Source organism: Paenarthrobacter sp. NPDC091711 (assembly GCF_044756605.1).
Lineage (GTDB): Bacteria > Actinomycetota > Actinomycetes > Actinomycetales > Micrococcaceae > Arthrobacter.
In genome coordinates this window covers 1-57403 of record NZ_JBIVTF010000018.1, presented here as the reverse complement: position 1 = coordinate 57403, position 57403 = coordinate 1, and the positions used below count along the sequence as shown (strand labels likewise).

The 57403-nt window shown below is 62.8% G+C and carries 50 protein-coding genes and 1 tRNA gene (1 of these 51 cut by a window edge); 24 read left to right on the top strand and 27 right to left on the bottom strand.

Annotation, left to right across the window (positions count from 1 at the left end):
- The 3 genes from topA to ACIQH5_RS19925 form a co-directional block, all read right to left on the bottom strand.
- A protein-coding gene (topA, locus tag ACIQH5_RS19935; protein ID WP_400406817.1) for a type I DNA topoisomerase crosses the window boundary here: on the bottom strand, nucleotides 1-2064 show its 5' portion. 660 nt of this gene lie to the left of the window's left edge; 2064 of the gene's 2724 nt are visible here — the first part of the coding sequence; the start codon lies at nucleotides 2062-2064; its stop codon lies off the left edge, out of view.
- A 125-nt stretch (nucleotides 2065-2189) separates the two neighbouring features.
- A complete protein-coding gene (locus ACIQH5_RS19930) occupies nucleotides 2190-2897 on the bottom strand; it encodes an ArsR/SmtB family transcription factor (protein WP_400406815.1) in 708 nt (235 codons plus the stop codon).
- A complete protein-coding gene (locus tag ACIQH5_RS19925; RefSeq protein ID WP_400406813.1) occupies nucleotides 2894-4543 on the bottom strand; it encodes a methyltransferase in 1650 nt (549 codons plus the stop codon). The genes ACIQH5_RS19930 and ACIQH5_RS19925 overlap by 4 nt, the downstream gene beginning before the upstream one ends.
- Nucleotides 4544-4670: 127 nt before the next feature.
- Here ACIQH5_RS19925 and ACIQH5_RS19920 point away from each other — a divergent pair, with 127 nt between their 5' ends.
- Both ACIQH5_RS19920 and ACIQH5_RS19915 read left to right on the top strand, forming a co-directional pair.
- Entirely contained in the window at nucleotides 4671-5114 is a 444-nt protein-coding gene (locus ACIQH5_RS19920; protein WP_400406811.1) for a hypothetical protein, read from the top strand.
- Nucleotides 5115-5178: 64 nt separating this feature from the next.
- The gene (locus ACIQH5_RS19915; RefSeq protein ID WP_400406808.1) at nucleotides 5179-5709 is read left to right on the top strand and encodes a hypothetical protein; all 531 of its coding nucleotides are present in this window, start codon (nucleotides 5179-5181) and stop codon (nucleotides 5707-5709) included.
- Nucleotides 5710-5717: 8 nt separating this feature from the next.
- Here the strand turns inward: ACIQH5_RS19915 and ACIQH5_RS19910 are convergent, their stop codons facing one another.
- Nucleotides 5718-6614: a rhodanese-related sulfurtransferase gene (locus ACIQH5_RS19910; RefSeq protein WP_400406806.1), complete on the bottom strand. Its 897-nt coding sequence runs from the start codon at nucleotides 6612-6614 to the stop codon at nucleotides 5718-5720.
- Nucleotides 6615-6786: 172 nt separating this feature from the next.
- Between ACIQH5_RS19910 and ACIQH5_RS19905 the strand changes: the two genes are divergently transcribed.
- Nucleotides 6787-7479 (top strand): GNAT family N-acetyltransferase, encoded by a 693-nt coding sequence (locus ACIQH5_RS19905; RefSeq protein WP_400406804.1) that lies wholly within the window; start codon nucleotides 6787-6789, stop codon nucleotides 7477-7479.
- Between the two features lie 83 nt (nucleotides 7480-7562).
- The gene (locus ACIQH5_RS19900; protein WP_400406802.1) at nucleotides 7563-9905 is read left to right on the top strand and encodes a DEAD/DEAH box helicase; all 2343 of its coding nucleotides are present in this window, start codon (nucleotides 7563-7565) and stop codon (nucleotides 9903-9905) included.
- Nucleotides 9906-9972: 67 nt separating this feature from the next.
- On the opposite strand, the gene ACIQH5_RS19895 is transcribed toward ACIQH5_RS19900, so the two are convergent.
- The 7 genes from ACIQH5_RS19895 to ssd all read right to left on the bottom strand — a co-directional run bounded on the left by ACIQH5_RS19895 (nucleotide 9973) and on the right by ssd (nucleotide 15089).
- Nucleotides 9973-10335 carry an Rv3654c family TadE-like protein gene (locus ACIQH5_RS19895; protein WP_400406800.1) on the bottom strand — a complete coding sequence of 121 codons (363 nt, stop codon included), beginning with the start codon at nucleotides 10333-10335 and terminating at the stop codon, nucleotides 9973-9975.
- Nucleotides 10332-10658, bottom strand: coding sequence for a TadE family type IV pilus minor pilin (locus ACIQH5_RS19890; RefSeq protein WP_400406798.1), 327 nt, complete (start codon nucleotides 10656-10658; stop codon nucleotides 10332-10334). Before ACIQH5_RS19890 ends, ACIQH5_RS19895 begins: the two co-directional genes overlap by 4 nt.
- A 56-nt stretch (nucleotides 10659-10714) precedes the next feature.
- Entirely contained in the window at nucleotides 10715-11182 is a 468-nt protein-coding gene (locus tag ACIQH5_RS19885; protein WP_400406796.1) for a DUF4244 domain-containing protein, read from the bottom strand.
- A 160-nt stretch (nucleotides 11183-11342) separates the two neighbouring features.
- Nucleotides 11343-11915, bottom strand: coding sequence for a type II secretion system F family protein (locus ACIQH5_RS19880; protein WP_400406794.1), 573 nt, complete (start codon nucleotides 11913-11915; stop codon nucleotides 11343-11345).
- Nucleotides 11916-11938: 23 nt separating this feature from the next.
- Nucleotides 11939-12736 (bottom strand): type II secretion system F family protein, encoded by a 798-nt coding sequence (locus ACIQH5_RS19875; protein WP_400406792.1) that lies wholly within the window; start codon nucleotides 12734-12736, stop codon nucleotides 11939-11941.
- The gene (locus tag ACIQH5_RS19870; protein ID WP_400406790.1) at nucleotides 12733-14046 is read right to left on the bottom strand and encodes a TadA family conjugal transfer-associated ATPase; all 1314 of its coding nucleotides are present in this window, start codon (nucleotides 14044-14046) and stop codon (nucleotides 12733-12735) included. The genes ACIQH5_RS19875 and ACIQH5_RS19870 overlap by 4 nt, the downstream gene beginning before the upstream one ends.
- Nucleotides 14043-15089 carry a septum site-determining protein Ssd gene (ssd, locus tag ACIQH5_RS19865; protein ID WP_400406788.1) on the bottom strand — a complete coding sequence of 349 codons (1047 nt, stop codon included), beginning with the start codon at nucleotides 15087-15089 and terminating at the stop codon, nucleotides 14043-14045. Before ssd ends, ACIQH5_RS19870 begins: the two co-directional genes overlap by 4 nt.
- Nucleotides 15090-15373: 284 nt before the next feature.
- On the opposite strand from ssd, the gene ACIQH5_RS19860 reads away from it, so the two are divergent.
- Nucleotides 15374-17065, top strand: a complete 1692-nt coding sequence (locus ACIQH5_RS19860; protein WP_400406786.1) for a bifunctional 3'-5' exonuclease/DNA polymerase — start codon at nucleotides 15374-15376, stop codon at nucleotides 17063-17065.
- 168 nt (nucleotides 17066-17233) lie between these two features.
- The gene (locus tag ACIQH5_RS19855; RefSeq protein ID WP_400406783.1) at nucleotides 17234-17434 is read left to right on the top strand and encodes a YegP family protein; all 201 of its coding nucleotides are present in this window, start codon (nucleotides 17234-17236) and stop codon (nucleotides 17432-17434) included.
- A 26-nt stretch (nucleotides 17435-17460) separates the two neighbouring features.
- Here the strand turns inward: ACIQH5_RS19855 and ACIQH5_RS19850 are convergent, their stop codons facing one another.
- From ACIQH5_RS19850 to ACIQH5_RS19840, 3 genes are read right to left on the bottom strand one after another with little or no spacing between them, the layout of a single operon-like run.
- The gene (locus ACIQH5_RS19850) at nucleotides 17461-18138 is read right to left on the bottom strand and encodes a CoA pyrophosphatase (protein WP_062071756.1); all 678 of its coding nucleotides are present in this window, start codon (nucleotides 18136-18138) and stop codon (nucleotides 17461-17463) included.
- Complete coding sequence (gene nth, locus ACIQH5_RS19845) at nucleotides 18135-18929, bottom strand: endonuclease III (protein ID WP_062071754.1); 795 nt, start codon at nucleotides 18927-18929, stop codon at nucleotides 18135-18137. Before nth ends, ACIQH5_RS19850 begins: the two co-directional genes overlap by 4 nt.
- Nucleotides 18930-18939: 10 nt before the next feature.
- Nucleotides 18940-20475, bottom strand: coding sequence for a hypothetical protein (locus ACIQH5_RS19840; protein WP_400406781.1), 1536 nt, complete (start codon nucleotides 20473-20475; stop codon nucleotides 18940-18942).
- Nucleotides 20476-20945: 470 nt separating this feature from the next.
- On the opposite strand from ACIQH5_RS19840, the gene acs reads away from it, so the two are divergent.
- The 4 genes from acs (at nucleotide 20946) to ACIQH5_RS19820 (ending at nucleotide 26262) form a co-directional block, all read left to right on the top strand.
- The gene (acs, locus tag ACIQH5_RS19835) at nucleotides 20946-22991 is read left to right on the top strand and encodes an acetate--CoA ligase (protein WP_400406881.1); all 2046 of its coding nucleotides are present in this window, start codon (nucleotides 20946-20948) and stop codon (nucleotides 22989-22991) included.
- Nucleotides 22992-23191: 200 nt separating this feature from the next.
- Complete coding sequence (locus ACIQH5_RS19830; RefSeq protein WP_400406878.1) at nucleotides 23192-23980, top strand: DeoR/GlpR family DNA-binding transcription regulator; 789 nt, start codon at nucleotides 23192-23194, stop codon at nucleotides 23978-23980.
- Between the two features lie 151 nt (nucleotides 23981-24131).
- Nucleotides 24132-24899: an ABC transporter ATP-binding protein gene (locus ACIQH5_RS19825; RefSeq protein WP_400406876.1), complete on the top strand. Its 768-nt coding sequence runs from the start codon at nucleotides 24132-24134 to the stop codon at nucleotides 24897-24899.
- Nucleotides 24892-26262 (top strand): FtsX-like permease family protein, encoded by a 1371-nt coding sequence (locus ACIQH5_RS19820; RefSeq protein WP_400406779.1) that lies wholly within the window; start codon nucleotides 24892-24894, stop codon nucleotides 26260-26262. The genes ACIQH5_RS19825 and ACIQH5_RS19820 overlap by 8 nt, the downstream gene beginning before the upstream one ends.
- A 29-nt stretch (nucleotides 26263-26291) precedes the next feature.
- On the opposite strand, the gene ACIQH5_RS19815 is transcribed toward ACIQH5_RS19820, so the two are convergent.
- Nucleotides 26292-27311, bottom strand: a complete 1020-nt coding sequence (locus tag ACIQH5_RS19815; RefSeq protein WP_400406776.1) for a LacI family DNA-binding transcriptional regulator — start codon at nucleotides 27309-27311, stop codon at nucleotides 26292-26294.
- A gap of 14 nt (nucleotides 27312-27325) precedes the next feature.
- Nucleotides 27326-28525, bottom strand: a complete 1200-nt coding sequence (locus ACIQH5_RS19810) for a Gfo/Idh/MocA family protein (RefSeq protein WP_400406774.1) — start codon at nucleotides 28523-28525, stop codon at nucleotides 27326-27328.
- A gap of 214 nt (nucleotides 28526-28739) precedes the next feature.
- On the opposite strand from ACIQH5_RS19810, the gene ACIQH5_RS19805 reads away from it, so the two are divergent.
- The 4 genes from ACIQH5_RS19805 to ACIQH5_RS19790 all read left to right on the top strand — a co-directional run bounded on the left by ACIQH5_RS19805 (nucleotide 28740) and on the right by ACIQH5_RS19790 (nucleotide 34334).
- On the top strand, nucleotides 28740-29702 hold the full coding sequence (locus ACIQH5_RS19805) for a carbohydrate ABC transporter permease (RefSeq protein ID WP_141281104.1): 963 nt from the start codon (nucleotides 28740-28742) through the stop codon (nucleotides 29700-29702).
- Between the two features lie 25 nt (nucleotides 29703-29727).
- Nucleotides 29728-30639, top strand: coding sequence for a carbohydrate ABC transporter permease (locus tag ACIQH5_RS19800; RefSeq protein ID WP_062071742.1), 912 nt, complete (start codon nucleotides 29728-29730; stop codon nucleotides 30637-30639).
- 45 nt (nucleotides 30640-30684) lie between these two features.
- Nucleotides 30685-32025 (top strand): ABC transporter substrate-binding protein, encoded by a 1341-nt coding sequence (locus tag ACIQH5_RS19795; RefSeq protein WP_400406770.1) that lies wholly within the window; start codon nucleotides 30685-30687, stop codon nucleotides 32023-32025.
- Nucleotides 32026-32144: 119 nt separating this feature from the next.
- A complete protein-coding gene (locus ACIQH5_RS19790) occupies nucleotides 32145-34334 on the top strand; it encodes an alpha-galactosidase (protein ID WP_400406768.1) in 2190 nt (729 codons plus the stop codon).
- 129 nt (nucleotides 34335-34463) lie between these two features.
- Here ACIQH5_RS19790 and ACIQH5_RS19785 read toward each other — a convergent pair whose 3' ends face one another.
- Nucleotides 34464-35141: a Crp/Fnr family transcriptional regulator gene (locus ACIQH5_RS19785; RefSeq protein ID WP_011775987.1), complete on the bottom strand. Its 678-nt coding sequence runs from the start codon at nucleotides 35139-35141 to the stop codon at nucleotides 34464-34466.
- A 234-nt stretch (nucleotides 35142-35375) separates the two neighbouring features.
- Here ACIQH5_RS19785 and ACIQH5_RS19780 point away from each other — a divergent pair, with 234 nt between their 5' ends.
- Together ACIQH5_RS19780 and aroQ are read left to right on the top strand one after the other, a co-directional pair.
- Nucleotides 35376-36560: a MarP family serine protease gene (locus ACIQH5_RS19780; protein WP_400406766.1), complete on the top strand. Its 1185-nt coding sequence runs from the start codon at nucleotides 35376-35378 to the stop codon at nucleotides 36558-36560.
- A gap of 98 nt (nucleotides 36561-36658) precedes the next feature.
- Nucleotides 36659-37123, top strand: a complete 465-nt coding sequence (gene aroQ, locus ACIQH5_RS19775) for a type II 3-dehydroquinate dehydratase (RefSeq protein ID WP_400406764.1) — start codon at nucleotides 36659-36661, stop codon at nucleotides 37121-37123.
- 157 nt (nucleotides 37124-37280) lie between these two features.
- Here aroQ and ACIQH5_RS19770 read toward each other — a convergent pair whose 3' ends face one another.
- Genes ACIQH5_RS19770 through ACIQH5_RS19760 form a run of 3 tightly spaced genes read right to left on the bottom strand, consistent with a single transcriptional unit; the run spans nucleotide 37281 to nucleotide 38904 of the window.
- Nucleotides 37281-38192: an NUDIX hydrolase gene (locus ACIQH5_RS19770; protein ID WP_400406761.1), complete on the bottom strand. Its 912-nt coding sequence runs from the start codon at nucleotides 38190-38192 to the stop codon at nucleotides 37281-37283.
- Between the two features lie 17 nt (nucleotides 38193-38209).
- Nucleotides 38210-38746 carry a RidA family protein gene (locus ACIQH5_RS19765; protein ID WP_400406758.1) on the bottom strand — a complete coding sequence of 179 codons (537 nt, stop codon included), beginning with the start codon at nucleotides 38744-38746 and terminating at the stop codon, nucleotides 38210-38212.
- A 2-nt stretch (nucleotides 38747-38748) separates the two neighbouring features.
- Nucleotides 38749-38904, bottom strand: coding sequence for a DUF4177 domain-containing protein (locus tag ACIQH5_RS19760; RefSeq protein WP_011775990.1), 156 nt, complete (start codon nucleotides 38902-38904; stop codon nucleotides 38749-38751).
- On the opposite strand from ACIQH5_RS19760, the gene ACIQH5_RS19755 reads away from it, so the two are divergent.
- The 5 genes from ACIQH5_RS19755 (at nucleotide 38903) to ACIQH5_RS19735 (ending at nucleotide 46154) form a co-directional block, all read left to right on the top strand.
- The gene (locus tag ACIQH5_RS19755; RefSeq protein WP_400406756.1) at nucleotides 38903-41233 is read left to right on the top strand and encodes a transglycosylase domain-containing protein; all 2331 of its coding nucleotides are present in this window, start codon (nucleotides 38903-38905) and stop codon (nucleotides 41231-41233) included. The two genes, ACIQH5_RS19760 and ACIQH5_RS19755, sit on opposite strands and share 2 nt — an antisense overlap.
- Nucleotides 41234-41235: 2 nt before the next feature.
- Nucleotides 41236-42183 (top strand): metallophosphoesterase, encoded by a 948-nt coding sequence (locus ACIQH5_RS19750; RefSeq protein WP_400406753.1) that lies wholly within the window; start codon nucleotides 41236-41238, stop codon nucleotides 42181-42183.
- 167 nt (nucleotides 42184-42350) lie between these two features.
- Nucleotides 42351-44150 carry an ABC transporter ATP-binding protein gene (locus tag ACIQH5_RS19745; RefSeq protein ID WP_400406750.1) on the top strand — a complete coding sequence of 600 codons (1800 nt, stop codon included), beginning with the start codon at nucleotides 42351-42353 and terminating at the stop codon, nucleotides 44148-44150.
- Complete coding sequence (locus ACIQH5_RS19740) at nucleotides 44147-45979, top strand: ABC transporter ATP-binding protein (RefSeq protein ID WP_400406746.1); 1833 nt, start codon at nucleotides 44147-44149, stop codon at nucleotides 45977-45979. The genes ACIQH5_RS19745 and ACIQH5_RS19740 overlap by 4 nt, the downstream gene beginning before the upstream one ends.
- Before the next feature lie 98 nt (nucleotides 45980-46077).
- Nucleotides 46078-46154: transfer RNA gene (locus ACIQH5_RS19735), tRNA-Pro, on the top strand.
- Nucleotides 46155-46356: 202 nt separating this feature from the next.
- Here ACIQH5_RS19735 and ACIQH5_RS19730 read toward each other — a convergent pair.
- On the bottom strand, nucleotides 46357-46584 hold the full coding sequence (locus ACIQH5_RS19730) for a hypothetical protein (protein WP_062073841.1): 228 nt from the start codon (nucleotides 46582-46584) through the stop codon (nucleotides 46357-46359).
- Between the two features lie 127 nt (nucleotides 46585-46711).
- On the opposite strand from ACIQH5_RS19730, the gene ACIQH5_RS19725 reads away from it, so the two are divergent.
- Entirely contained in the window at nucleotides 46712-47986 is a 1275-nt protein-coding gene (locus tag ACIQH5_RS19725) for a helix-turn-helix domain-containing protein (protein WP_400406744.1), read from the top strand.
- 74 nt (nucleotides 47987-48060) lie between these two features.
- Here the strand turns inward: ACIQH5_RS19725 and ACIQH5_RS19720 are convergent, their stop codons facing one another.
- Nucleotides 48061-48999 (bottom strand): phosphoribosylaminoimidazolesuccinocarboxamide synthase, encoded by a 939-nt coding sequence (locus tag ACIQH5_RS19720; protein WP_400406742.1) that lies wholly within the window; start codon nucleotides 48997-48999, stop codon nucleotides 48061-48063.
- A 2-nt stretch (nucleotides 49000-49001) separates the two neighbouring features.
- Nucleotides 49002-50312, bottom strand: coding sequence for a phosphoribosylamine--glycine ligase (gene purD, locus ACIQH5_RS19715; RefSeq protein WP_400406873.1), 1311 nt, complete (start codon nucleotides 50310-50312; stop codon nucleotides 49002-49004).
- 178 nt (nucleotides 50313-50490) lie between these two features.
- Here purD and ACIQH5_RS19710 point away from each other — a divergent pair, with 178 nt between their 5' ends.
- Together ACIQH5_RS19710 and ACIQH5_RS19705 are read left to right on the top strand one after the other, a co-directional pair.
- Entirely contained in the window at nucleotides 50491-51507 is a 1017-nt protein-coding gene (locus ACIQH5_RS19710) for an asparaginase (RefSeq protein ID WP_400406739.1), read from the top strand.
- A 20-nt stretch (nucleotides 51508-51527) separates the two neighbouring features.
- The gene (locus ACIQH5_RS19705; protein ID WP_400406737.1) at nucleotides 51528-51953 is read left to right on the top strand and encodes a sterol carrier family protein; all 426 of its coding nucleotides are present in this window, start codon (nucleotides 51528-51530) and stop codon (nucleotides 51951-51953) included.
- 69 nt (nucleotides 51954-52022) lie between these two features.
- On the opposite strand, the gene ACIQH5_RS19700 is transcribed toward ACIQH5_RS19705, so the two are convergent.
- The 4 genes from ACIQH5_RS19700 to ACIQH5_RS19685 all read right to left on the bottom strand — a co-directional run bounded on the left by ACIQH5_RS19700 (nucleotide 52023) and on the right by ACIQH5_RS19685 (nucleotide 57026).
- A complete protein-coding gene (locus ACIQH5_RS19700; protein ID WP_400406734.1) occupies nucleotides 52023-53510 on the bottom strand; it encodes a cation:dicarboxylate symporter family transporter in 1488 nt (495 codons plus the stop codon).
- Between the two features lie 266 nt (nucleotides 53511-53776).
- Nucleotides 53777-54544: an SDR family oxidoreductase gene (locus ACIQH5_RS19695; RefSeq protein WP_400406731.1), complete on the bottom strand. Its 768-nt coding sequence runs from the start codon at nucleotides 54542-54544 to the stop codon at nucleotides 53777-53779.
- A 42-nt stretch (nucleotides 54545-54586) separates the two neighbouring features.
- Nucleotides 54587-55348, bottom strand: coding sequence for an aspartate/glutamate racemase family protein (locus ACIQH5_RS19690; RefSeq protein ID WP_091327460.1), 762 nt, complete (start codon nucleotides 55346-55348; stop codon nucleotides 54587-54589).
- Between the two features lie 112 nt (nucleotides 55349-55460).
- On the bottom strand, nucleotides 55461-57026 hold the full coding sequence (locus ACIQH5_RS19685) for an NCS1 family nucleobase:cation symporter-1 (RefSeq protein ID WP_400406727.1): 1566 nt from the start codon (nucleotides 57024-57026) through the stop codon (nucleotides 55461-55463).
- Between the last annotated feature and the right edge of the window lie 377 nt (nucleotides 57027-57403).

Below are 57403 nucleotides of genomic sequence, written 5' to 3'. Positions count from 1 at the left end.
GGTGTGAGGGTCGGTTCCCAGAACGCGTTCCTCGGGGGCCGCAGTCTCCATAAGTTCTTTGGCTTTGGCAGCCGTGAGCTCGTCGGGAGCGAGTTCCTCGGGGACGTTGGCACGCGCGGACTCAACTACTTCGCCCGTCTTCGCGTCAAGGGTTGGGATGGAACTTTCCAAGTACGGGCCAAATTTGCCCACCCGCAGCGTGATGCCTTCTGCGATGGGCACGGAATTGATCTCGCGCGCATCGATTTCGCCAAGGTTATTCACGATGCTCAGAAGGCCGGGATCAGCATCTTCACCGTAGTAGAAGTGCTTGAGCCAGGCAGCGCCGACTGCTTGGCCGTTGGCGATCTTATCCAGGTCGCCTTCCATGTCTGCGGTGAACTCGTAGTCCACGTAGTCCGTGAAGTGCTGCTCCAACAAGCGGATCACGGAGAACGCAATCCAGCTGGGAACCAAAGCTGAGCCCTGCTTACGGACGTACCCACGGTCCTGGATAGTGGAAATCGTGGACGCGTACGTGGACGGGCGGCCGATGCCCCGCTTTTCCAACTCAGCGGTCAGGGATGCTTCCGTGTAGCGTGGCGGCGGCGATGTTTCGTGGCCAACCGCCACGATGTCCGAAGCCGTGAGGGAATCATCTTTGGCAACGTTCGGCAGGCGGCGGGCTTCGTCGGATTCGTCGTCACCACGGCTCTCGTCCTTGCCCTCTTCATAGGCTGCGAGGAAGCCGGGAAAGGTGATGACCGTACCGGAAGCGGAGAATTCGGCGTCGCGTCCATCAGCGGCCACCGCACCGAGGCGGATGGTGGCAGTGGAGCCCTTGGCGTCAGCCATCTGGGAGGCCACGGTGCGCTTCCAGATGAGCTCGTACAGGCGGAACTCGTCGCCGCTCAGCTGCTTGGCAACCTGCGCCGGTGTACGGAAAGAGTCTCCGGCGGGACGGATGGCCTCGTGAGCTTCCTGGGCGTTGGCAGCCTTGTTGGCATAAACGCGGGGGCTCTGGGGAACATACTCGGGACCATAAAGCTCGGAAGCCTGACGGCGCGCTGCGGTGAGTGCTTCATCGCTCAAGGCAGACGAGTCCGTACGCATATAGGTGATGTAGCCGTTTTCATACAGGCGCTGGGCAACCTGCATGGTGCTCTTGGACGAGAAGCGGAGCTTACGGCCGGCTTCCTGCTGGAGCGTGGAGGTGGTGAACGGCGCGGCAGGGCGGCGGGTGTACGGCTTGGTATCTACGGAGCGGACGCGGAAATCAGCGTTTTCCAGGCCTGCAGCCAGAGACGTTGCGAGTTCCTCGTTGAGGTGCACCACGTTGGACGACGTCAGCTGACCGTTGTCATTGAAGTCCCGGCCGCTGGCTACCTTGGAGCCGTCCACGGCGGCAAGCTTTGCTTTGAACGAGCCCGAGTCCGAACCGAACTGGCCTGTGAGGTCCCAATAGGACGCTGCCCGGAAGGCCATGCGTTCACGTTCGCGGTCCACCACCATGCGGGTCACCACGGACTGAACACGGCCGGCCGACAGCCCGCGGGCCACCTTGCGCCACAGCACCGGGGAGATCTCGTACCCGTACAGGCGGTCAAGAATACGACGCGTCTCTTGGGCGTCCACCAGAGCTGTGTCCACGTCCCGGAGGTTGTCCATGGCGCGGTGGATGGCTTCCTTGGTGATTTCACCAAAGGTCATGCGGTAAACGGGAACCTTGGGCTTCAGGACCTCCAGGAGGTGCCACGCGATGGCTTCGCCTTCGCGGTCCCCATCGGTTGCGAGGTAGAGCGCGTCAGCGTCTTTCAGCTGTGCCTTGAGCTCGGCGACCTTTTTCCTCTTATCCGGGGAAACAACGTAGTACGGCTTGAAGTCGTTTTCGACGTCAACGGCGAACTTGCCCAGCGAGGTCTTCTTCAGCTCGGCAGGGAGGTCCGACGGCTGCGGGAGATCCCGGATGTGGCCGATCGAAGCCTCGACGATGAAGCCCTCGCCGAGATACTTGGCGATGGTCTTGCTCTTGGCGGGAGACTCCACGATCACGAGTTTCTTGCCGGTTTTTGCCTTGCTGGGCACGGTGCTCCTACAGAAAAAATGTGTAATTGGGCTGGTGCCCATACTGGCCTAGTTCACCATAGTTTGCAGAATCCTGCGTTTTGGTGCGGAAACCAGGGCGGACATTCAACGGCCCGACGGGGCTGTTACTGACCAGGCGCTACGCGGTCATCCGGGATCATTGACCACAAGGTTGCCACACGTTCGGCACCTTCGGGTATCTGAGTGGGATCTTCAAGTTCGTACTCCCGCAGAACCGCACGAATCCTGTCCAAAAGTTCCCTGCGCTGTGGGTTGGTGAGGTACAGCAGGTTGCTGGAGAGAACAACCGCTGCCGGCTCTTCACCGGCTTCCCCGCGTTGCCGACGTTCCCCGCGGGCTTTGGCGAAAGCAGAAGCCCGGCGTCGGAAGGCATCCAATTCAAGGTCCACCACGGCTATCTCAGGACTGGCAACGCTGCCTCCCGAGATGGTGAAGTCTGTTCCAGCTGCCTTCCAGCGGCGTTCCCTGGCGTCTCCCGCATTTTCCGCAGGGGCCACGATCCCCCACTTCTGAAGGGCCCGGAGGTGGTAGCTCATGGCACTCGGCGTCAGACCCGTCCTGGCCGCGAGTTCGGTGGCTGTGTGACTGACCTGTGTGGCGTAGAGCTCAGAGATAACTTCAAGCCGGGCGGCATGCGCCAAAGCACGGATGGCCTTGGGGTCGGTGATCTCAACAGTCTTCTCGGCACGTTTCCGCCGGGGAACGTCTCCTGACGCTTGGGATGTTTCCTTGTTCACAGTCACTTCATCAGTGTAGTCAGGGTCACTTCCCGGAGGTCCGGCGGTTGATGAGCGCGCCGTGTTCCGGATCACTCGCTGACCCGCGCCGGGTCCGGAAGGAGGAATCCGTCCAGCACCAGGTTGGTGACATCGCGGATGAGCCCTTCGCGGAACGCCTCTTCATCGAAGCCCTCGCCTCCGCCCAGGAGCGAAACCAAAGCCGAGGCGATCTGCCGGACTGACAGTTGGCCGTCGCAGGCGGAGACGAAACCGGCCAGTTCAGTGCTCAGCAGATTGGTCCTCCGAAGGCCGGCGCCTTGCCTCAGGAGGATGACTCCGGGATGAGCAGCCCCTGGGCGCTGGTGCCTTTCCTCCGTGACATCCTCGGCAACCACCAGGTGCGCCAAAGGAACCGACTCTGCAGCCACCCAGTCAGCCCGATCCACGGCGGCACCCAGATGAGGTCCGATCGGTTGTTCGATCGGGTAAGTAATTTCCTCGAAGCGGTTGATGACGGCCCCGAGCGCTTCCTCCGGACGTCGCAGCAAGATCATGCCGAAGCCAATACCCTCAACGTTTCTGGACGCAAAATCATCCAAATAGGCTGCGTACGCTTCCTGGTATTGCCCATCCTCGCGGTTCTGCGAAGCGTCCTGAAGCCAGGTCTCCGCGTATTGTTCAGGGCCAACCTGTTCCCGTTGAATGAACCAGACGTCCAAACCCGCGTTCCGGAGCCACGCCTGGGGCCTGTCCTTCCAGTCCGAACCAGAGGTTATCTCCCAGTTGCCCAGCATTTGCGCTGTTCCACCGGGCTCCAATACCTCCGCGAGGGACTGTACAAGGGAAGCCACTATTTCGTCGCCGGGCAGACCGCCGTCGCGGTACGTGAACTGGTCCGACGACGACTCGCCGCCCGTTCGCGGAGTAATAACGAAAGGAGGGTTCGATACCACCAACCCGAACTGCTCCCCCTTTACGGGTTCAAGGAGCGAGCCAAGCCGGAGGCTCACCCTGCCCTCCAGGTTCTTGGGGTCCAGCTCCAGTTCCGCGGCGTTCAGCAGAAGGTTGAAACGGGTAAAGGCGAGCGCCCTCTCAGAGATATCCGTGGCCGTCACGTGCTCGCAGTGATGGAGCAAATGGAACGTTTGGATACCGCAGCCGGTGCCAACATCCAGCGCTCGTTTGCTGTGCTTCCTGAACGTGGTTTGGACCAGTGTTGTGGAGGCACGACCGATTCCCAGCACGTGGTCATGCCTCAACACTCCCGGTTGCTGATGCGCTGCGAGGTCGCTGGCAACCCAGAGCTCCGCGCCGCCACTGCCATCGGTGTTGGCGTCCCAGCCGTAGGGGCGAAGGTCCACTTTGGCCGTAACCATCCCGGAGTCCACAGTGACCAGTCCCAACTCCGCGAGTCCCTCCGCACGGATACCGGGGAGGGCGGAATCGATGTCCGCCGCGGACTGTGGAACGGCCAACAGCCAAAGACGGACAACCACCGCCGAAGACCGGACTAATGGGTCCTCGGAATTCATGAGCCGCTCACTGGCCAGGAGCGCGGGAATGAGTTGGTCCCTGCCAAGTGCCTCCGAGGCTGATGCGCCCAAAAGTTCAGCCACGCCGTCCACCGTGTAGGAGAGAGCACGAAGATCTGCGGCGAGCGCCGACAGCAGTTCGGGGAGGTCGCTGCGCGGAGCATCGTCGGTGTTGCCGGAAGTAAAGGAGGAAGCTGTGTCAGTCACCTTGCAAGTGTAGGGGCGGCACGGAGTCCTCCGGGATGCTGAACCTGCTCTATGTGGAGAAACGGGAAGGGTGGACAAGCGGAGGGGTGGACAAACACCCCCATGGGAACCCGGTAGCGTTGGATGCATGCTCAACTTCTCCTCCACAAGGCGCCGTGCGGGCCTTGTTGCCATCACAGCTGCGGCCTTGCTGGGAGTCAGCGGCTGCCAGGCACCGGTCAACATCGAAAACGCCGACGTTCCTGCGTGGAAGGAAAAGGTCCTCCCTTCGGCGAGCGGCGTGGTGTTGGAGGACTCCGGAAAAATCCTCAACCGGGACCCGTTGGTCAAGGACGCCCCCAACGTCCCGGCGGGAAGCTACACGCTCACCATGGCTTGCGATGGTGGAGGCAAGGCCTATTTTGCGGTTTCTTCGGGCGGAACCAAGATCGCGGACGCGGCTGCAGCATGTAATGGCAGCCTTGACGTGGTGAAGATCAAAGTGCCCGGCACCGGCGCTTTCAGCATCTCTACCAGCAGTGTGGATGCCCCGCTGATCTTCGCCTACCACGTGGTCCCGGCAGCCGCTTAGGCCCCCGCAGGCACCCACCCTGACAACCCTTTGGCCAGCGGCTTTATGGGCGTAAAGTCAGTCCATGGGCAGCAAGGCAGCTCGCTCGGTGATGCCACAGCGGCCGGCGAGAGCCGCCGTCGTAATCCTTATTGCGCTGAGCGGCAGCCTGACGGCATGCGAATACACCTATGACGAGGATGGCAGGCCGGAGGCCAGCCCCACTTCCACTGCCGGCAATGTGGTTCTACCGCCCGATCCGGCGCTGGAGGAAACAGTAACCGGCGAGGCACTCGAAGAGTGGGCCAAACTGGCGTTGCCCGAGTCCCAAGGGCAGTCTTTCTTCTCAAGCAGCGGCTATCTCAACCCCGGCGAGGCCAAGTCTGAGCAGACGGTGCAGTTGCCTGGCGGGACGTATGCGGTGACGCTGGCCTGCCGCGGGACACGACGCGTGACCTTCAGCGTCGCGTTGGGCGAGGCCAAGCTCGTGGACCTGACCCTGGGGTGCGCCAACGCTCGCGTGAGCGTGGTCCAGGTGGAAAAGGACGCAATACTGTCCATCACAGTGGGCTCAAGATCGGACGCCAACTTCGCGTATCGGGTGAGCCGGCTCTGACTCAACCGTCAGGCGGCTTCGCAGCCTCCGGGGCAGCGGAGAGTTTCAGGACTGGAGGCACATTCCTCGCAGTACAGGGTCAAAGTACGGCAACTGAGGTTGGAGCAGTTCTCGAACTTGTTGGTGGGTGCAGCGCAGCGGACGCATTCACCGATAGTTTTGGCTTCCTCGCTGAACTCGACGTGCATGCGCTTGTCGAAGACGTAGAGCGAGCCTTCCCAGAGGCCCTTATCCTTGAACGTCTCGCCGTAGCGGACAATCCCGCCATCCAACTGATACACCTCTTTGAAGCCCCTGTTGACCATGAGGCTGGACAACACTTCGCAGCGGATTCCGCCCGTGCAGTACGTGACTACGGGCTTGTCCTTGAGGTCGTCGTACTTACCGGATTCGAGTTCCTTGATGAAGTCGTGCGTGGTGTCGACGTCCGGGACGATCGCGTCCTTGAACTTACCGATCTGGGCTTCGAACGCGTTGCGGCCGTCGAAGAACACTACGTCTTCGCCGCTGGTCTTTTTGGCATCCACCAGTGCGTGAAGTTCCTCTGGCTGGAGGTGTTTCCCGCCGCCCACCACGCCGTTCGCGTCAACTTTCAGCTCACCGGGGGCTCCGAACGACACGATTTCGTCGCGGACCTTGACGCTGAGACGCGGGAAATCCGCGGCGCCTCCCTCCGACCATTTGAAGTCGATGTCGTGAAAACCCTTGTATTCACGGGTGGTCTTCACGTACTGCTTCATGTTGTTGAGCTCGCCGCCCACCGTGGCGTTGATGCCGTCCTTTGATATGAGGATCCGGCCGGTGAGACCCAGCTTTTCGCACAGGGCGCGCTGCCATAGACGCACGGCGTCGGGGTCGGCGATCGGGGTAAAGCCATAGAAGAGCACAATTCGGTTCAAAGCCACTGTTAAAGGGTACTCGGTGCAGTAAAATCGTCGCCTTTCGCGCAGGGTTCTTCGCCGGGTTCCGGGCAGGCTGACTGCGGGACCACCGGCGGGAAGTCACAATTCCATAAGCAACCATCCCCGGGCTGACGTGGCTCTGTTGCTTCATGGTGCGCTGGCATACTCTCTCTACATGAGTCCAGACGCCTTGGTTGAAGACATTGCGCACCTCTTGGAAGTCTGGGTGGCCGGCTGGTCCGGCTGCCGCGGCTATGAACTACGCCAAGAAGGCCGCTTCCCTGCCGCACTTCGCACCGACAAAACCGGTGACTGGGAGTATTTCGCCCATGATCCCTCAGATGAAGAGTTCGCCGCCTTGGCCGGCAAGACGGCAGAGGCTTCCACCCGGATCCTGACGATCCTCACCAACGATGTCCAACGGTACAAATACCTCGCTGAACAGCGCGGACTCACCGTGACTTCCGCGTCCCAGACCATGATGGTGGTGGACATGGAAACTCAGGATGCCGAGGATCCGTGGCTCCCTGACGACGATCTGGAGCTGGCTACCTCGGAATCCAACGGTGTCCATTACGCGGTGGTCCATTCCGGCGAGCAGGTAGCTGCCAGCGGCAGGGTGTACGTGGTCAACGGCACAGCCATCTTCGACAAGATCGTTACCGAACCTGATTTCCAACGCCGTGGTCTGGGCAGTTTCATCATGAAGGCGCTGGCGGCGCAGGCGTTCGCGCACGATGTTGAGAACGGCCTGCTCCTGGCATCCTTGGACGGCCAAAAGCTTTACTCCCATCTGGGATGGGACGTGGTGTGCCACGTCCTGATGATGTCCAGCGGAACCGAAGGCTCGGACCTCTCAGGAGCATAGAAACTCCCGTAAAAGAGCAATGCTCGACGGCGGCGCCCCAGGGTGCCGCCGTTGGCGTCCCCGCACAGTGACAGAATGATTCGGTGGCTGCACCGAATTCATTGATCTCCTTGCTGGGCCGGACGCCGGACCCTGAGCAGCTCCGCCATGTCCACACCATCCCTGCCCGTAAAGCGGTCAACGAGCCATGGCCAAGCTGGGTCCACCCGGATGTTCTGGCGGCCTACGGTACCTTGGGCATTCACGAGCCGTACCGGCACCAGATCCAGGCGGCAGACCTCGCCCATTCCGGACAGCACGTGGTCATCGCCACGGGAACTGCTTCCGGAAAGTCGCTCGCTTACCAGTTGCCGGCCTTGGATGCGATACACCGGTCCGAGCTGCGGGTCCTCTCGGATCCCGGCAAGATCCACGACGACGGCGCCGTCACGCTGTACCTGTCCCCCACCAAGGCCCTAGCAGCAGACCAACTCGCAGCGATCCGCTCCCTGAAACTGCCCACGGTCCGGGCAGAAACCTACGACGGCGATACTGATGTCTCGTCCCGGCGTTGGATCCGGGACCACGCCAACTTCATCCTGGCCAATCCGGACATGCTGCACTTCGGCATCCTTCCCAACCACACGTGGTGGGCCCGGTTCTTCCGGCGGCTGCGCTACGTGATCGTGGACGAAGCACACAGTTATCGCGGCGTGTTCGGCTCGCACGTGGCCAATCTGATGCGACGTCTCCGCCGGATCTGCGCCTACTACGGCGCTGGGAGCTCCTTCCCCGAACCGGTGTTCATTGCCGCTTCCGCCACAGCCTCGGACCCCGGGGTTTCCTTTGGGCGGCTCATCGGTGCTCCCGTCCGGGAAGTTTCCGAAGACTGCTCGCCGCACGGTTCCACCACGGTGGCTTTCTGGGAACCCGCACTCACTGACGTCAAAGGTGAGAACGGTGCCAAGCAGCGGAGAACGGCCGTAGCTGAGACTGCGGATATCCTTGCGAACCTCGTATCTTCCCGTGTCAGGACCATCGCGTTCATCAAGTCGCGTCGCGGCGCCGAGTCCATTGCGTCCATCACCAAGAGACTGCTGGACGAAGTGGATCCCAGTCTTCCCGGCCGGGTGGCCGCCTACCGTTCCGGGTATCTCCCCGAGGAGCGGCGGGCCTTGGAACAGGCTTTGAGGTCCGGCCAGCTGCTGGGCGTCTCCAGCACTTCCGCTTTGGAACTTGGCATCGATATTTCGGGTCTTGATGCCGTGCTGGTGGCAGGATGGCCCGGCACCCGGGCCTCCCTTTTTCAGCAGATAGGCCGCGCAGGCCGGGCAGGGCAGGACGCCATTGCCGCCTTCGTGGCAAGTGACGATCCGCTGGATACGTACTTGGTGAATCATCCGGAGGCGATCTTTGACGTGTCCGTGGAAGCCACCGTCTTCGATCCCGGCAATCCCTACGTCCTTGGACCACACCTGTGCGCGGCAGCGGCCGAGTTGCCCATCGGTCCGGCCGAGCTCGATCTTTTCGGCCCCACCGCCGAAGGGCTCCTTGACCGTTTGGTCCTTCAGGGATACCTGCGTAAGCGGCCCGCGGGGTGGTTCTGGACGCACCCTGAGAGCGCTGCCGGGATGGTGAACCTCCGGGCTGACGGAGGTGGACCCGTGAGCATCGTCGATGCCGAAACGGGCTCGCTCCTGGGAACCATGGATTCGCCACAAACCCACTATCAAGCCCACACGGGTGCCATCTATGTCCACCAAGGTGACAGCTACCTGGTGGAGGACCTCAACGAAACCGATCACTGCGTCATGGTGCGCCGGGTAAACCCTGACTTCTACACCACGGCCCGGGATGTGACCCAGATCGAAGTCCTTGAAACTTTGCGCTCGGTCCAGTGGGGTGACATCACCGTGCATTTTGGTGACGTCAAAGTAACCACCCAAGTTGTCTCCTTCCAACGCAAGGCCTTGATTTCCAACGAGATCCTCGGCGAAGAACCCCTCGATTTGGGTGCCAGGGACCTGTTTACCAAGGCCGTCTGGTTTGTGGTGGACAACCGTTCCCTGCACGGTGCAGGGCTGGTGGAAGCGGAGTTCCCCGGGGCGCTGCATGCGGCCGAACACGCTGCAATCGGGCTCCTCCCTTTGGTTGCTTCCAGTGACCGTTGGGATATCGGCGGGGTATCCACCGCTCTGCATGCCGACACCGGCGTGCCAACGATCTTCGTTTACGACGGCCATCCTGGTGGTGCCGGGTTCGCTGAACGAGGTTTTGAGAAGGCCAAGATATGGCTGACAGCCACCCGGGAAGCGATCAAGGCATGTGAGTGTGATGCCGGCTGCCCGTCCTGTGTTCAGTCCCCTAAATGCGGTAACAAGAACAACCCGTTGGACAAGGCAGCCGCCATCACCCTCCTTGATGTTTTGTTGAAGGACGCCAGCTAACCAAGAACGGCAGCCAACACAGCCGGCACCAGGCCGTTCCTGCAGTATCCGGTCCATTTTCTGTCGCTTACGGAGGAGGCCCTGCCCGTGCGCGGCCAGTGGCAACGCCCCACTGGAAGGGATGGGCCAGCTCCGTTTCAACCTCCACCTCGTCCCCGCCGGCCACAGTGCAGGACGTGATCTTTGCATCGTGTTTCCCGGCCACCTCTGCTGCCACTTCGCAGGGCTCCCCGGAAGTTAGCCCCCTCGCAGAATCTGCGGCAGCAAGAGCTGCCAGGTCCGCCGCAGACGCGGCCCGTGATGCCATCACTCCGGCCTGCGCCAGGACGAACAGGCCAAGCATCAGAGCCATGACCACCGCGCCCAAGGCGAGTGCGAGCACCGTGCCAGCACCGCGTTCGTGCTGGGCAATCGGCCGGAGCGTCTTCACGGGGTACCCGCTTCTGCCCGTGCTGATGCCGAGGCCTTCAACGTCCAGGGGATCATCGGTCCCAAGGCCCCGCCCACTGGCGAGGAAACAGTCACTGTGACCCACTCGCCGTCGTCAGTAAGCGACGAAGCAACGCTTTCCCCCGCAAGTCGCTTGACGATCCCGTCCACCGAGCCGGCGTCCTCGCCCCGGGCCAACGCGCGCGCTCCCGCCCTCACCGCGTCCTCCAGCCGGAGTTGGGTAATACCAGCGGCGCCGCCTGCCAGCAGGAATGCCAAGAGCAACACAACGGCCGGCAAGGCCACTGCGAACTCTGCAGTCACAGCGCCCCTTTCCTTCCCATGCCGGGACGCTCTCCCGCGGGCAGGCAGCAGACCGGTCATGGCAGGGACAACGCCGTACGGATCAGGTTGAGCAGGAAGCCGCGGACCTCTTCGCTCCGAAGAATGACCACCAGCAGTCCCGCCAGCCCAACGGCAGCGAGCGTGGCTATGGCGTACTCAGCGGTGGCCATACCCATTTCCGAACCCATCAGCTTTGTCCGTGTGCTGACCCTGGCCAAGAAGCCCTCCTCCGTCCGGAAGCCCTCGCCTGTCCAAAAGCCCTCGTCCTCAAGTGGCCCGTTGTCAGACTCCGCAAGTTCCTCAAAGCCGGGTCCGAACGCCAAAAGTTCGTCCTCAAGCTCGAATCGCTCCAGATCGTTAGGTTCGAGCTCGTACTCGGAGAGTTCGTCGTGCTGGGTTGTCACCGGCGTCCCGGTGGATGCCTGAAGGGTTTCAACGGGAGCCGAGCGGTCCCGGGGCATATCACTGAGAAGGCCCGGAAGCGTGGTGGCTAGTGTTTTCACGGTGGGTTTCCTTTCAAGAAGTGCCAGCTCTCTGCCGACAAATCCGACTCTTCCGTGGTCTGGAGAAGGCTGGAAGAAGGCGATCTCCGCAAGTGGATAACCCGTCTTGTCAGGCTGGGTGTGGAGGAATGGTTGTGGCTGCGGAGGCCTTCTCCACGGTTCACCCGGAAGGAAGCATGGCGATGAGGACCGGCACGATGCCGAGGCAGATAAAAGCAGGAAGGGAGCAGAGGCCCAGAGGAACCACAAGCTTCACGCCTAAGGCAGCTGCCCGTTTCTCTGCGGCCCGGAACTGCTCGCGCCGTTCCCTCGCCGCCTGCGCATAGAGGATGGAAGCGGACGGCGCACCCGTCAAGGCCGCAAAAGCCAAAGCATTCTTCAGGCGGACCACTTGAGGGGCGTGCTTGGTTGGCGTCCGCCAGGCAGTCTCCCAGTCTGCGCCGATCGCGAGCGCGGCAACAACGGGCCGGAGTGATTGCCTGATGGGAGGCGAGGCACACTTTGCAATAAGCTCCAGTGCCCGCCCGATTCCGGCTCCGGCGTCAAGCATCGAAGCCACCAATTCCAGCATCATCGCCGTATCGCGAAGCCCGTCTGCTGCCGGGTCAACGTTGGTTGATGCGGAAGAATCCTGCGCCGTTTCGGCTTCCCCTCCCCGGGGAAGAAGCTGCATTCTTGTCCGGAGTGGTGCCGCAAAGCTCAGGTATGCAGCCAGCACCATAATCACAGTCATTGCCCAGACCGGGGCGTCGTACATCAGGGGGCTCCGGTAGCGGACGCGACCAGTCGCGAGGACCAGACGCGGCCGGCCGCAGTGAGCAGGAGCCCCACCGCGAAGGTGGCAACACCCAGGAAGTTGTTCAACAGGATCCCTAGAGGATCCACGCCCAATGCCATTCCCAGCCCAAGCCCGAATACCGGCAGCCACGACAACAGCCGAACGGTAGCCTTGGGCCCTGCGAGCGCCGTCTGACGGGCGGCCTCGGAGTCTTCTTCGGCCTCCAATTGCGCTGCGAAGCGGGTGAGGAGGTCCGCCAGCGGACAGCCGCTGGTCTCCGCGATGTCCAGGCAGGCTGCCAGCTCCGTCCACACACGGCGCTCAGAACTTCCGCGCCGCGGATACGCCTTGGCGGCAGCGCCCCGGATGGCTTCGGCTGGAGAATTTCCCACCGTTGACGCCGCCCGCGCCGCCGCGAGAACTTGCAAGGACTCGGTGGACAGCCCGGTGTTCCCCTTTTCCGCTGCTGGAACTGTGCCACCGTCCGCGATGTGCCGCGAACCATGGACAACCCATAGCTCCTCCCACAGCCGGAAGGCTCCCCGGCCACCGCGCAAGAGGGCGGCGAGCTGTTGTACCAGCACACCAAGCGACAACGGCTCCGGATGCCTACGCGGCCTTGAACGTCCGAGCCGCATCCTTCGACGGGCGTACCTTCGCCGGGTCCCGCCTTGCCGCTCCCCCAGACTCGTCCTGAGACGCCGGACACCAGCCCTCCCGCCCTTGAACTGAAGCCACACCGCGAGTGCCGCCACCAGGATGAAGGGGCCGATCATCGGCTGTCACCGAAACGACGCATTCCCCGGGGACGTGACCCGGTTGATGTCGGGTCACCCGCCATCAGGGATTGGTGTTGTAGTGGATCGTCTTGTTGTGGCAGCAAACCATCCATCTCCTTCAGCGGTTCCAGTGATAGCCGGGCGGAGAGTTCAGGCCATGCCGGCCCTGACGTCATTCCTGTGGGGCTCCAGCTGAGGGCCGACACCACTTTCTGCCCCTGCCTGGTATCAGTCACTACGCCGATGGACGCCACTTTCCGTCCAGACTGTGTTCGATCCACGTGAATCACGACGTCAAGGGCACTGGAGACCTGCAACCGCACGGCTTCGGCGTTCAACCCTGCCAGGGCGCCGAGGGCCACCAACCGTGCCGGAACCGCCTCGGCAGTGTTGGCGTGGATGGTGCCACCACCCCCAGTGTGGCCAGTGTTGAGGGCAGTCAGCAGTTCGCGGACTTCAGCACCCCGGCATTCTCCTACGATCAGCCTGTCCGGCCGCATGCGCAGTGCTTGGCGGACCAGTTCTCCGAGGTCCATTGCCCCTCCCCCCTCGAGGTTTCCGTGGCGCGATTCGAGCGTCACCACATGCGGGTGGACAGGGTTGAGCTCGGCGGCATCTTCTATCAGGACCAAACGCTCGGCCGGATGGCTCAAGCCGAGCATGGTGGAAAGCAGCGTCGTCTTTCCTGAGCCCGTTGCCCCGCTGATGAGGAAACTCAGTTTGTGAGCCATGATGGCCCGGAGAACCGCCTCGACGTGGTCCGAAAACATGCCAAGTTCTTTCAACTCGGCGAGGGTAAACACTTCATCCCGGCGGATGCGAATGGACAGCAGGGTCCCTGCCGTTGATATCGGTGAGAGGACTGCGTGCACCCGATACCCGCCGTTGAGCCGGACGTCCACGCAGGGGGAACCGTCGTCCAGTCGCCTTCCCCCGGCTGAGACCAGGCGGGTGGCCAGCGACCTGATCTGTTGTTCGGTGTCGAAATGAACTGAAGATCGTTCCAGGCCGTTCCCGCGGTCCAACCACACGGAATCAGGGCCGTTGACAAAGATGTCCGTGACGGCAGGATCTTGTGCGAGCGGCTGGAGGGGGCCTAATCCGTTCAGTTCCGCGTTGATGGATTCGGCCGCCTCCAACGCTCCGGCAGTACCGAGTAATCTGCCGCTTGCCTGCACTGCTGCCGCGACAGTAGAGGGAGTCACGGGTCCGCTCCCTGCGAGCACTGATTCCCGCACCGTTTCAAGGAGGACCGAGTCCAGCCTGCGGCCCTGCCGGCGGCGGGTTCCCTCGGCAAAGAGGCTCACTGGACGCCGCCGCTCAGTTCCAGCACAGCCCCGGCGAAGCGGCTGATGGATTTCCTGCGTCCGATTTCCAGCAATCGCCCCAGCTCAGTGCCCGCAGCAACTCCACGGATCTCCGGCAGGACACCCAGCAGCGGCAACCCCAGTGACTCCGCGATCACTGGAGCATCCACAGAGGTGGCGCCGTTTCCGCGGACCAGAAGTCCGGCATCTATGGGCGGAAGTTCGTTGAGGACGCGCGCGGCCGCCACTGCGGATTTGAGGTGGGCTTTGGTTAGCAGCAAGATCCTGTCGCAGTCCCACGCGAGCGTGCCCAATCCCTCCTCACTGCGTCCGATGTCAACCAGGATGAGCTCGAAGCTCCGGCGTGCGGCGTCAACAACAGCGGCCACGGCGCCGACCGCCGGGATGTGGACCGGTTCACGGGTCCCAGGCCAGGACAGGTAGGCGAAGCCGCCGGCAACCGGCAGTGAATCCCGGAATTGGGATGGATCAATGCTGCCCCTGGTTTCGGCGAAGTCCGGCCATCGGAGACCGGGAACTTCGTCAGCCGTCACCGCCAGCTCAAGGCCACCACCCCAGCGGTCGCCGTCGATGAGCATGGTGCTGATGCCATGACCGGCTGCAGCTTGGGCAAGCCAGATGGCGGTGGTGGTAGCTCCCGCCCCACCACTGCCACCGATGATTCCCATGACCGTACCGCCAGGATCCGGGGAGCCGGACATGCTCAGGTGTTCGGCGAGCCAGGCGGCGGCCTCGGGAAGGACGGCGACGCGCTCAGCTCCGAGCGAAGCGGCTAAACGCCACAACCCGTCACCTTCAGAGGCTTTGCCGAGCAACACCGTAGGAGCCCTTCGTCTGGGCGGCAATTCGCGAATATCGCTGCCTACCAACACGACGTCGGCGTTGTCCCATCCGTGGACGGCTTCCATCACATCCACTGCCGTTCTGAGACTTCCGCCTGCGGCAGCGACTATCCGTTTTGCCTCTTCCTGAAGGTAGGGGTCGCCGGAAACGAGCAGAATCCCGAGGGTGTCGCGAGGCACCCAGGATCCGTCTGCGTCCCCTTCCACCGGTTGCTTGCCCGATGGCCCATAAGGCTCAGTAGTCTGTCCCGGGTGCCTGAGTTGTCTGGGTTGCCTGTGCCGACGATCTTGCTTCCTCATGACTTTCACACTGCTTCAATCGTGGCCTCAGAATAAGGTTCGAATGCCCGTATGTGCACAACACAGCGCGGCCGGAGGTGTGGAGGAGCAGTCGCTCCCCGGTACAGCACACCAAAGCCGCCCCGAAATCGCAGCACACCTCCGCACAGGGCAGAATGGACACCATGTATTTGCTGCTCGCCGCCCACCAGGAAGGCGCAGCCATACAAAGGATCTCCCCCACCGGAAAGGCCACTGCTGACGCGCGCGTCATCACCCGCGGTGACTTGCCCGGCGTCGTGCGTGAATTCGAAGCTCAGCGGCCCCGCTGGGTGTGGCACCGCGCCCAGGACTGGTACCCCGAACTGCTGACCCAAGGCATAGAGCTGGAGCGTTGCCACGACCTCGCGCTCTGCGGAGCCATTCTGGCCCACTCGGAATTCACAGCCCACACGGACTACGCCAAGCATGCGGTCAAGCTCACGCAGGACGATGACTCAACACCGCCGCGTGCCCTTCAACCCCCGCCTCCGCCCGCAGATCAAGGCGCACTCTTTGAGGACCTTTCGCCCTCCAGTACCAAGACGGGACTTGCTGAGCTCAAAGAGGAATTTGCCGCCCAACAACTCGCGATTTCCCAGGTATCCGAGGCCCACCAGCAGAAACAGCGCCTCCAGCTACTGCTCGCCGCTGAGTCTGCTTGCGCAATAATCGCCGTCGAGATGCAACACGTTGGCGTCCCATGGCGTGAAGAACTGCATCAGCAGATCCTCGCCGACGTTTTGGGGCCCCGCCCACCTCTCGGGCACCGTCCACCGGCACTTGAGGCTCTCTGCGCCGAGCTCAGGAGCATCCTCAACTCCCCCAGCCTGAATCCGGACTCCCCTCAGGACCTGATGCGCGCCTTGCACCGGAACGGGATCGAGGTCAAAAGCACCCGGCAGTGGGAGCTTCAGGAATCGAAGCATCCGGCCATCCAGCCGTTGCTCGCCTACAAGAAGCTCTCCCGTCTGCACACCGCCAACGGCTGGTCCTGGCTGGACGCCTGGGTGCGTGACGGGCGGTTCCATCCCGAGTACGTGGTGGGTGGCGTCGTGTCAGGCCGCTGGGCCTCCCGGGGTGGCGGCGCGCTCCAGATCCCGCGCAATATCCGGGCAGCGGTCCATGCGGATCCCGGACACAAGCTCATTGTTGCCGACGCCTCTCAACTGGAGCCGCGCGTTCTCGTGGCGCTGGCCCAAGACACCAAAATGGCGGAGGCAGCCCGCGATAAGGACCTCTACGCAGGCATCGCAGCCCAGGGCTTTGGTGGCGACCGCGCCAAAGCGAAAATTGCCCTGCTGGGTGCCATCTACGGCGCCACCACGGGCGAGTCCGGCAGGCTCATGCCGCAGCTGACGCGTACTTATCCGCGCGCTGTCGGCTTCGTTGAGCAAGCAGCGCGTGAGGGCGAAGCAGGCCGAACCGTCACCACACGGCTGGGTAGAAGCAGCCCTCCACCATCGGCCGGCTGGCTGCGGAGCCAACAATCAACCACGGCCGAGGAACAGCGCCGCGCCGATAATCTGGCCCGGTCACGGGGCCGCTTCACCCGCAACTTCGTGGTGCAAGGCTCGGCTGCTGAGTGGGCGGCCTGCTGGTTGGCGGAATTACGACGGCGGCTGCGGACCTTGCGCGCCGAAGGCTCACCCAGCGGTGAACTCGTCTTCTTTTTGCACGACGAAGTGATGATTCACGCTCCCGGGAATGCCGTGGACGCATGTATCCGCGCCATCGAAGAAGCTGCCGCTGCGGCGAAGGAACTCATGTTCGGGCGGATCCCGGTGGAATTTCCGGTGAGCCTGGCCGTGGTCGATTCGTACGACAATGCGAAGTAGCCGGACCATAGCCGGAAGGTGCGGCACTATCCAGTCATATCTCGCCATATGAGCCGGAATGACCTGCTTCCTAGCGGTACTGCCAAGTAACTTTAGTTCGTCCTGTGATCTGGATAGTTTCACTCTGTGGATAGTTTTTGAAACAGCATCACAAGGGGGAAGCATTCGATGGCTGGCAGGTTTGAAATTCTCAAGGACAACACCGACGGTTACCGGTTCCGCCTGACGGCGGCCGACGGAACTGTTGTGGCTGAATCACCTACGTTCAAGCACCTCGAGGGTGTGGTGGCCGGAATCAACGCCGTACGGGAAAACGCCGCAACTGGTCTGATCGTGGACCGATCGAGCACAGCCCATAAGGCCGCCTAAAAGATGCCTGCCTAAGAGAAGACCGCCTAGAGGTCAATATCCCGCAGCTTGGCCTTGTCCCAGGGAACAGTCCATCCCAGTTCGTCGAAGAGGCCGCTGAGAACCATCCCTGTAAAGCCCCACACCAGCACGCCATTTACGGTGAAACCCGGACTGGTGTACGTGCGGCCGAACCGCGAAATGGTGGCAGTGACCCGGTTGACGGGGTCCAGGAGGTCGCGCACGGGCACCCTGAAGACCTGCGCTGACTCGGCATAATCCACCACCCGAACAGGCGACGGCGCATCCCACCACGCCAGCACCGGTGTCACCCTGAAGTTGCTCCGGATGAGTCCAAGTTCCGGGATGACACCGAGAACCCGGACACCGCTGGCGTCCAGGCCGGTTTCTTCCACAGCTTCGCGGAGCGCCGCACCGATCACGGATTCATCCTCCGGGTCCACGCTGCCACCCGGGAATGCCACCTGGCCCGGATGGTCATCGAGGGTGTGTGCACGTTCCAGCAAAAGGACATCAAGATCGGCCGGCGCGATAGGCCGACCCGACTCGGCAGGAACGTTGTCCAGCACACCAAAGAGCATCAGGACCGCAGCGGCCCGGTTGGTTTCGGGGGTGACGGGAAGCTTCTCCCAGAGTGCCGAGTGCTGTTGCTGACCGTCCTCGAAGCGGGTGACAAGCGCTGACAGTTCCTCAAGCGCGGTCACCCGGGCCTCCTTTGCGATTCCATGCGTATTTCCGCTGCCCTGTGCGTCTCGGCCAGGAGTTTTTCCAGCAAAGCTTCGTTGCCCGGCGCGAGCTCATACTTCAGCAGTTTGGCTGCCTTGACGGGATCCGTTTCGCCCTCGCCATAGCTCGGGCAGAGGCTTGCCACCGGGCAGGCACCACAGGCCGGCTTCCTGGAATGGCAGACCCTGCGTCCGTGAAAAACCACTCGGTGCGAAAGCATGGTCCAGTCGCGGGGTTCAAACAATTCAGCGACGTCGAACTCGATCTTCACAGGATCGTCCGAGGCCGTCCAGCCAAAGCGGCGGGCCAGCCTGCCGAAGTGTGTGTCCACCGTGATACCAGGAACACCGAAGGCATTGCCCAAAACCACGTTTGCTGTCTTGCGCCCGACGCCCGGGAGCGTCACCAGATCTTCAAGGCGACCAGGGACCACGCCGTCGTACTCGTCCACCAGCCGCGTGCTCAGCGCCAGAACGTTCCGCGCTTTGGCCCGGAAGAAGCCCGTGGGCTGAAGTATTGTCTCCAGCTCAACGGGATCCGCCTCGGCCATGGCGCGGGCGTCCGGGTAACGGGCAAACAGGATCTTGGTGACCTGGTTAACCAGCACATCAGTGGTTTGGGCGGAGAGGACCGTGGCCACCACCAACTCAAAAGGGTTCCTGAAATCCAGCTCCGCATGCGCGTAGGGATACTTGTCAGCGAGAACCCTGTTGATCTTGCGTGCCCGGCGTTTGAGCGCGAGCAGCGAACCAGCTTCAGCGATGGCCACGGGGTCCTGCTTAGCCGCGTTCGATGTTGCTGAGCTCCCGGAGGACCCCAACCTTGCCGTCGGTGTCCTGGACCAGGAATTCGTGGCCGCGGTCCTCCAGCGCCAGAACCCATCCACCCGGATCGATGGTGAAAGCCGGGGCGCCTGAGTGTTCGTCGTACGCAGTCCGTGGCTGGCCGACGGCGAACCAGAAAGCCTCATACTGCGGCGAATCGGACTCTTCGGGTCGGCTGGCCGGGTCCACTGTAGCGCCAATCGAGTCGCTCACCCTGCGCGTGTCCCCGGAGACTATGGGCGTTGCCATGGTGGCAGCCCACGGCTGCTGGGCCGCCGGTTGAGACGCCTGCTGAGCGGCGTGGTTGGTTGTAGCGGGCTGCGCCGCGTGCTGGTTTGTAGCGTGCTGGGTGGTGGCAGGCGCGGCCGCTGAACCCGCAGTGGACACCTGGGCTTCCTTCTCGCCGGGCTCGCCAGCCGGCTCGGCCTTCTCAGGCGAAGACGTAGCAGGCGAAGCGCCAGTAGCGGGTTCAGTAGCAGCGGTGCTGCCCGTTGCGGGCCCACTGCCAGGGGTTCCAGTGCTTGCATAGCCGGTACCGTCCGCAGGCTTGTGGTCAGCTGAATGCACGACGGCGGAAGCTTCAGTTGCCGGCGAAGGCGTGGTCCCGTAGCTGGCCGGCGGAGCGAAGGGGCTTGCGCCCGTGGCGGCACCCGCACCCGGAGAACCTGTGGAGGCCGCTGCAGCCGCTGTACCTGAAACGTGCGGAACGGGAGCCTGGTAACCGGGCGTCGATCCCTGGACTCCGTGGGTTGAACTGAATCCGGGAGTTGAACTCTGGAATCCGGTGCTTGAACCTGCGGCGTCGGACGGCTTGGGTGTGTTGGGCGCTTTCGGTGCTTTGGGAGCAGCCGGTTTACGGCTGGGTACTGCTGCCTCGCGGGCGACAACGTGCGCCGGCGTTTCGGCGCGGCCCTTGAAGTCGGCGGAGAGCCACGGAAGATGCGGGGCCAGGACCGTCGCGGCCAGCAGGCCTGCAGAGCCAATCAGGCCCAGAAGTACGCCGCCGTTGAACGAGTTGGCGATGGTCAGGAAGAACAAGGGGAATGCAAAAGAGGCGGTCACTGACGCGAATTGGTCAACGGACAGCGAGCCAATGCGGACGATTGTTCCCGGCTGCAACCTGCGGGCAACGAAGAGTGCCACCACAACCAGCGGCAGGATGATGCCCAGCAGCAGGAAGAACAGGTTGCCCAGGTTCCAGAGGTTGTAGCGCTCCCCGAACATGGGCAGGAGCGAGGCTACGAACATCAGGAGCGTGGAACCAAAAACAGTCAGATCCCGGATGGTGAACGGCCCGGCGACGGCGTCATATTTGGCAGCGTCATTCTTAGGAGCGTCGTTCTGAGCAGCGTTTTCCTTAACTCCTGCGTCCTTCTTGAGGGGAGCAGCGGTGCCACCTGCAGCGTTGCCACCTGCAGCGGTGGCCGTTCCAGCCGCGGTGTCCGGTCCGATCGGGTGTGAGTCGTGCGGGCCTGGGCTCAGCTGGTTCATGTATTTCTCCTTCGTACGGCGGCGCCTTGGACAGTCCGGCCCGGCGACCTCCGCGGAATTTCCGCCGAGAACCGGACACGCCAGAAGTGCGTCCCAAGACTTCTTCAGCCTATGTCACCCCACTGACAGGGTTCTAGCTGAAAACGGCCATACAGCTTCGCCCACAGCAAACTCCAAGGTTCCTTACAGAATGCGATCACCAGTTACCCCGCCAACAGCGGGAGCCTGGTTCCGCCGTCGTGCGTCATGTAAACGGTTCCCCACCACCCAAGCCGCCATTCGTCGCTAAATCCGCGCCGCTCACGGCCGCATTTGTGACGACGCACACGTAGCACTTCGCTAAGCGATAGTGTTGATGCCGGACAGCACTCTGCGGATCCAGAGGAACGCGCTCGACGCCGATGACGGCCCGGGCGGGGACCTCACCTCAGGACCCGCGCAGCAAAGATCGATGAATGATGAGGTTCACCATGTCCCAGGACACCACCGGATCCACGGCCACCGCTGCAGCTTCAACGGCTCAGAACGGTCCGGCCCCACACGTCGAGGCGCTTGAAAACCTCCTCCACGAGAACCGCAAGTTCGCGCCCTCTGCAGAATTCGCCGCAAACGCCGTAACCAGCGCGGACGCCTATCAAGAGGCAGAAGCGGACCGTCCCGCATTCTGGGCCAAGCAGGCCCGTGAACTGCTCACCTGGGACAAGGACTTCACCGAAGCCCTTGATTGGTCCAACCCGCCGTTCGCCAAGTGGTTCGTGGGCGGCGAGGTCAACGCTGCGTACAACGCACTGGACCGCCATGTTGAAAACGGCCTGGGCGATCGCGTTGCCATCTACTTCGAGGGCGAGCCCGGGGACACCCGCACCTACACGTACGCGGAGCTGACCGAAGAGGTCAAGAAGGCCGCCAATGCGTTCGAGTCACTCGGTGTTGCCAAGGGCGACCGCGTGGCCGTGTACCTTCCCATGATCCCTGAGGCCGTCATCACGCTCCTTGCCTGCGCCAGGATCGGGGCCGTGCACTCCGTGGTGTTCGGCGGTTTCTCCGCGGACGCCCTGCGTTCCCGGATCGAGGACGCCGAAGCCAAGCTGGTGGTCACCGCCGACGGCACCTACCGCCGCGGCAAGCCCAGCGCCCTGAAGCCGGCAGTGGACGAAGCCCTGTCCAAAGAGGGTCACACCGTCCAGAACGTGGTGGTGGTCAAGCGCAACGGCGAGGACGTCAACTGGGTGGAAGGCCGCGACCTTTGGTGGTCCGACACCGTAGACAAGGCAGATACCCAGCACACCGCCGTCGGGCATGACTCCGAGCACCCTCTGTTCATCCTCTACACCTCAGGCACCACCGGCAAGCCCAAGGGCATCCTGCACACCACCGGCGGCTACCTCACCCAGGGTGCGTACACGCACAAGGCCGTGTTCGACCTCCACCCGGAAACGGACGTGTACTGGTGCACCGCCGACGTCGGATGGGTCACCGGCCACTCCTACGTCGCCTACGCGCCGCTCATCAACGGCGCCACCCAGGTCATGTACGAAGGCACCCCGGACTCCCCGCACCAGGGCCGCTGGTGGGAAATCGTGGAGAAGTACAAAGTCTCCATCCTGTACACCGCGCCCACCGCGATCCGGACGTTCATGAAGTGGGGCCGGGAAATCCCGGACAAGTACGATCTCTCCTCCATCCGCGTCCTTGGCTCCGTGGGCGAATCCATCAACCCCGAAGCGTGGATGTGGTACCGCGACGTCATCGGCGCCAACGCCGGCAAGAACGGTGAAAAGAAGGACAACCCGGCACCGATTGTGGACACCTGGTGGCAGACCGAAACCGGCGCCCAGATGATCGCACCGCTGCCGGGTGTCACCGCCACGAAGCCCGGCTCGGCGCAGGTTCCGCTGCCCGGCATCGCCGTGGACGTGGTGGACGAAAACGGCGAATCCGTGGCCAACGGCGAAGGCGGCTACCTGGTGGTCCGCGAACCCTGGCCTTCCATGCTGCGCGGCATCTGGGGCGACCCGGAACGCTTCAAGGACACCTACTGGTCCCGGTTCGAGGCCATGTACTTTGCCGGTGACGGCGCCAAGAAGGACGAGGACGGCGACGTCTGGCTCCTGGGCCGCGTGGACGACGTCATGAACGTTTCCGGCCACCGCCTGTCCACCACGGAGATCGAATCCGCCCTCGTCAGCCACCCGTCCGTCGCTGAAGCCGCGGTGGTGGGTGCCGCTGACGACACCACCGGCCAAGCGATCGTCGCCTTCGTGATCCTCCGCGGCGACGCCGTGAACAATGGCGACGAAACCGTTTTGGAACTGCGCAACCACGTGGGTAAGGAAATCGGACCCATCGCCAAGCCCAAGCAGCTGCTGATCGTGCCGGAACTTCCCAAGACCCGGTCCGGCAAGATCGTCCGACGCCTCCTCAAGGACATCGCCGAGGGGCGCGACACCGGCGACGCCACCACCCTGGCCGACCCCGGCATCATGACCCAGATCGCGGATTCCCTCCGCAAGTAAGCAATTCCCGACGGCGCCGCTCACCTCCCGAGGCGAGCGGCGTCGTCGTGCGTTCCCGGCAGTTGCGCGACGTCCACGTGACGCAGGAGTGACGCACCTGTGACGCCGCAGCGCTTGGCCTGCCGCGCTCCGGAAGACTCCAGCCCTAGACTGGAGCCAGACTCAGCCCCATGTTTGACGAGGTTCCCAGAAAGGCCCTGATGCTTCAGGCAGCACGCCACTCCGCCATCATCGACGCAGTCCAGCGCGAACGCGTGGTGCGGGTCTCGGACCTCGCGCAACTGCTGGGAGTCTCGCCCATGACCGTGCGCCGCGACATCGAAGCGCTCGAAGAAGCCGGCCGCGTTGAGCGCATTCACGGCGGAGCCAAGATTCCCGGCGATGCGAGCACCCACGAACCCGGATTTGAACTCAAATCGACGCAGCTGCCCGCGGAGAAGCACGCCATCGCGGTGGAAGCCGCGTCCCTGGTCCAGGAAGGCATGGCGATCGGACTCGGTGCCGGCACCACCACCTGGGCCCTGGCGAAGGAACTCGTCAACGGGCCGCGCATCACCGTGGTCACCAACTCGGTGCGGATCGCAGACCTGTTCCATCACGGCGCCTCTTCCGGCCCGGCACGCTTCGGGTCCACTGTGATCCTGATCGGCGGCGAGCGGACACCGTCGGACGCCCTGGTGGGTCCCATAGCCACGTCCTCGCTGAAGCAGCTCCACCTGGACGTCCTGTTCCTGGGTGTCCATGGCATGGATGCCCACGCCGGGTTCACCACTCCGAACCTGCTGGAAGCCGAAACCAACCGCGCTTTCATGACGTCCGCCCGGAGCACAGTAATCCTGGCCGACCACAGCAAGTGGGGCGTGGTGGGCATCGCCTCGATCGCCAGGCTGGAAGAAGCTGACGAGCTCATCACGGACTCACTCCTTGGTGAGGACGCCCGGCGTGTGCTGGCCGAGAACGTGGCCAAGCTGCGGATTGCCGAAGCCTGACCCAAGTAGGTAGCAGATGAGGTCGTTCCCAGCGCTGAGAACGACCTCATCTGCTACCTACTTGGGTCTCATACCCCGGGTGGAGGCCCGCCCGCAGAGTTCAGCCGCGGGACTGATGCCGCGGAGCATCGCCCGCAGCGATGCTGGATATATGAACGCCATCCTCCACGCCCAGCAGCTCACCAAGCACTACCCCGGCAGCATCGCCCTGGACCACGTCGACTTCACAGCGAATGCCGGCCAGTCCATTGCGATCATCGGCCCGTCAGGTTCCGGTAAGACCACCCTTTTGCACTGCCTCGCCGGAATTTTGAGGCCCGACGCCGGTGCCATCACCTTGAATACTCCCTCTTCGCCTCTGCGGCTGGACACCTTGGGAGATGCTGCGCTGTCCCGGCTGCGGCGCGAGGAGTTCGGTTTTGTCTTCCAACAGGGCATGCTGCTTCCGGAGCTCACTGCCTTGGAAAACGTGGCCCTGGCTCTCATGCTCAACGGCACAGACCGTGCTACTTCGGAGGCCAGGGCCGCTGAGTGGTTGGCGGCCCTCGGCTTGGCCGGGATGGAACAACGCCGCTTGGGCGAGCTCTCCGGCGGACAGGTTCAGCGCGTGGCCATCGCCCGCGCCCAGGTCACCGGGGCCCGGGTTGTCTTCGCTGACGAGCCCACCGGCGCCTTGGATTCTGCCACCTCCAACGAAGTCCTGGACGTGCTCCTGCACTCTGTGGCCGCGAACGGCCGGACACTCCTGGTGGTCACGCACGATCCCAACGTTGCCGCCCGCTGCGAGCGCGTTGTGGAGTTGCGCGACGGCCGGATCGTGGCAGACAGCGGCACAGTTCCGGCTCCCGGCCCGGCCGCGCCAGCTGCGCCCGCCACACATCCAGCCACTGCCAACTTCAAGGGTGCCTTCAATGTCTAGTCTCTCCATGGCCCTGCGCCTCACCCCCTACCTGGCACGAAGCAACGGGAACAGCTTCCGTGAAGCCGGTCTTCGTGACGCCGGGCTCCCCATCCTCGCTTTCGGGACGGTTACGGCCCTGCTGCTCACCGTTGCCGGTGGTTCACAGGTTTTCTGGTCCTGGTCCGACGACATCGCGGGCACCTACCAGGCCCTGGCCGTGGTGGCCATGGTGCTGCTGATCATCCCTTTGTTGACGCTCGGTGCCTCGGCCGCCCGACTCGCCGCCCGCCGTCGTGATGACCGTTTGGCATCCCTGCGGTTGCTGGGCGCCAACAGCGCCACGGTGGTCTGGATGACCGTCATAGAGTCAACCGTCCTCGCGGCCGTAGGAGCTGTGGCCGGCGCGGGGCTGTACGCCTGTGTGGCGCCGTTCCTGGGGTTGATCCAGTTCCGGGGACAAGCAATCGGAAGCCATGCGTGGTTGTCGGTTCCGTCCATCCTCGGCTGCGTGCTGGCCGTCTGTGTCCTTGCAGCGGCGAGTGCCGCCTTGGGGCTCCGGAAGGTTGTGGTGACGCCGTTGGGCGTCCGGACCCGGCAAACGGCCGACGGCGCGCACTGGGTTCGCGGACTCATCGCAGCTGTGGTGGTGGTCATCGGAGTGGTGGCGATGGGGATGCTCAGCAGCTTCGGCGCGTTCATTGTGATCATCGCGGTGATGGGCGGTTGCTTCGGGCTTGCACTGCTGGCGTTGAACCTCATGGGACCGTGGATCCTGCGGCTGCGGGCGTCCTCGCAACTCAAGCACGCCAAGAAGCCTGAGCAACTGCTGGCCGCGCGGACCGTGCTGGAGAGCCCCAAAGAATCGTGGCGGCAAGTTGGGGGCGTCGCGATGACCAGTTTTGTGGGCGTGTTCGTGGGCGTCGGCATGGCGGTGGCGGACACCATGGGAACCGGCGGCGACGCTGAAACGACGCTGCTTGTCCGCGACATCAACACCGGTGTGATGATCACCCTGTTGGGCTCGTTCCTGATGGTCGCCTGCTCTGCGGGTGTGAACCAAGCAGCTGCAGTCCTGGACCGGGCTTCCACACTGGTGGCACTGGACCGTGTTGGGATGCCGCAGAAACTTATGGTGGCGGCGAGGGTCAAAGCCGTGATGTCGCCGCTGTTCCTGGTTGCCGGCATATCCGCAGCTGCCGCGGCTGCTCTGGTCCTTCCGCTCACGGGTGCCGTACTGCTGACCCAGCCCGTGGTGTTCCTGACCATTGGCGGGGTGTTCGCCGCCGGCTTCCTGCTGGTCCGGCTGGCTGTTGCTGCGGGAACGGCGCAGATCAGCCAGGTGCTGGCCCGCCCCGAGCGCTACGCGAGCATGGATTCGTAACCCGGCCAGCCGCCGTCGTCATCCCCAGGTTATTTGCAGCCGCAGGACTGTCGGATGATCAGTTCGGTGGAGAGGATCTGGTGTTGCAGCTCATCGCCGCGTCCCTTGCCCACCAGTGCCTGCACAGCGGCTTGGGCCATCGCCTTGACGGGCTGTGCAACGGTGGTCAGCGCAGGCCAGCTGTATTCGGAGTCCAGGGAGCCGTCGAAGGACACCAACGCCAGATCCTCGGGCACCCTGACTCCTGCCTCGTGAAGCGCCCGGAGGATACCGATGGCCTGCATGTCGTTGCTGGCAAAGATCGCTGTGGGGCGGTTGGCCATGGAGAGGAAGCGCTTGCCTACCTCGTACCCACCCGGGCGGCTGAAGGGACCGTGAAGCATGGGTCCGTCCGGCAGTCCGGCGTCACGCAAAGTGGCCAGCCAGCCCACCTCGCGCCCGTCCAGCTGGTTCCCGGTATTGGTACCGATCGCCAAGCCGATGTTCGTATGGCCGTGGCCAATCAGATGTTCCACGGCGGCACGGGCACCGGCTTCCAGATCAACACCCACGCTGTTGATTCCCGGCGGTGAGCCTGCGTTATTCAACAAAACGGAGGGGATTTCGGAGGCTTCCAGTTCCGTAACGTCGGGATCGAACACACAGCTGGCCAGGAACACCCCGTCCACCTGCCGGGCAGCCAGGGTGCGGATGTTCTTGCGTTCGCGGGTCAGGCTGCCGTCCGAGTTGGTGAGAACCATGCCGAAGCCAAGTTCCGCGGCCGCATCTTCCACAGCATGGGCCAGCTGGGTGAAAAACGGGTTGGTGTTGTCCGGAACCACAACGCCAATGGTTTCGCTGGACCCCAGTTTGAGGGCACGGGCGGCGGCGTTGGGCCGGTATCCGAGGACACGGATGGCCTCCCGAACCTTGGCTTCCGTTGCCGGGGCCACGTTCTTGGGCCCACCGTTCACCACATAACTCACGACGGCGGTACTCACCCCGGCGTACCGGGCCACGTCTTTGCGTGTAACCGGGCCGCGCGAGGTTTGTACCGCCGAAGTTGTCATGAGGTAAATGCTAGCTACTCCACGGGAGCATCACCGAAGTCGCGGATGGGAAGGCGCTCCCCGCCACGGAGCGCGGACTCATGGGCTACGATTCCCGGCAACGTGAACCGGGCCGCAACCCAGGCGTTAACGGGAGGAAGGCTGCGGTTGTTCACGGCGGTGACAAAGTCGTCCACCAGGAATTGGTGGCTTCCTTCATGCCCATTGGGCGCTCCGAGGAATTCCTGGGGAAGCCTGGACTGGTCGTGGACCGGGGACAGCCCGGAGATGAAGGCATCCCGCAACTCCGGCGCCACGTCTGCCAGGGATGGGTCATCCAGAGACATGGTGGGCTTCGTTTCCACCTGCTCGGAGACGTCTTCCACAGTGGACTTGTCCTGCCACACGGTGGTGGTGGCAAGTTGCTCAAAGCTGGCGTCGGTGCCGAAGAAGCGGAAGCGGGACTCCCGGATATGGGAGGGGTACCCTACGCGGCGCATCTCGTTGGTGCGCATCGCGCCGCCGTCGTTCATTTCGAACAGCGCCGTGGCGTTGGAGAAGTCGTTGGCGAACATGCTGACGTCTTTGTCGAAGACTCCGTCGCCCCGCTGGTCCTTGACGCCGATGCAGCTGACACTGACCGCATGGCCGGGGACGGCACCGAGGACGCCGCCTATGGCGTGGGTGGGGTAAAGCATGGGCGGGTAGCTGGCGGTTTCCTTCCACCGGTCTCCGCCGCTGTACTGATACGCCTCGTAGAACCCGAGGTCCATGTCGTGGACGTAGTCGCCCTCTGTGTAGAAGATGCGGCCGAACTTGCCTGCCGCATGTTGTCGCCGGGCGAAGACCGTGGCGGGGTTGTAGTAGCTGGTCTCACCCATCGCGTAAACCAGTTTGGTCTCGCGCACGGCCTCAATGATCCGTTCAATTTCCTCTTCGGAAATGGCCATGGGCACCGCTGAGTAGACGTGCTTTCCAGCGCGCAAGGCCCGCTCTACCAGTGGTCCGTGAGTCCAACGCTGCGTGAAGATGGCGACAGCATCGACGTCGGAGTCCAGCAACTCTTCAAAGCTGCCCAGCACGCCGTCCAGTCCCCAGCGTTCCTGCGCCGCAGCGGCCCGCTCAGGGAGTTCATCTATTGCATAAACCGCGCTGACGCCCGGGTGGAGCTTGAACAGGTGGGCGAACTGGCTGCCGAACTGCCCGGCACCCACAACCCCGATCGAAAACGTCATTGTTTACCTTCCCTGGGACTGCCGAAGCAGCCTCCGCCGTGTCCTCATGTGACTGTCCTGTCGAGTTTTGCATCGGAATCTACTCGAGTCAATAAAAGCAACAAAATTGAACATTTTTCATCAAAAAATGGCGACAGCGCTTGCGCTCATCAAATCTACTCGTGTAGATTCACTCCCAGTTGTTACCCACATCACAGTCAGGAAAGGGTCGACGATGACCACGCTAACCAAGCAACCAGGCAATGCCTCGGGGCGTTCCGGGAGCCATAACGGCCGCAAGCCACAGCCCGCCAAACGGAGCATGACCAGCCGCCTCGGTGATCTCAGAATCGCCCTCTTCTTCATCTTCCCGGCCGTCATCGGCTTCGTTGCGTTCTTTCTGATCCCCACCATCCGCGGCATCTACCTCAGCTTCACCGAGTACAGCATCCTGGGCGAGCCAACGTGGATCGGCATAGATAACTACACGGCCATCTTTGCCGACGAACTCTTCTGGAACGCCATGGGCGTCACGCTCCAGTACGTGGGCCTGAACATCGGCTTCCAAACGGTCATTGCTTTGGGACTGGCGTTGCTGATGCACCGGGTGGCAAAGTCCACTTTCGTTCGCGGCGCACTCCTGCTGCCGTTCCTGGTGGCCAACGTCATTGTGGCCCTGCTCTGGTTCTGGATGCTCGACTACCAGCTGGGCATCGTCAACGAGGTCATGAGCTGGGTGGGGCTCCCCCGCGTCGCCTTCTTCGGCAGCGAACAGTGGGCCATCCCCACCATCGCCTTCGTGAACGTGTGGCGGCACATGGGCTACACGGCCCTGCTGATCTTCGCCGGCCTGCAATCCATCCCCAACCACCTCTACGAGGTAGCAAACCTCGACGGCGCGTCCCCCACACGGACGTTCTGGAGCGTCACCATGCCGCTGCTACGCCCCGTGTTGGTGCTGGTCCTGGTGGTTACCGTCATTGGTTCCTTCCAGGTCTTCGACACCGTAGCCGTGACCACCAACGGTGGACCCGTCAACGCCTCCCGCGTGATTCAGATGTACATCTACCAAAAAGCCTTCGGCGAGTCCGACTTCGGCTACGCCTCCGCCCTGTCCGTGATCCTGTTCGTCATTCTCGCCCTGGTGGCCTTCGTGCAAATGAAGTTCCTCAAGGGCAACGAATCGGACCTGGACTAGGCCGGACAAGGACCAAGGAACCGCCATGACTACTTCAACCCTGCCTCGAAACGACCGCAAGAAGCCGCTCAACTGGCGACGCATCGGCGCTTGGGCGCTGGTGGCCGTCGCCCTCGCCGTGACCATTGCCCCGTTCCTGTGGATGCTGCGGACGGCGCTGTCCAGCAACAGTGCCCTGGCCTCCAACGCCGGAAACCTGCTGCCGGCCGACTTCAGCTGGGGCGCCTTCAAGCGCGTCCTCGGGCTGCAAACCACCGAAGAGGCCATCGCCGACGGAGGCTCCGGTGCCGCCATCAACTTCTGGCTCTACCTCCGAAACTCCGTCATCTTCGCCACCATCACCACCGCCGGCCAAGTGTTCTTCAGCGCCATGGCTGCCTACGCCTTCGCCCGGTTGCGCTGGCCCGGCCGGAACAAAGTGTTCGCAGTCTTCCTGACCACCATGATGGTCCCGCCGATCTTCACGGCGCTGCCCAACTTCCTCATGATCAAGAACCTCGGCCTGCTCAACACCATGGCCGGAATGTCCCTGCCATTCCTGTTCATGACCCCGTTTGCCATCTTCTTCCTGCGCCAGTTCTTCCTCAGCATGTCCCGCGAGGTTGAGGAGGCGGCAATGCTCGACGGCGCCAAGCACCTGCGCATCTTCTTCCAGATAGTGCTTCCCAATGCCGCCGCCCCCATCGCCACCCTGGCGCTGCTGACCTTCATCGGCCAGTGGAACGAATACTTCTGGCCGCTGCTGGTGGGCCAGGACGAGAGCGTCCGGGTGCTCACCGTGGGCCTGAGCGTCTTCAAATCCCAGTCCCCGCAAGGCGCCCTCGACTGGTCCGGACTCATGGCCGGAACCCTCGTGGCAGCTTTGCCGATCTTCCTGCTGTTCATCGCCTTCGGCAAGAAGGTAGTCAACTCCATCGGATTCTCCGGAATCAAATAACCCCGCTGTGAAAACACCTGTGAAAGAATCCCCGAAAGGTTCGCTATGAAGAAAACCCTCGGCGTCGCCGCTGCTGCCGCCGCCATCGCTTTGACCCTGTCCGCCTGCGGAGGCTCCTCCCCCACCTCCACAGAGGCCAAAGGTGAAATCAACTACTGGCTCTGGGACGCCAACCAGCTCCCCGCCTATCAGCAATGCGCGGATGATTTCACCAAGGCCAACCCGGACATCAAGGTTAAGATCACCCAGCGCGGCTGGGACGACTACTGGACCACGCTGACCAATGGCTTCGTGGCCGGTACTGCACCGGACGTGTTCACCAACCACCTGTCCAAGTACCCGGAGTACGCAGCCAAGAAGCAGTTGCTCTCCCTGGACGAGGCTGTGGAGAAGGACGGCATTAAGCTGGACGCCTACACCAAGGGCCTCCCCGAGCTCTGGGTGGGTCAGGATGGCAAACGCTACGGCCTCCCGAAGGACTGGGACACCGTGGGCCTGTTCTACAACAAGGCCATGACAGACGCTGCCGGAATCAGTGCAGAACAGATGGCCAACCTGGACTGGAACCCCAAGGATGGCGGCAGTTACGAGAAGACCATCGCGCACCTGACCGTGGACAAGAACGGCAAGCGCGGGGACGAAGCAGGCTTTGATAAGAACAACGTGGCCACCTATGGACTGGGCCTGACAGGCAGCGGCTCCGGCCAAGGGCAGACGGAGTGGAGCTTCCTGACAGCAACCACCGGCTGGACTGCGACGGACAAGAACCCGTGGGGTAGCAAGTTCAACTACGACGACCCCCGTTTCCAGGAAACCATCGCTTGGTGGGCCGGACTGGTGGACAAGGGCTACATGCCCAAGCTGGAGACCACCGTGGGTGCCAGCATGCCGGACAGCTTCGGAGCTGGTAAGTCTGCCATCAACACCAACGGGGATTGGCTGATCGGCCAGTACAAGACCTACAAGGGGATCGAAACAGCCTTCGCCCCCACGCCCAAGGGCCCTGACGGCAAGCGCGCTTCCATGTTCAACGGCCTGGCCGACTCCATCTGGGCCGGCACCAAGAACCCCGGAGCCAGCGTCAAGTGGGTTGAATACCTGGGCTCCACAGCATGCCAGGACGTCGTAGCCAGCAAGGCTGTGGTCTTCCCGGCCATCGCCAGCTCATCCGAGATCGCCGCGAAGGCCTTCGCGGACAAGGGCACAGACGTTACCGCCTTCACCACCCATGTGAAGGACGGCACCACGTTCCTCTTCCCGATCGCGGACAAAGCCGCCAAGGTTGACGGCATCATGAAGCCGGCCATGGATGCTGTGCTCTCCGGCAAGAAGCCGGCATCGTCATTGACCGAAGCCAACAACCAGGTCAACAATCTCTTCAAGTAGCCCCACCCGCTTCAACCCACCCGTTGTGGGGCCCGCTCTGCGCCTTATTTTCCGCACGAAGCGCGCAGAGCGGGCCCAACATCACGTCCCTCCTCCCGATCCCGAAAGCGACTTCATACATGCACCCGCTCCATCTCCGTTCCACAGGTACCAGCCTGGTGATCGCCACCCTCCGTGGAGAGGCTGAGATCATCCACTGGGGAGCCGACGTGGGAGATACGTTGCCGGACCTGGCCATCCTCAACGAACCCATCCCGCCGTCCTCCATCGACGCAAACGTCCCCGCCGGGCTCCTCCCGCAGGCGTCGTCGTCGTGGCAGGGACGCCCGGGGCTTCGAGGTCACCGCATCACGGACGGCGTTCCCGGCTTCGATTTCTCGGTTCGCCTGCGCGTGGTGAGTGCGACGGCGGATGGCGGCACAGCCGTGATTGTCCAGTCGGATCCCGACGCCGGTATCACCGTGACCAGCAACCTCACCTTGCACCCGGGCGGGCTTCTCGAACTAAAGCACACGGCCAGCAACCACGGTACGTCGCCTTTCCAGGTGGATGAGTTGGCCACGATGCTCCCGGTGGCGCGCGACGCCGTCGAACTTTTGGACCTGACCGGCCGCTGGTGCCGGGAACGGCACCCACAGCGGCGGGCCATTCAGCAAGGAACCTGGGTCCGCACGGGCCGGCACGGCCGCACCGGGCATGATTCCTCACTGCTGCTGGCCGCAGGAACTGCGGGCTTCGGGAACCGGCACGGCAAGGTATGGGCCACGCATCTGGCCTGGAGCGGGAATCACGAGCAGTTTGCGGACAACGTTGCGGACGGGCGAACCATGATCGGCGGTTCCGAGCTCCTGGGGCCAGCCGAAGTAGTTCTGCAGCCCGGCGAAAGCTACACCACCCCTGCCCTGTTCGCCGCGTACTCAGACCGTGGGTTGGATGGAATTTCCGAGGCGTTCTACGCGTGGTTCCGTGCGCGCCCGCACCATGTGGGCGCTGTGTCCGGAAAGGCCCGCCCAGTGGTCCTCAACACCTGGGAAGCGGTGTACTTCGACCACAATCTGGAGACGCTGATCGAACTGGCCGAGTCCGCTGCGGACCTTGGCGTTGAGCGTTTTGTGCTCGACGACGGCTGGTTCCGCGGGCGCCGCGACGACCACGCCGGGTTGGGTGACTGGTACGTGGACGAGACCGTCTGGCCTGAAGGGCTGACTCCGTTGATTGATGCCGTGACCAGCCGCGGCATGGAGTTCGGGCTGTGGGTTGAGCCGGAAATGGTCAATATGGATTCCGACATCGCCAGGGCACACCCGGAGTGGATCGTGGGGCCCTCCGCTGCATCCCACAAGGACGGTGGCCGCCTGCCGCTTACGTGGCGGCAGCAGCACGTGATCGATCTGGTGAATCCGGACGCCTGGCAGTACATCTACGACCGCATGGACACCCTGCTGCGTGAGAACAACATCAGCTACCTCAAGTGGGATCAGAACCGCGACCTTCTGGAGCACGGGCATGCGGGGCGAGCTTCCGTGCATGAGCAAACCCTGGCGGCGTACCGGCTTTTTGACGCCCTTCGTGCAGCCCATCCGGGTGTCGAGATCGAAAGCTGTTCCTCCGGCGGCGCGCGTGTGGACCTCGGCATTTTGGAGCGCACCGACCGCATCTGGGCCTCTGACTGCAACGACGCCTTGGAGCGGCAAACCATCCAGCGATGGACCGGGATGGTGGTGCCGCCGGAGTTGGTCGGCGGGCACATCGGACCCACTACTTCGCACACCACCGGGCGGACGCACGACCTGTCTTTCCGAGCCATCACGGCCCTGTTCGGTCACTTCGGCATGGAGTGGGACGTCCGCTCCGTCGCCGGAGAGGAACGCGCAGAACTCAAGCGCTTCATAAGCCTCTACAAAGAACACCGTGGCCTCATCCACAGTGGCCGAATAGTGCGGGCCGATGTGCCGGACGAGTCACTGATGGTGCACGGCGTGGTTGCTGATGCTGAGGGGTTCGACGGCGGCATCCCGGTTGGTGCCACGGCGGCGCTTTTCGCTGTGGTCAAAACGCGGACGGGGTTCGCTGAACAGGTAGGCCGGGTGGCGATCCCGGGGCTCGATCCCTCGCGCTCATACCGTGTGGAGGTGATCTTCCCTGCAGCGGGGGACGCAGACTACGGGCACACCTTCATCGAAGCGAAACCAGCACCTTGGCTGGCGTCGGGGGCTGAAGCTACTGGACGGTTCCTGGGCGAGGTAGGCCTGCCCATGCCGGTCCTGAACCCGGAGCACGCCATCCTGCTGCGGCTCAAGGCCCTCTGATCCTCGCTCACATCCCTCGGGCTTGAGCCCAACCCTCGCTCACATCCCCCGTGCTTGAGCCCAACCCTCGCTCACATCCAACAAAAAAGCCGCCCCGGCGAACACCGGGGCGGCTTTTTCGTAGCTGTTTTAGCGTGAGCGCTGGCGAAGGCGCTGCATGTCCAGGATCACCACGGCGCGGGCTTCCAGGCGGAGCCATCCGCGCTGGACGAACTCGGCCAGTGCCTTGTTCACGGTTTCGCGGGAAGCGCCAACCAGTTGGGCCAGTTCCTCCTGGGTGAGCTCGTGGGCAACCAGGACGCCGTCGGTAGCCGGACGGCCAAAGCGGTCTGCCAGGTCCAGGAGGGCCTTGGCAACACGGCCCGGGACGTCGGAGAAGACGAGGTCGGAGAGGGAGTCGTTGGTCCGGCGAAGACGGCGGGCCAAAGCCTGCAGCAGCTGCGCGGAAACCTCGGGGCGCGTGCGGAGCAGCGCGTTGAGGCTTTCGTTCTTGAGGCCGGCCAGGCGGGTTTCCGAAACAGCGGTGGCCGTAGCGGTACGCGGGCTGGGATCGAACAACGCCATTTCGCCGAAGAGCTCACCCGGGCCAAGAATGGCCAAGAGCGACTCGCGGCCGTCGGGGGACGTGCGTCCGAGCTTTACCTTGCCGGAAACGATGAAGTAGAGCTGGTCACCCTGGTCACCTTCGCGGAACACCGAAGCTCCACGTGAAAGGTCCACCTCGGTGAGTTCGTCCGTCAGCAAGCGGAATGCGTCGTCGTCAAGGGTGGCGAAGAGGGGTGCGCGGCGCAATACCTCGATGTCCATGAAATCTCCTGAATATAAGTTTCGGTCGTGGCGCTCAGGCCATTGTTTCAGAATTTTTAAGCTTCTGTGACGTACTTGGCACGTGAAACGCTGAAATGGCGCGGTTTTCGGGGCATCCGGCCCACTCTGAAGCCTCTCACAGGGATATTAACGGCTCCTTACCGTGACCGGACTAACGGTTTGCTGTCAGGGTGGACATCTAGAATTGGCGCTACCCGGCTATGAGGAGCATTGGTGTTTGGCTTGACGATATTGGATTTGGCATTGATTTTGATGCTCCTGTCCTACCTGATCTATGGCCTCCGCAATGGATTCATGGTCACACTTGGTGGAATCGCGGGATTCGTCATTGGCGCCATTGCCGCGTTCATGGCAGTTCCGCTCGTCAGCGGCTGGGTGACCGACAGCGGCTGGAGGCTGACCGCCACGGTGGGTGCCGCCGTCGTGCTTATAGCGTTGGGCCACGGCCTGGGCACCATGATCGGGCGAAAAGTCCGCCACGCTGTGCGGATCAAGCCGTTGCATGCCGTGGACCGGTTGATCGGTGGCGTGGTGAGCGTGGTGGTGGCCGCGCTGGTGATGTCCATGCTGGCGTTCAGCATCAGTTCGCTGGGTGTGCCGTTCGTTTCGCAGCAGTTGGCCGAGTCCCGCGTCATTCGCTACATCGACAACCTGACGCCTACGCCCGTCAAGAGCACCATGGCCCAGCTGCGGTCTACGGTGATCGGCGACGGCATACCGAAGCTCATTGAGGGAATCGGCCCCGTCACTCCGGTGCCCGTTCCCAACGAGTCAACAGACACTCCCGCCCTGAACCAGGCCGCAGATTCCGTCCTGAAGATCGCAGGAACCGCGTTCGAATGCGGGCAGAACCAGACCGGCTCCGGATTTGTTGTCTCGCCCGGGCGCGTCGTCACTAATGCTCACGTTGTGGCGGGCGTGTCGCAGCCGGTGGTGGAAGTTCCCGACGGCGGCGCGTTGCCGGGTCGGGTGGTGTACTTCGACTCCCAGCGGGACATTGCCGTCCTGGCCGTGGATGGCTTGCAGTCCAGCCCGCTCCCTTTGAGCGCCGACCTCGCTGTAGGCAGCCCGGCCGCTTTTGCGGGGTACCCGCACGGCGGTCCCTTCCAATCCAAGCCGGCAACTGTTCAAGGTATTTCCACCATTCTGGTTCCGGATATTTATGGCAACAACCCTTCGCCCGCGCAGGTTTACCGGCTGGCGGGCGACGTTCAGCCGGGCAACTCCGGCGGCCCGTTGCTGACCATGCAGGGGCAGGTGGCCGGGCTGATCTTCGCCAAGACCACCACTGACGCTGCTCTGGGCTTCGCGCTCACCATGGAGGACCTGGAACCGGTAGCCGCGCAGGCGCCTGGCCTCAGCAGCCCCGTCTCGGCCGGTCAGTGCACCCGTAAGTAACCAAACGCTCTCTCACATCGTGGCTGTTTTTGGGGCACCCTCGCTCACCTTGTGGGCGCAATTCCCGGACGCTCCTGCACCGCTATAGATTGGGAGCCATGACTGACGCTACTCCCACCACCGAAACCGGTCGCGGCACCATCCTTGTGATCAACGGCCCCAATCTGAACCTTCTGGGCACCCGTGAACCCGAGAAGTACGGCACGTCCACTCTGGCTGACGTAGAGCAACTGGCCATGAGCGCAGCCGCCGCCCACGGCTTCACTGTTGACTGCGTGCAGTCCAACCATGAGGGCGACCTCCTGGACGCCATCCACGCAGCGAGGGGCACCGCCGTCGGAATTGTGATCAACGCCGGCGCATACACTCATACGTCCGTGGCGCTTCGCGACGCCCTGGCCGCTGTGCAGCTGCCCGCCGTCGAGGTCCACATCACCAATGTGCACCAGCGGGAAGAGTTCCGCCACCATTCGTACCTGTCCGGAGTGTGCAACGCGATCATTGTGGGCGCGGGTGTGTTGGGCTACAAGCTGGCCATCGATTACTTGGCTGACTCGGTCTGACGTTCCCAGATGTGAGCGAGCGTTGAGCTCAAACCCGAGGGACGTGAGCGAGCGTTGAGCTCAAACCCGAGGGACATGAGCGAGCGTTGAGCTCAAACCCGAGGGACGTGAGCGAGCGTTGAGCTCAAACCCGAGGGATGTGAGAGAGGGACCGGGGTCAGCGTTCGCGCTGGGGTTCCCCTGCGACGGTTCGGGCTGCTTCGACCTCGAGCATCAGGATTCCGCCCTCGTCCACCAGCTTCGCCTGGTACACGTGTGCTTTGCGTTTGTAGCTCAGGTACGCGATGCAGCCGTTGGCGTTGGCCATCTTTTCGAGCATGATTTCCGAGCCCGGCACCAAGAGTTCGCCGAGCTTGAGGCCTACGGTGTTTTCCTGGCCCACCTCGTCACCGAGTGCTGGGGTATCCCGCATGGCGATGGCTTGGGCGGCACACACCCAGCGCCCCCACACGCCCTTGCTGCCCAGGATGCTGGGCTGCTGGTTCACGGGGACCGTGGCGGCGAAGTAACGGGTGTTGAAACGCGTGTGGGCAAAGTCAGGGCTGAGCCAGTTCACCAGCGGCTTCAGGAGGTCGGTGCGGAGGGACAGTCCGCGCTTGGACAGCATCTCCGTGAAGGACTTCTCCTGGGCGGCCACAGCTTCACGGGCGCGCATCCAGTCAATGGTGGAGTTGGCTTCAACCGTGGACGACGCGTCAGGGCCCGCAAGCAGGACTCCCGTTTCTTCGAAGAGTTCACGGATGGCGCCCACCACGTGACGGCGGGCGAGTCCGACGTCGTCCGTTCCCATCTGCTCAGCCCAATGCTGAGGTGAGGGGCCCAACCAACCTACGGGGTCGTCGTCGGACGGGTCCAAAGAACCGCCGGGGAACGCGACGACGCCCAACGGCGAGGAACCTGGCCTGTATCCAAGCCAGGTTTCCAAGCCGGTGGGCGAATCGCGCAACAGCACAACGGAGGAGGCGTAGCGGGCGGCCCTGGGGGTCCGTTCGCCAAGCTCAAGCCAGTTCCGTGCTGCCCCTTCGAGTTCCGGGGGCAGTACGAACAGACGGCGGGCAAGCTGCGGCAATTGGGTGAACCGGTTCCTTAGCTGAATTCAGCGATGAGCTCGACTTCAACGGGAGAGTCGAGCGGCAGGACAGAAACGCCGACGGCGGAGCGTGCGTGCTTGCCGGCGTCGCCGAACACCTGTCCGAGAAGTTCCGATGCACCGTTGATAACACCGGGCTGGCCGGTGAAGGTGGACTCGGAGGATACGAAACCCACAACCTTGACGATGCGGGTGACGCGGTCAAGATCGCCGATGACGCTCTTCACTGCGGCCAAGGCGTTGATGGCACAGACGGCTGCGTAACGCTTGGCGTCTTCAGGGTCGACGGTGGGTTCGTCGGACGTAGCCAACTCGCCGAGGGATACCTTGCCCGTAGCTTCGAGTTTGCCGTTAATAAAAGGCAGCTGTCCGGAGGTGTAAACGTAGTTGCCGGAGACGATGGCAGGTACGTAATCAGCCACCGGCGCGGCCACCTCGGGAAGGGTCAATCCGAGCTCGGCCAGACGCTGCTCAACAGCAGACGTGGGGGCTCCGGATTCCGCGGCAGACGTGGTTTCTGCGGGGGTTGTCATGATTACTGCTTCTCCCTCTTCAGGTATGCAACAAGGCCTTTGCCATCGGGTCCACCGACGACCTGGACGAGCTCCCAGCCGTCCTCGCCCCACTGGTCCAGGATCTGCTTCGTAGCGTGGATAATGAGCGGAATCGTGGCGTACTCCCATTTGGTCATGACAGAAAGCCTAGCCCTTGCCGGTAAAGTGGAAAACATGGTGACTCGCAAGAACCCACTATTCGACACTGCCACCACCCTCGGAAAGATTCTAGGCTTCCTTGGTGTGAGCGCGATTTGTGGCGTCCTCGTGGCGGGCCTTTTGGTCCCCGCGGCCGCCGTTTCGGGCAGTGCCGCCAGTGGTTCAATTCAGTTCTTTGACACTCTGCCGGCGGAGCTGCAGGTGGATCCGCCCAGTCAGAACACCACCATTCTGGCGAAGGACGGTACGCCGATTGCTTCGATCTACGCGGAGAACCGGACCAAGGTTCCGCTGGATCAAATGAGTCCGTTCATCAAGGACGCTGTCATCGCTATCGAGGACAGCCGTTTTTATGAGCACGGCGGCATTGACACCACCGGCATCATGCGAGCCATCGTCAGCACCGCCCGAGGCAACAAGCAGGGCGCGTCCACCATCACGCAGCAGTACGTGAACAACGTCATCAACGAATCCCTTGTGGCAGCCGACAGGGAAGAAGACGTCAAGCTCAACGGTGGCGACAAGGGCGTTGGCGACAAACTCCGCGAAATGAAGCTCGCCATCGCCTTGGAGAAGAAGTTCTCCAAGGAGCAGATCCTTGAGGGTTACCTCAACATCGTCTTCTTTAACCGTGATGCCTACGGTATTGAGGCTGCTTCAAAGTTCTTCTTCAGCACCACGGCGAAGGACCTCACTCTTCCGCAGGCAGCCCTCCTGGCCGGCCTGGTGAACAGCCCCTCCGCCTTCGATCCGATTGCCAACCCGGACAACGCGAAAGTCCGGCGCGACCTGGTGCTCGCCTCCATGGTCAATCAGGGCAAGATCACCCAGGCACAGTACGACGAAGCTGTTGCTACCCCCGTCACCACGCAGGTCACTCCTGCACGCCAGGGCTGCGCTTACGCCACCATGGCTCCGTACTTCTGTGACTACGTGCTGCACTTGCTCTTCAACAATCCTGCATACGGCGACACCCAGGAAGAGCGCATCAAGCGCATCCAGCGTGGCGGCCTCACCATCCAGACCACGCTCGACCCCACGGCCCAGACCGTGGCACAGCAGCAGGTAGACGCGACGGCAGGTGCGAACCCGGACAAGTGGGGCGCCTCGATCGTCTCCGTCCAGCCGGGCACAGGCCAGATCGTGAGCATGGCCCAGAACACCGTCTGGCTGCCTCAAGAGGGCAAGTTCGATCAGACGCAGAACTTCAACGTGGACGTCCTGGATAAGGACGGCAATGATCTCAATGGCATTGGCGGGTTCCAGCCCGGTTCAACCATGAAGCCCTTCACGTTTGCCCAGTGGCTGAACGAGGGCAAGTCGATGAACCAAAACGTCAACGCGGCCGTTCGCAGGTACCCTCAGAATTTCCCTTGGAAGAACACCTGTCCCACTCCGACCAATGGTTGGTATGACGCCACCAACGGCACCATCGACCTTCAGAATTCTGATGAAGGTTACTACAGGAACATGACCGTGCTGTACGGCCTCAAGAACTCCATCAACACTGCGACCTTTGCTTCGGCGGCTCAGGTTGATCTCTGCGGTATTCAAGGAATAGTCGATGCCACAGGCATCCACGGTGGCCTCCCCGCCCGGGATGACACCGGTAAGATCACGGACCCGAACCCCAAGGTCCCCATGACCACCTTGGCCAACCTGATCGGTTCCACGCAAACGGCCCCGTTGACCATGGCAGCGTCTTTCGCAACGTTCGCCGCTGATGGCAAGTACTGCGAACCCATTGCCATCACCTCGGTGAAGGACCAGTCCGGCGCCCAGCTTCCGGCCCAGTCCTCAAGCTGTAAGGATGCAGTGAAACCTGAGGTAGCCCGCGGCGTTGCCTATGCCATGGGGAAGGTGCTCGACGAGGGCTCGGGCTCTTTGATCCGACCGGCTCTTAACTCCAAGAACTTCCCGGTGGCTGCGAAGACCGGAACCAACGACACCAACGGCTCGACCTGGGTTGTGGGCTACACCAGCGGCCTTGCTACGGCCTCTTGGTTCGGAGATCCCCTGGCTGATCAGTCGCGCTACGGCCGCGACCTCACAGTGAACGGCCAGTTCTATAAAGCCATCGACGGTTACATGATCGCCGGCCCCCAGTTCACCAACTACATGCTGGCTGTCGCTCCAGCGTACGGAACCAACCCGTTCCAGCAGCCTCCGTCGAACCTGCTCGGTACGGCTCCGGCCCCGCAGCGCAACAACACGCCGTCCACTACGCCGTCCACCGCACCTAATCCCGCCCCGTCCTCCGGAAACGGCAACAACGGGAACGGCAACGGTAACGGCAACAAGAACTGACCATGACGTTTAGTGATTCATTGGCAAACCGCGTCCGCACTGTCGGGCGCGGTTTCGCCGTCACTGCTGCCGTCGGTGCAACTGCAGGCGCAGCGGCCGCCGCTTACGGTTGGTGGGAGAAGGACCAGTTCGAGGTCCGTCACGAAGCCCTGCCCATTCTTCCGGAGGGCACCAAGCCGCTCCGCGTCCTGCACCTGAGCGACATCCACTTCGTCCCCGGCCAGGACACGAAGACCCAGTGGCTGCGGTCGCTGGCGGATCTAAAGCCTGATCTTGTGGTCAACACGGGCGACAACCTGAGCCACGCCAAGGCCATCGATCCTCTGATCGAGGCACTTCGGCCGCTGATGGAGTTCCCGGGCGTTTTCGTTCCGGGTTCCAATGACTACTACGCCCCGCGGATCAAGAACCCGGTGGGCTACTTCCGCGGTCCATCCAAACCCAAAACCGCTCCTATCCAGCTCGACTGGCCGAAGCTCCGCTCGGCGTTCGGCATGGGTGGCTGGATCGACCTCACCAACCGTGCCCAGTCCGTGGTGTTGAACGGCTTGCGGTTCGACTTCTCCGGGGTTGATGATCCGCACCTGGGCCGTGAACGCTACGCAGGTTGGCCACGCGGTACCGTAAACCAGGACGCCCGCCCGCACCTGAAGGTGGCCGTCATTCACGCTCCGTACCAGCGCGTGCTGGACCACTTCACTGAGGCCGGAGCGGATCTGATCCTTGCCGGCCACACCCACGGCGGCCAAATCTGCGTCCCCGGCTTCGGTGCGCTCGTCTCCAACTGCGATCTCCCCAATTGGCGCGCCAAGGGTCTTCACGATTGGGAAAGTGATAGCTTCACGACGCCGGTAAACGTCTCCGGCGGCATCGGCACCTCGCGCTTTGCCCCGGTCCGCATCGCGTGCCGCCCGGAGGCAGTGCTGCTGACGCTCACGCCCCGCAGCTAGAGCCGCTCGATCAAAAGAGACGTGGATCATTACGATCCTCAATAACTGGGTCAAACATTTCAACGACGTTGCGTTGTCCTGTGAAACGAATCACGCCATGGCATAGGGTAGTTGCTACGGGAAACTACCTCCGCACCATCTGAAGATCCAGCTGTCGAGAAGCGGGCATGTCCAAGCAAACGTCTTTCTTTACCTCCGTCGGCCGCCTGTACCCTCATGTGCGGCCCATCCTCCCCCGACTATTCATGGGCCTGATCTGCGCCCTGTTGGCCAGCATCGTTGCGCTGACTATTCCGCAGGTACTGCGGGTTCTTGTCAACAACTCGCTGCAGCCAGGCGGTTCCACGGACGCCGTCTGGATTGCCGCCGTCGTGATTCTTGCTTTGGGTATTGCTGAAGCGGGACTGGTGGCCCTGCGCCGGCAGTTCGTGATCAACCCGGCCACCACGGTTGAGACCCGGATGCGCGTGACCCTGTACGGCCACCTGCAGCAGCTCACTGTGGCTTTCCATGATCGCTGGGGTTCCGGTCAGTTGCTCTCGCGCGCCATGACGGACCTGAGTTTCCTGCGCCGCTGGATGGCGTTCGGCGCGATCATGTTGGTGGTCACCACGCTGACGGTGATTATCGGCGTCGGCGTGATGTTCTCCATGAGCTGGCAGCTGGCGCTGATCTTCCTGGCAGCGGCCGTGCCGATCATGATCAACTCCTTCCGTTTCCGCCGCCGCTTCAGTTTGGTCACCCGCCTCAGCCAGGACCAGGCCGGGGATCTCGCCACCACCGTGGAGGAATCCGTCCACGGCATTCGCGTGCTGAAGGCTTTTGGCCGGAGCCGCGAAGCGCTGGAAAACTTCAACGGCCAGGCAGAGGAACTCCGCCAGACGGAGATCGCGAAGGCCAAGCAGCAAGCTGGCTTCACGCTGGTGGTCACGCTGCTGCCGGAGCTGGCGTTGGGCGTCGGGCTGGTGGTGGGCATCATGCTCGCCGCGAGCGGACAACTCAGCATCGGCGCTTTGGTGGCGTTCTTCGCAACAGCTGCTGTGGTGGCCACGCCGGTGGAATTCTCGGGCATGCTCCTGGCCATGGCGCTGACCGCCAAGACCGCGTTGGACCGCCACTTTGAGGTGATGGACACGGAGAACACCATAACTTCCCCAGACCAGGCCGCGGTTCCGGACAAAGTGAAGGGCGCCTTGCGCTTTGAGGGTGCAGGTTTCGGGTTCGACGACGGCGGGACCCTCCTCCACGACGTCACCCTGGACATCCGCCCCGGCGAGACCATGGCCCTGGTGGGCATCACCGGTAGCGGCAAGAGCGCTTTGCTCCAACTGGTCCCCCGCCTGTACGACGTCACGTCCGGCGCTGTGACCATTGACGGCGTGGATGTCCGTGACTATGACATTGACGAACTCCGGAAGATTGTTGCTGTGGCGTTCGAGGACACCACCCTGTTCTCCAGCTCGGTACGGGACAACGTCCTCCTCGGAGCCCCAAATCCCAGCGACGCTGCCCTGGACGAAGCCCTGGACGTGGCACAGGCACAGTTCGCGTACTCGTTGCCGGACGGCGTGGACACGTTGATCGGCGAGGAAGGTTTGAGCCTGTCCGGCGGTCAACGGCAACGCATCGCGTTGGCCCGCGCCATCGCGGCCAAGCCCAAGGTTCTGGTCCTCGACGATCCCCTGTCCGCTTTGGACGTCAATACGGAGGAACGTGTAGAGGCCCGCTTGCGGGAGGTCCTTCGTGAGACCACCACTCTGATCGTCGCGCACCGCCCTTCCACCGTGGCCTTGGCGGACCGGGTGGCGTTACTCGAAAACGGGACCATCACCGCCGTCGGGACACATACGGAACTGTTGGCCGGGAACGATCACTACCGCTACGTCATCGCCAGTCTGGACGCCGGTCCCAAGGACCTGGACACCGAACTGGACGAGCTCGAAGAAGCAGAGGAGGCCCGCCGGTGAGTGCCGCAACGTTTGGAACCGCCAACGAGGACAACACACTCCTCACCAAAGCAGACAGCAAAGCCGTACGACGCCGGTCGCTCACCTTGCTTGCCTCGCTCATCCGTCCCGTTCGGCTGCGTTTCTGGCTGACGATTGTGATGGTGGTGGTCTCGCAGCTCACCCGGGTTGCCGGGCCTGCGCTGATCGCCTTTGGCATCGATAACGCCCTTCCTGCACTGCAGGCTGGCGACAACGGGCCTTTGGTACTGGCTGGTTCCCTCTACCTGGCTGCGGCGATCGCCACGGCTGGAATGACTGCGTTGTACGTGACCTCCACTGCCCGGCTCAGCCAGGCCATGCTGCTGGATCTGCGCTTGCGGGTCTTCCGGCATACCCAGCGGTTGAGCCTGGAGTTCCACGAGAAGTACACCTCGGGCCGCATCATTGCCCGGCAAACCTCGGACCTTGAAGCGCTGCGCGAACTGCTGGATTCCGGCGTGAGTTCCTTGGCGTCGGGCATGCTGTTCATGGTGTTCACCGCGGTCACGATCTTTGCGCTCGATTGGCGCAGCGGTTTGATCGTCCTGGCAGCCGGCGTGCCCATGTTCTTCCTTGCCCGCTGGTATCAGAAGCATTCACAGATCGCGTTCCGTGAATCACGGGTGGTGTCCGCGCGCTTGATCGTGCACTTTGTGGAGACCATGACCGGTATCCGTGCGGTGAAAGCGTTCCGCAAAGAGCGCGAGAATGCCTCCCGTTACGGCGAGCTGGCCGAGGACTACCGCAAGAACACCGTCCGCTCCATCAACCTGAACGGCATCTTCCAGCCGGGCCTGGTGCTGATCGGCAATGTTTGCGTGGCCGTTGTGCTGCTGTTTGGCGGCTTCAGGGTTCTGGACGGCGACCTGGCCGTTGGCGTGCTGCTGGCACTCATCCTGTCCACCAAGCGCTTCTTCCAGCCCGTGGACCAGATGGCCATGTTCTACAACTCTTTCCAGAGCGCCCAGGCCGCACTGGAAAAGGTGTCCGGACTTCTTGAGGAAATACCCACCGTCCGTCCTCCGAAGAACGCCGTCGCCTTGAAGAGCTCACGCGGCGAAATCGACTTCAAGGGCGTGGAGTTCGGTTACAGCGACGGCAAAGTGGTGGTTCCCAAGCTGGACCTGCACATTCCGGCCGGGCAAACCATTGCCTTGGTGGGCCAGACAGGTGCTGGCAAGTCGACATTGGCCAAGCTGGTGGCGCGCTTCTACGACGTCACGTCCGGGGCCATCACCTTGGACGGGATCGACCTCCGGGACCTCTCCACCACGGACCTCCGGCGCGCCGTGGTGATGGTGACGCAGGAAGCCTTCCTCTTCAGCGGCTCCGTGGCGGACAACATTGCCCTCGGCAGGCCCGAGGCTTCGCGGTCTGAGATCGAGGCTGCCGCCGCAGCAGTGGGAGCCCATGAGTTCATCACGAGCCTCCCCGAGGGGTACGACACGGACGTCAACAAGCGTGGTGGCCGGGTGTCTTCCGGTCAACGCCAACTCATCGGCTTCGCCCGCGCGTTCCTGGCCGCACCGGCTGTGCTGATACTGGACGAGGCAACGTCCTCCTTGGACATCCCCTCTGAACGCATGGTGCAGCAGGGACTGTCCAACCTTTTGGAGGGAGTAGCCGGCGGCAGGGGAGCTCGGACAGCCATCATCATCGCCCACCGCCTCTCAACCGTGGAGACGGCCGACAGGGTTCTTGTGGTCCACGACGGCCGAATTGTGGAGGACGGGACTCCCGCTGAACTGATCAGCGGTGGTGGACGGTTCGCCCAGCTGCACGGGGCGTGGCGGGACTCGCTGGTCTAGCTCCTCCCGGCCGTCGGCTGTGAGCAGCGACACCAGCTCCTCGATTTCGCATCACGGGACGTTTCGGCTATTCTTGAACAGTTGCTTTCGCAGCGGATCGGGATGTAGCGCAGCTTGGTAGCGCGCTTCGTTCGGGACGAAGAGGTCGCAGGTTCAAATCCTGTCATCCCGACCAAACACGAAAATGGCGTCGAGAAATCGGCGCCATTTTTCGTTTTAAGTTTGTCAACTCACCGCACTTATCCACATGTACTATCGTGCCGATTGGCGTCCCAGCCGCGCCTCACTATGATTTCACTGGCCAACGAAGGCAGGGCATAAAGAAAACCCCGGAGCATCGCTCGTCACGCTCCGGGGTTTCTTTTACTACAATTGTTTTACATAGGGTCGGGCCAGTTACCGATGGACATCGTGGTGATGGTCGTCTCGGCCTTGTCCTTCTTGGGCACCGTGGTGGTGGTGGACCGCATAGGGTCCGGCCAGTTACCAATGGCGCTTACTGTGCTGGAATCTGCTGCGGGGGCAGCGGAGACAACACCGGGAGCCGCCACCGCGAACGTCAGTGCGCCCGCCACGGCCACTGAAGCAATGATTTTCTTGAACATGATGATGTACCCCAATGCGAGTCGGATTCGTTACGGAAATTGCACGGTCCCTGTTGACATACATTGTAAAATGTTTTCCACAGAGACTGTCAAGGTTTTGGTCAAAAGACACCTGTAGGAGGGACCCGTGGGAAACGGATTCGGCGAGAAGCTACGTGCCGAACGGCTCGAACGTGGGTTGACGCAGGCAGAGCTCGGCAAGAACCTGTACTCACCGAGCTATATTTCGCTGCTTGAAACAGGCCGCCGCGAGCCCACGGCCGAGGTCATCGAGGAGCTCGCCCGCCGTCTGGAGCTGGCGCCAAAAGCCCTCGAAGCGTGGAGCCAACCCGTTTCCGTGAGCGACGCCGAGTACGTCCTCGCCGGCCTGTACGCCCGGCAGGCATGGGACCTCCGCGACTATCAACTCGCCGCCAGCCACGCAGCAACCGCAGCGCAGATCGCTCTTGAGGCCAAGAACAACAGCGCCTGGTGGAACATGACATACATGCAGGCTGAGTGCGTGATGAAGCAAGGCCAACTCAAGGAATGCCAGCAAATTGTTGAGCATCTCCTGGAACACCCCATGGCCACTGAATCCGCCGGCCTGGGAGTGCGCGCCTGGCAAATGCTTGCCGCGGTGTGTCACGGACAAGGTCAGCTGGCCACCGCCGTCGAGCATGCCAAGCAAGCCGTCAAACTCAGCGAGCAACTGCCCAAGGGTTCCACGCTCATCATCGGTGCGCACCGCGCGCTGATCGGTGCTCTTGCCGAGAGCGGCAAGTTGGACGAGGCCTGGGAGTACTGCCTGGCAATGATCGAGCACATGGACGAACACTCCATGTCGCAGCTGGCAGGCGAAGTGGCCTGGGTGGTGGGCAACGTCGCCTTCATGCGCCACGACTACATCGAGGGCATCAAGCACCACGAGCGTGCAGCCAAGCTCCTCTCCCCCGCCAATGACATTGAGCTCTGGGCCCGCTTCAACAAGGCGTCGGCAGCGGTTCGACTGTCCTCCGGGATTGTGGAACCGGAAACGTTGTCCGCCATTGAGCGGGCGGAACTCGCGCTGTCCATTGTGGGCGGGAACAAGACAGACCAGCTGGAGGTCGCGTTCATCCGCGCCCGCTGGCTGTACCTGACCGGGGACATCCCTGCAGCCGTGGAGAAGCTCCGCGAAATCTACGCAGACCGCAAGGTGTTGGCCCGGCACACCGCCGGCGAAGTGTCGCTGCTGCTGGGTAAGTCCCTGAAAGCAGCAGGGGAAGCCGCTGAGGCACTCCAATTCCTGGAAGAGGCCCAGCACGACTTCAGCGCAGCGGGAGCCTCGGACCGGGTGCAGCAGGCCATGGACGCTGTACTGGAGATCCGTCTGGCCGAGCGCCGGGCCGCTGCAACACATCCGGAACACTCTCAGGCCTGATTCACCCAAGTAGGTAGCAGTTCAGGTCGTTATGAGGGCTCATAACGACCTGAACTGCGACCCAGTTGGGTGCTTTAGGCGAAGGTGCGGCCCGTGAGCTTTTCGTAGGCTTCGACGTAGCGGGCGCGGGTGCGCACCACTACCTCGGCGGGAAGAGCCGGCGGCGGGGTGTCCGAGGACTTGTCCCAGCCGGACTCGGCGGAGGTCAGCCAATCACGGACGTACTGCTTGTCGTACGAGGGCTGGGACTGACCCGGCGCGTACGTGGATGCATCCCAGAACCGTGAAGAGTCCGGGGTGAGGACCTCGTCACCCAGCGTGATCACGCCAGTGGCTGCGTCGATGCCAAACTCCACCTTGGTGTCAGCCAGGATGATGCCGCGTTCGCGGGCGAGCTCCTCGGCGCGGGTGTAGATCTTCAGGGTGAGCTCACTGAGGCGGGCAGCGATGTCGTCGCCCACCATGGCCACAACGTCGTCATAGGTGATGTTGACGTCGTGCTCGCCCACTTCGGCTTTGGCAGAAGGCGTGAAGAGTGCCTTCTCCAAGCGCGAACCATCAACCAGGCCCTCGGGCAGGGGGATGTCGCACACCGTACGGGATTCCTTGTACTCAGCCAGGCCGGAGCCGGTGAGGTAGCCGCGTGCGATGCATTCCACCGGGAACATATCCAGCTTCTTGCAGATCATGGCCCGGCCCTCGACGGCGGCAGGAACGCCACCTTCCACCGTGGACGCCAGCACGTGGTGCTCCACATCCAACTGATCGAACCACCACAGGCTCAGCTGGGTCAGGACGCGGCCCTTGTCCGGGATCTCGCTGCTCAGCACGTGATCGTAGGCGCTGATGCGGTCACTGGCCACCACCAGGACGCATTCCTGGCCGATCTTTTCCGTGATGGCTTCGTCGGCCGGGACGTAGAGATCACGGACCTTGCCGGAGTAGACGTGCGTCCAGCCCGGAAGTTCCAGAGTTTCGGTTTCGAAGCCGCCGGTGGGGATGCCCTCAGTCATGCTCAGGCCTGCACTTTCGGGATGGTTCCGGTTGCGGTGTACGGCACGCGGATTTCGCCGCGTGCGGCTTTGCCTCCGATGTCCGTACGGAACTGTGAGCCTTCAAGCTGAACCAGCTCAACGCCGTCGTACGCCTTTTCGCGGGCCTCCACCAGATCGGAACCAAGCGCGACCACCGCAAGGACGCGGCCACCAGCGGAGACCACCTTGCCTTCGTCGTCCAACTTGGTGCCGGCGTGGACCACGTGGACACCGTCCAGCTCGTCAACCTTCTTCAGGCCGCGGATGCGGTCACCGGTGCGGGGTGCGTCCGGGTAGTTTTCGGCGGCTACGACGACGGCGACTGCCGTGTCCTTGGACCAGCGCAGCTCTTCTGCGGTGTCCAGTTCGCCCTTGGCAGCTGCCAGCAGCAGCGCACCGAGCGGAGTCTTGAGGCGCGCCAGGACGGCCTGGGTCTCGGGGTCGCCGAAGCGGACGTTGAACTCAATGACGCGTGTGCCGCGGGACGTCAGGGCGAGGCCGCAGTAGAGCACGCCGATGAAGGGGGTGCCGCGGCGGGCCATCTCGTCCACGGTGGGCTGGGCCACGCGGTCAATGACTTCCTGGACCAGGCCCTCGGGAGCCCACTCGAGCGGGGTGTACGCGCCCATGCCACCGGTGTTGGGGCCTTCATCGTTGTCGAAGATGCGCTTGAAGTCCTGTGCCGGGGACAGCGGCACAGTTGTGCGGCCGTCACACAGGACAAACAGGGAGACCTCGGGGCCGTCCAGGAACTCTTCGATCACCACGGTTCCACCGGCGTCGAAGCAGGCCTGTGCGTGTGCCAGCGCTTCGTCGCGGTCCTTGGTGACCACCACGCCCTTGCCGGCGGCCAGGCCATCGTCCTTGACGACGTGAGGGGCGCCGAAGGTATCCAGGGCGTCTGCAGCTTCCTCGGCGTTGGTGGCTACGCGGGCCATGGCCGTGGGAACGTTGGCTTCAGCCATGATCTGCTTGGCGAAGGCCTTGGAAGCCTCCAGCTGGGCTGCTTCCTTACTGGGACCGAACACCGGAATGCCGGCTTCGCGGACGGCGTCGGAAACACCGGCGGCGAGGGGCGCCTCAGGGCCGACCACCACCATGTCCACGCCCAGCTTGGTGGCGAGGGCGGACACGGCTTCCGGGTTGTTCCCGTCAATCGCGTGGGTGGGAACAAGTTTGCTGATGCCCGCGTTGCCCGGGGCCGCGTGGACCTCGGAAACGTTCGGATCTTCAAGCAGAGAGCGGACAATGGCGTGTTCGCGGCCGCCTGGGCCAATGACGAGTACCTTCACAGTCCTCAAGGGTACTTTGTGAAGGGCGAGCAGCCTAAGCTGTATCATTCACCGGACCCCATGTACACGGGAGTCCAAGCGCATGGATCACGCAAAGTGCAGAGGATCACGCGCGCGGGCGCGCGTGTGGCGCGCGTATGGCCGGGAACCACACGGCCGCGCCCCTAGACTTGGCTGTATGCCCATAAGTTCGCATGAAACGTTCAACGTTGAGTCCGCGGTGGAACTGGCAGTGATCGAACGAAGTGGCTTTATTGAGTCCCGGCACATCGGCGCGGCCGTGGTCCTTGCCGGTGACGGCTCGGTGGTCACCCGTCTTGGTGACATTGACGCCCCAGTCCTCGCCCGCTCCACCCTCAAGCCCTTCCAAGCGCTGGCTTCCATGCAATCCGGGGTGCCCCTCCGCGGCGCACAAGTTGCTGTGGCTTGCGGCAGCCACACTGGATCCCTGGACCATATGGACGTTGTTGAGGGGATGCTCAAAGCAGCGGGCGTCAAGGAAGAGAACCTTCAATGCCCCACGGCCTGGCCCCAGGACGAAACGGCCCGCAACTGGCTGGTGCGGTCAGAGCGTGGACAATCCAAGCTGGCTTTCAATTGCTCCGGCAAGCACGCTGCATTCCTCTGGGCGTGCACCGAAAACGGCTGGGACCTGCGCAGCTACCTTGAGCCCAACCACCCGCTCCAGCAGCGTGTTCGCTCGGTGATCGAGGAATACAGCGGCGAAACGATCTCGCATCTGGGCATCGACGGTTGCGGCGCACCCGTTGCCGCCATCTCGCTGACCGGCCTCGCCCGCGCCTACTCCCGCTTGGCCAAGTCCCCGGGAGACAAATCATCCAACGCGCGTGCCGCCACCATCGCCACGTCCATGCTCGACTACCCTTGGGCCGTCCAAGGCAAGGGCGAGTCCAACACGATCGTCATGGAAGAACTCGAGGTCCTGGCGAAAATCGGGGCTGAAGGGGTCCTGGTCCTGGCGACACCCACCGGCGCAACCGTGGCCGTGAAGATGCTGGACGGGAACCTGCGAGCCACGTCCTTGGTTGGACTGACTCTCCTGGCCGTGAGTGGCGCCGTGGACATCCCGGCGGTTTCCAGCGTTCTGGAACGGGTGGTTGAGCCCGTGCTCGGCGGCGGCCACGAGGTTGGCAAGATCAGGCTGGGCCACGCCGTCTCCGCCCTGCTGGACTAGTACTTCTGAGGAGAACACCCATGGCCGTCGCACGTCGCCGCGTCAACATTGAGGAAGGCCGCGCCGCGCTGGCAGCCTGGCAGGCCGCCGTCGAGCCCTCGGGCAGTGCCGGGGAGCCTTCCGGCAGTGCCGGTGAGTCGGGCAGCGGTGCCGGGACCCCGCCGTCGCGCTCTTTGATTGCGACGGCGGTGCGCTACTCCCTGGAGGAAGTCACCGCGCGCGCACCCGGCAATTCGGTGGAGGTTCGGGTGCCGCCGTTCGGAGTTACGCAATGCGTGGAGGGGCCCCGTCACACGCGCGGCACTCCCCCGAACGTGATCGAGTGCGACGCCGCCACGTGGCTTTCGTTGGTGACCGGCAGGATGTCGTGGGCGGACGCTGTTTCGAACCATCAGCTGGCAGCGTCCGGTCTGCGTGCGGACCTCTCGGAGCTGCTGCCCCTTTAATCGAGTTTTTGTACAGCTAATGCCCCTAAGACCAGGTCTTAAGGGCATCAGCTGTACAAAACTATTCGGTTAGTCCGGGCACACCGGGGCTGACGGTTGCCCCTTCTTGCTCATCTCAAATTGCGGGATGTCGTCCGCGGTGGGACCGCCACGGAACTTCGGCGAGGGGTTCTGGCCGCTGCTGATGCGCTCCAGCTCCTGCTGCGCGTAAACGTCTTCCTTGCCGAGCATGATGGCCGTGTCCTCGTTGGTGATCTCACCGTTGAAAGCGCGGACCATGACGCTGCGGTCGAACTGGCCCTCCCATTTGGCCACCACGAACGTTGCCACGCAGTTGCCGAGCAAGTTCACCACCACGCGCATGGAGTCCATGAGGCGGTCGGCTCCGAGGAGGAGGGCGACGCCGGCAACCGGGAAGATTCCGAGGGCGGCAGCGGTAGCGGAGAGTGCCAGGAAGGACGAACCCGGTACGCCTGCCATGCCCTTGGAGGTCAGGAGCAGCACACCCAGGGCTGCCAACTGCTGGCCGAGATCAAGGTTGTGGCCGAAAGCCTGAGCCAGGAACAGCAGCGAAATGGAAAGGTAGATCGCGGCGCCGTCCAGGTTGAACGAGTAGCCCGTGGGAACCACCAAACCGGTGGTGGCGCGGGAGCAACCGGCGTTGGTCAGCTTGGTCATGATGCGCGGCATGACAGCTTCTGTGGAAGCTGTGCCGAGCGCCAGCAGGAATTCTTCCCGGGTGTACTTCAGGAAAGACCACAGCGGAACGCGGGCGAAGCCCCAAGCCACCAGGAACAGCAGGCCGATGAAGATGATCGCTGCGCCGTAGCAGGCGGCAATCAGGAGGGCATATGTACTGAGCGTGCCGATCCCGTACTGGCCGATGATGAAGGCCATGGCACCGAAGGCACCGATGGGCGCCACTTTCATGATCCAGGACATGATCTTGAAGATCAGTTCCAGCACGGTTTCCATGAGGCTGATGACCGGCAGGCACCGTTCGCGGCCAATGACCACAATGGCTGCGCCGAAGAAGACTGAGAAGAACAGCACCTGAAGCAGGCTGTTGCTGGCAAAAGCACCGATCACGCTGACGGGAATGACATCCAGGATGAACGCTGCGGCGTCCTTGGGAGGCGCATTGCCGGTCTTGGCGTTGAGCGCGTCCTGGGAGAGCGTAGCGGGGTCGATATTAAGGCCAGCACCGGGCTGAACGATGTTTCCGACGATGAGCCCGAAAACGAGGGCGAAAAGAGTGGCGCCGGTGAAGTACAGGAGCGCTTTGACCCCGACCCTTCCGACCGCCTTGACGTCGCCCACTGCCGAGATGCCCGTGACGATCACAAGGAAAATCAGCGGGGCGATGATCATCTTGATGAGTTGAATGAATCCATCACCCAGTGGCCGGAGGGCGGACCCAATGGTCGGCCAAAAATGACCGATGAGTACACCTGCGACGACGGCGATCAGGATTTGAAAAAAGAGCGACTGGTACAGCCGCTTTTTCTTCTGCGGGGCCGAACTCGCCTTCAGCGCCGCGGAGTCTGGGATCTTCATTGATCTGAACCAATCAGTTGGGAACAGCCCCACATTTTGAGGGGGTTTTTCAAATGTAAGCCTGGTCACACCATTCCGCAAGGGGAAATTCAGTTTCCATATTATGGAAGTCACATTTGGTTTGAAGCCAGCCAGGCCCGGGCCTCCACCACCTCTTTTGACGCAGAAATGCCCGCGGCACACCCCTCCAAGGGCGTGTCACGGGCATTCGAAAAGCACAGTGGGTGGTGGCGGTACAGGACCCCCTTTGAGAGTGCGCGGACTCGCTAGCCGCGGCCCACGAACGGCATGCCGGCCGCCGTCACCACCAAGGAACCCACGCTGGCCGACGCCGGCATGTTGGCCATCATCAGCACGGCACGGGCAGCGTCCTCCACCGGGAACATGGGTTCCACCTTGCGGCTGCCATCAGCCTGCAGCGCGCCGGACCCGACGCCGATGGTGTCCATGATCTCGGTGCGGGTATTGCCGATGTCAATCTGCCCGCACGTGATGCCAAACTCCCGCCCGTCCAGCTCAATGCTCTTGGTCAGGCCCGTCATGGCGTGCTTGGTGACCGTATAAGCCACCGACCTGGGCCGGGGCGAGTGCGCTGAGATGGATCCGTTGTTGATGATGCGGCCACCCTGCGGCTCTTGGGTTTTCATGGTCCGCACGGCCTCGGCCGCACACAGCATGGAACCGGTGACGTTCACGCGCAGGGTCGCTTCCCACTCGTGCACGCTGATCTCGCCCACGTCGCCTGCCGGGCCGAAGATGCCGGCGTTGTTGAACAGCACATCAACCCGACCCCAGCGTTGGCGGACCTCCTCGAAAAGGCGAGCGACGTCGTCGGGCGCTGTGACATCGCAGGGAACGGCCAGCGCATCCGGGTGGCCGCCCGCAGTCTCCAGGAGTTGCGCCTCACGGCGGCCAGCCAGGGCAACGCGGTAACCTTCAGCGAGCATGAGCTTGGCGACGGCTCGCCCAATACCCGAACCGGCCCCGGTCACGACGGCGACCCTCGGGTTTGTGGGCGGGCTGGAGTCAGTCATGTGGTTGCCTTTCGAGGAAGTGCTTGTGGCAGCGTCAAGCCGTCAGCGCGCGGCTTCGGCGTTCTGGTTTGCGGCCGGCTGGGATGCAGTTATCGGCCAGCCTATGACAGTCTTTGGACGCGGTGTGGCGTAGGTCCTCACTTTGGACGTGGACAAGCCGAGGCGCACCAAGGATTCAGCGATGGTGACCGCTGACGCCACTCCGTCCACCACGGGGACGCCAGTTCGCTGACGGATCTGCTCGTCCAGCCCGGCCATGCCGCCGCAACCGAGGACAATAACCTCGGCTTTGTCGTTCTGAACAGCTTGCTCCGCCTGGCTCACGATTGCTTCAACAGCACGCTCCGGGTACTCCTCGAGCTCCAGCACGGCCATGCCGCTGGCCCTCACAGAAGCGCAACGTGCTTCCAGGCCGGCGAGCTTGAGGCGGTCCTCGATGAGCGGAACGGCCCGATCCAGTGTGGTGACCACCGAATACTTGTGTCCCAGGAACATCGCGGTGCTGGCTGCCGCCTCGGTGATGTCCACCACCGGGACGTCCAGAAGTTCCTGCAGACCCTCACGGCCGTGCTCGCCATAGCCGGCCTGGATGACGGCGTCGAACGGTTCTGGATAGTTCACCACGGCATCCATGACAGCGATCGCTGCAAGGTAACTTTCAAAGTTCCCCTCGCAAGAGTCGGCGCCGAACCGCGGAGTGATGCCGACGATCTCGGTGCCCGGGGCAGCGGCCGCACGGGCCTGGGCGGCGATGGAGTCCGTCATGGACTGGGTGGTGTTGACGTTTGCGACAAGGATGCGCATGGGTTTCCTCTCAACGGCAGCGCCCGTCCCCTGACTGGTGACCTGGGTCCGCTTGCTGGGACTCATTAAGTCAGTGACCGGGAGGACGGGCGAGGCCTCGATGCTCGGTGAGTCAGTGGGTGCTGGCGACGGCGATCGGCTCGCCGGAGACGTCCTCATGGAGCTGCTTCTTGTCAGCCACCGCGAAGAACGTGAGCGCAGCTACGCCTGCTCCAATAAACCAGGCGAAGGGTGCTGCGGGCGCCAGTGCCGGAATGAAGGCGATGGCGATGGCAATCGCTGCCGCCGGGATCATCGCGATGATGGCCTTAGGGTTGACGCCCCGCTTGTAGAAGTACGCGCCCTTGGGATCCTCCGTGTAGAGCTCGGGCACGTTGACCTTGCCCCGGCGGACCAACCAGTAATCAGCCATGATGACGCCGAACAGCGGCCCAAGCAACGCACCCAGCCCGCCCAGGAAGTAGACGATGACGATCGGGTTGTTGTAGAGGTTCCACGGCAGGATCACCAAGCCGATGGTGCCGCTGACCCAGGCGGCCTTGCGGAAGTTCAGGTGCCTCGGGAAGAGGTTGGTCAGCGCATAAACCGGAGCGACGAAGTTGGCCATCAGGTTCACGGCCACCGTCAGGATCAGCAGGGCGAGGCATGCCAGGACCAGCAGCAGGGTGTTCGGGATGCTCTGCACGATGTCCGAGGGACTCTCGATGACAGTGCCGTTGATCTTGTATTGCCCGCCGGCCATGACCACCACAATGGCGCCGAAGACCAGCATGTTGATGGGGATGCCCCAGAAGTTGCCTTTGACGATGGACTTCTTGGAGGTGGAGGAGCGCGTGAAGTCACAGAAGTTCAGCACGAAGGTTCCGTAGATGGAGACCCACAGCGCACCACCGGCGAAGATGGTGAGCCACATTTCCCCACCCTCAAGGCCCTTGATGCCAGACCATTGGATGGCGCCACCGGCTTCGATGAACACCCACACGGCAATCGCTGCCATGGTCACCAGGATGACCGGGCCTGCGAACGCCTCGTACTTGCGGATCATCTCCATACCGAAGCTGACGATCACCAACTGCACGATCCAGAGAGCCACGAAGGAGAACCAACCCAGGGTTGAGAGGCCAAGAATGGAGTTGCTGTCCAGGTCTTTCAGGCCGGGTGCCATGGCAACCAACATCACCCGGAGGACCACTGAGGCCAGGTAGGTCTGGATGCCGAACCATGCCACGGCAACGGCGCCGCGAACCAGGCTGGCGATCTGCGCACCCCTGATGCCAAAGCTGATGCGGCTCATGACGGGGAACGGGACGCCGGTCTTCTGGCCCATGAACCCCGAGAAGTTCAGGAGGGCAAAGAGCAGGATGGCACCGATTCCCAGCGCCACCAGGATCTGCCAGCCACCCAAACCGAGGGAGAACAGGCCGATGGCAAAGGCGTAGTTACCCAGGCTGTGGACGTCGTTGGCCCAGAGGGTAAAGATGCTGTAGCTGGTCCACTTGCGGCCTTTGGCCTTAGTGGGAGCGAGGTCAATGTTGTAAAGGCTGGGGCTGATGGTACGGCCTGATGCTTCGGAAGCAATAGCGCAAAGGTCCGTGTTACCCACGGACGGGTGGTTGGGGCCACCTGCTGGTGCGTCTCCCGGAGTACCAGTGACGCCGACTGATGAAGTCGTCTGCATCGTGGATCTCCACTTCGTACTGATTCCACAATGCGGAATCTAGTTATTGAATAGTGAAAGCACTCTATGACTCAGGTCACGTCACGTCAAGAGTTCCCGGTGTATGCAGGGTCACATTCGGTTGCTTGAGCACTGCTTTCCCAGTTGACTGTTTTGGTTACGCAATCCGTGTTGACGCTGCCCATCAGCAGACGTAATCTCGAATTGCAGAATTTTATTCTCACAATACGAAATTCCTTGAGCGCCCCCCACAGAGCAAGCGCCCAGACATTCAATGAAGAGAGGTTGGACGTGGCTGCAGGAGAAGAGACCTCACACATCCTCAGCGGGTTGACTGCCCAGCTGCCTGATCGTGATCCGGAAGAGACCGCGGAGTG

Bases quoted from the DNA above. Each gene is read 5' to 3' on its own strand.
- ACIQH5_RS19920 (WP_400406811.1), top strand. From the start codon at position 4,671: ATGCTCAACTTCTCCTCCACAAGGCGCCGTGCGGGCCTTGTTGCCATC.
- ACIQH5_RS19915 (WP_400406808.1), top strand. From the start codon at position 5,179: ATGGGCAGCAAGGCAGCTCGCTCGGTGATGCCACAGCGGCCGGCGAGA.
- ACIQH5_RS19905 (WP_400406804.1), top strand. From the start codon at position 6,787: ATGAGTCCAGACGCCTTGGTTGAAGACATTGCGCACCTCTTGGAAGTC.
- ACIQH5_RS19880 (WP_400406794.1), bottom strand. From the start codon at position 11,915: ATGACTGTGATTATGGTGCTGGCTGCATACCTGAGCTTTGCGGCACCA.
- ACIQH5_RS19875 (WP_400406792.1), bottom strand. From the start codon at position 12,736: ATGATCGGCCCCTTCATCCTGGTGGCGGCACTCGCGGTGTGGCTTCAG.
- ACIQH5_RS19860 (WP_400406786.1), top strand. From the start codon at position 15,374: ATGTATTTGCTGCTCGCCGCCCACCAGGAAGGCGCAGCCATACAAAGG.
- ACIQH5_RS19855 (WP_400406783.1), top strand. From the start codon at position 17,234: ATGGCTGGCAGGTTTGAAATTCTCAAGGACAACACCGACGGTTACCGG.
- ACIQH5_RS19840 (WP_400406781.1), bottom strand. From the start codon at position 20,475: ATGAACCAGCTGAGCCCAGGCCCGCACGACTCACACCCGATCGGACCG.
- acs (WP_400406881.1), top strand. From the start codon at position 20,946: ATGTCCCAGGACACCACCGGATCCACGGCCACCGCTGCAGCTTCAACG.
- ACIQH5_RS19830 (WP_400406878.1), top strand. From the start codon at position 23,192: ATGCTTCAGGCAGCACGCCACTCCGCCATCATCGACGCAGTCCAGCGC.
- ACIQH5_RS19825 (WP_400406876.1), top strand. From the start codon at position 24,132: ATGAACGCCATCCTCCACGCCCAGCAGCTCACCAAGCACTACCCCGGC.
- ACIQH5_RS19820 (WP_400406779.1), top strand. From the start codon at position 24,892: ATGTCTAGTCTCTCCATGGCCCTGCGCCTCACCCCCTACCTGGCACGA.
- ACIQH5_RS19815 (WP_400406776.1), bottom strand. From the start codon at position 27,311: ATGACAACTTCGGCGGTACAAACCTCGCGCGGCCCGGTTACACGCAAA.
- ACIQH5_RS19810 (WP_400406774.1), bottom strand. From the start codon at position 28,525: ATGACGTTTTCGATCGGGGTTGTGGGTGCCGGGCAGTTCGGCAGCCAG.
- ACIQH5_RS19805 (WP_141281104.1), top strand. From the start codon at position 28,740: ATGACCACGCTAACCAAGCAACCAGGCAATGCCTCGGGGCGTTCCGGG.
- ACIQH5_RS19800 (WP_062071742.1), top strand. From the start codon at position 29,728: ATGACTACTTCAACCCTGCCTCGAAACGACCGCAAGAAGCCGCTCAAC.
- ACIQH5_RS19795 (WP_400406770.1), top strand. From the start codon at position 30,685: ATGAAGAAAACCCTCGGCGTCGCCGCTGCTGCCGCCGCCATCGCTTTG.
- ACIQH5_RS19790 (WP_400406768.1), top strand. From the start codon at position 32,145: ATGCACCCGCTCCATCTCCGTTCCACAGGTACCAGCCTGGTGATCGCC.
- ACIQH5_RS19785 (WP_011775987.1), bottom strand. From the start codon at position 35,141: ATGGACATCGAGGTATTGCGCCGCGCACCCCTCTTCGCCACCCTTGAC.
- aroQ (WP_400406764.1), top strand. From the start codon at position 36,659: ATGACTGACGCTACTCCCACCACCGAAACCGGTCGCGGCACCATCCTT.
- ACIQH5_RS19765 (WP_400406758.1), bottom strand. From the start codon at position 38,746: ATGACAACCCCCGCAGAAACCACGTCTGCCGCGGAATCCGGAGCCCCC.
- ACIQH5_RS19755 (WP_400406756.1), top strand. From the start codon at position 38,903: ATGACAGAAAGCCTAGCCCTTGCCGGTAAAGTGGAAAACATGGTGACT.
- ACIQH5_RS19760 (WP_011775990.1), bottom strand. From the start codon at position 38,904: ATGACCAAATGGGAGTACGCCACGATTCCGCTCATTATCCACGCTACG.
- ACIQH5_RS19750 (WP_400406753.1), top strand. From the start codon at position 41,236: ATGACGTTTAGTGATTCATTGGCAAACCGCGTCCGCACTGTCGGGCGC.
- ACIQH5_RS19745 (WP_400406750.1), top strand. From the start codon at position 42,351: ATGTCCAAGCAAACGTCTTTCTTTACCTCCGTCGGCCGCCTGTACCCT.
- ACIQH5_RS19730 (WP_062073841.1), bottom strand. From the start codon at position 46,584: ATGTTCAAGAAAATCATTGCTTCAGTGGCCGTGGCGGGCGCACTGACG.
- ACIQH5_RS19720 (WP_400406742.1), bottom strand. From the start codon at position 48,999: ATGACTGAGGGCATCCCCACCGGCGGCTTCGAAACCGAAACTCTGGAA.
- ACIQH5_RS19710 (WP_400406739.1), top strand. From the start codon at position 50,491: ATGCCCATAAGTTCGCATGAAACGTTCAACGTTGAGTCCGCGGTGGAA.
- ACIQH5_RS19705 (WP_400406737.1), top strand. From the start codon at position 51,528: ATGGCCGTCGCACGTCGCCGCGTCAACATTGAGGAAGGCCGCGCCGCG.
- ACIQH5_RS19700 (WP_400406734.1), bottom strand. From the start codon at position 53,510: ATGAAGATCCCAGACTCCGCGGCGCTGAAGGCGAGTTCGGCCCCGCAG.
- ACIQH5_RS19695 (WP_400406731.1), bottom strand. From the start codon at position 54,544: ATGACTGACTCCAGCCCGCCCACAAACCCGAGGGTCGCCGTCGTGACC.
- ACIQH5_RS19690 (WP_091327460.1), bottom strand. From the start codon at position 55,348: ATGCGCATCCTTGTCGCAAACGTCAACACCACCCAGTCCATGACGGAC.
- ACIQH5_RS19685 (WP_400406727.1), bottom strand. From the start codon at position 57,026: ATGCAGACGACTTCATCAGTCGGCGTCACTGGTACTCCGGGAGACGCA.